This is a genomic window from Achromobacter sp. (assembly GCF_032113835.1).
Classification (GTDB): Bacteria; Pseudomonadota; Gammaproteobacteria; order Burkholderiales; family Burkholderiaceae_B; genus Achromobacter.
In genome coordinates this window covers 38,052-78,564 of sequence record NZ_DAMCTG010000016.1, presented here as the reverse complement: position 1 = coordinate 78,564, position 40,513 = coordinate 38,052, and the positions used below count along the sequence as shown (strand labels likewise).

Sequence of the window (40,513 nt, the reverse complement as noted above, 5' to 3'; positions counted from 1 at the left end):
CTCCGGCAGCCCGGTCGAATACCGCCGCGCGCCGCCCATGCTGGGCGAGCACACGGAGCAGGTCCTGTCTGAAAAGCTGGGACTGTCGGCCGAAGAAATCCAGGCGCTGGCGCAGAGCCGGGCCTGATGCGCGCGAAAAAGGCGGCCTGGCCGCCTTTTTCGCTTGCCGCGCCGCGCCAGGCGCACGAACCATTCCAATACAGGCAGGAGATAGTTGATGACGGAGATTCAAACCATCGGCGTCGTGGGCGCCGGGGCCATGGGGCGCGGCATCGCGCAGATCGCGGCGCAAGCCGGCCTGCGCGTGCGTCTGTACGACACCAGTTCGGAGGCCATCGCGGCCGCGCGCGAATCGCTGCGTCAGACCTGGGAGAAGCTGGCCCAGAAGGGCAAGCTGACCGCGGCCGACGCGCAAGCTGCGCTGGAACGCGTCGAATCGGCCACCGCGCTGACCGACATGTCGAACTGCCAGCTCGTGGTCGAGGCCATCGTCGAGCGGCTGGACGTCAAGCGTGATCTGTTCGCGGCGCTGGAAGGCGTGGTCGCTGACGACTGCATCCTGGCGTCCAACACCTCGTCCCTGTCCATCACCGCCATCGCGGCCGCCTGCAAGCGGCCGCAACGCGTGGCCGGCTATCACTTCTTCAATCCCGTTGCGCTGATGAAGGTGGTCGAGGTTATTGACGGCCTGCGCAGCGCGCCGGAAGTGGGCGATGCCCTGGCCGAGCTGGCCCGCCGCATGGGCCACACGCCCGTACGCGCCAAGGACATGCCCGGCTTCATCGTCAACCACGCCGGCCGCGGCATGAATACCGAAGGCCTGCGCGTGGCGCAGGAGGCTGTGGCCACCTTCGCCCAGGTCGACGCCGTGATGCGCGAGCAGGCGGGCTTTCGCATGGGGCCGTTCGAACTGCTGGACCTGACCGCGCTCGACGTGTCGCATCCGGTGATGGAATCCATCTATCGCCAGTTCTTCGACGAGCCGCGCTTCCGCCCGTCGCCGATCACCACCGTGCGCCTCGCGGGCGGGCTGATCGGCCGCAAGGCCGGTGAAGGCTTCTACGTCTACGCCGACGGCCAGAAGCAGGTGCCGGCCGAAGCGGCCGCGCCCGCGCTGCCCGAGGGCCTGAAGGTCTGGGTCAGCCCCAAGCACGGCGAAGGCTACGCCCGCGCGTCCGCGCTGGTCGAGAAGCTGGGCGGTACGCTGGTCACGGGCTCCACGCCTGACGCCGATGCGCTGATCCTGGTCACGCCGTTTGGTGAAGACGTGTCCACCAGCGTTTCCGCGCAAGGCCTGAACGCGGGCCGCACGGTCGGTCTGGACACGCTGTATGCGTTCGATAACGCGAAGCGCCGCACGATCATGGTCTCGCCCGCCACCGAGGACAAATGGCGCGACGCCGCCCATGCGCTGCTGGCCGCCGACGGCGTGCCCGTCACGGTGATCGAGGATTCGCCCGGCTTCATCGCGCAGCGCATCGTGGCGCACATCGTGAACATCGCCTGCGACATCGCGCAGCAGAAGATCGCCACGCCCGAGGACATCGACCTGGCCGTGACGCTGGGCCTGGGTTACCCGGTGGGTCCGCTGGCGCTGGGCGACAAGCTGGGCGCCGACCGCATCCTGGAAATTTTGAAGAGCATGCAACGCGTGACGGGCGACACCCGTTACCGTCCCAGCCTGTGGCTGCAGCGTCGTGTGCAGCTGGGCATGTCGCTGGTGAAGACGTCGGCGGCGGACTGATCGTTCTTCCGGCCGTGATGGCTGCTGCCGGGCTGCGAGGCTGGCTGAGACGGTGTCAGACACCCGGGGCAGAGGATCGTCAGCTTGTGGCGGCGGCTCAGCGGGTGTCAGACACCTTGTTTTGACCGCCTGCTTCCGACCCAAGGTGTCTGACACCCATCAGCAATGACCGTCAAGTTGATAAAGCGCGGCAAGGGTGTCAGACACCTTGCCAAGCGAAGACGGGTCGCCGGATAAAAAAAGCCCCTTGATGATTCAAGGGGCTTTTTATTGCCTGCGAGGCGGCCAGGGTATTACTTGGCGGCGTTCACCATGAACTCCACGGCTGCGCGGATGTCTTCTTCCGAGGCGTTGGCTGCGCCGCCCTTGGGAGGCATCACACCCTTGCCCGTCATCGCGACCTTCACCATGGCGTCCATGCCGGTCTTGATGTAGGGCTCCCAGGCGGCCTTGTCGCCGAACTTGGGTGCATTGGCGACGCCCGTGGCGTGGCACGCAAAACAGGCCGTTTTGTAGAGCTGTTCGCCGGCCGGGTTGACGGCGGCGGTCTTTTGCTCGGGGGCGGGAGCTGCGGCAGCCGATGCTGCGGCAGCCGGCGCTGCGGCAGCCGGTGCCGCGGCAGCAGGAGCAGTTTCGGCGGGAGCGGCAGCAGCAGCGGGTGCTGCCGGTGCTGCGGCTTGCGCGGCCGGCGCGGCTTCGCCTTCCTTCTTCGCGCCTTCTTCAGCGGGTGCCGCCGGTTCCGGCAGCGAGGCGCCGGACTTGTTGGCCATGTAGACCACGGCGCGCGCGACTTCGTAGTCGGACAGGGCCGGGTTGCCGCCCTTGGCGGGCATGCCGCCCTTGCCGTGCAGCGCGACCTTCATCATCTCGTCGTAGCCAGCCTTGATGAACGGCGCCCACGCGGCGTTGTCGCCGAGCTTGGGTGCGCCAGCCACGCCGGCGGTGTGACAGGCCGTACAGACGGTGGCAAAGACCTGTTCGCCAGTCTTGAAGACCTTGGGCGCGTTGGCGTCAACGAGTTCGAAGCCCGCTACGGGTGCGATCCGCCGTGCGACGGCCTCGCCGGACAAGGCGTCCGAGCCGGCGCCGGTCTTGGTGCCGGTGACCACCATGTTCACCAGAAGGATGATGATGGCGATGGGAACCACGAAAGCCAGGACGATCGTGACGATCAGTTGCTTCGGGGTCTTGATGGGGGAGGAGTGCTCTTCTATGTGTTCCTGCTCGTTGCTCATGACCAAATCCTGCTAACGGGTACCGGGGGCGCCTGGCGGCGGCAACAGAAAATCAGAACTGCACAAGTCGGCGGCAATTCACGCCCGCCTGCAAGCAAACGCTGGATTATATAACGGTGTCATGGACGATCGTCCAATGAGAATGGACGGGTTTTCGATGAGTTTGCCGGAGGATTTGATCCAGTTCATGCAGAACGCGTAAAACTGGGTACAATACCGCCTCCTTGCGCTGCGCCCGTAGTTCAATGGATAGAATGAGAGTTTCCGAAGCTCTTGATACAGGTTCGATTCCTGTCGGGCGCGCCAACTGAATAAAGCTGTGCGTTGTTCCGGGCCCTTCATGGGCCCTTTTTATTTTCGCCACGAGTATGGGTAACCACGAGTGCGGGTAGTAATCCGCTGCGAAAGAACATCCGCCATTCATCGTGCAGTCCAAACCCGCCAAATCCCAGACGCACGCCGATCGCCCCTCCACCGGACTGGGCAACGCCGCGCAACAGTTGTCGTGGGATGACCTGCGCATCATCAAGACGCTGAGCGACTGCGGCAATCGGTCGATGGCTGCCGAAAAGCTCGGCATCAACGCCTCGACGGTCTCGCGCCGCGTGGCGCATGCCGAAGCCGCACTGGGCGTCGCGTTGTTCGACCGGCGGCACACGGGCTACAAGCTGACGCCTGAAGGCATGGAGCTGCGCGCGCTGAGCGAGCGGGTCGAGCTCGACGTCGTCAGCGTGGCCCGGCGCATTTCCGGCGCCGCTCACGATCCGCAGGGCACCCTACGCGTCGCCACCAGCGATTCGCTCCTGCTGTATTTCCTGACGCCCATCATTGCTGAATTCAGAGCTGCGCACCCTTCGTTGTCCATCGACGTGCTGGTCGGGAACGACACGCTGGATCTCGCGCGCGACGAATCCGACATTGCCCTCAGGGCAACGCGGCGTCCGCCCGAGAGCTGGGTGGGGCGCAAGCTGGCCGCCATCGCTTGGGCGCCTTACGGCGCCGCCCGGCAATTTCGCCGCAAGGCGCCCGCCGCGGATCGCCTCTACGAGCTGGATTGGGTGTCGTACGCGGGCGGGTTGTCCGGGCTCAAGGCCGCGCAATATCTTGAAAGCCGCGTCGCGCCGTCACGCATTGCCTACCGCTCGGACTCGGTTGCCGCCGTCAGCGCAGGTATCTCGGCCGGCTTGGGCATGGGCTACCTGCCTTGCATGCTGGGCGACACGATGACCGACGTGGTGCGCGTCGGCCCCGTCGTGGCCGAGCTTCAGGATGAGCTTTGGCTGCTCACCCATCCAGACATCCGCGGATCCCGGCGCGTTCAGGCCTTCATGCGCTTTTGCGCCGCAGCCGTGGCCGAGCAAAAGACGTTGATCGAGGGCCGGCTGGCCCTTCACCCCTTCAAGCCATAACATCCGTCAGACTGCATCCTTGGGACGCAGGATGGCCTTGCAAGCGATCTCGATCAATTGCGGCGGCATCGCCAGACGGGACACGCCGATCAGGTTGCTGGCCACTTGCGGACGGTCGGTGCCGTACGCGGCCTTGCGCACCTTGCCCGCGGCGGCAAAGGCGGCATCCACATCCAGCACGTACAGCGTTTCTTCCACGACGTTATCCAGCGTGGCGCCGAACTTGCCGAGCAGCGTCCCCAGGTTCTCGTAGGTCGCACGCATTTGCGCTTCCATCGTCGAGAAGTCGCGCGGCTTGCCTTGGTCGTCGAGTTCGGCCGGGGCGATCAGGTTGCCGTCCTTGTCGTGGTTCAACTGACCCGATACATAAATCTCGTTGCCCACTTGCACCGCCTGCGCATAACCATACGCGTCTTCCCACGGCACGCCCCAGTAGGCGGTTTTCTTGTCTAGCGGATGCGTTTGGGTTGTCATGGGTATCTCCTTGGGGATGTGGGAAGAACTTCGGTGATCGGAAGGCTCCAGCGTAACTCCGGGCCGAAAACTCGGGAGCGCAATATTGCGCTTACAGAGTGCAAAGTTGCGCGCTGATGCCTGCGAGGGAGACTTCCGCGTAGCCTCGGACTTGCGCGGGGGACGGAGGACATGGCGCCTACCCGCACGATGCTCATGCTGCCCGCGCTTGCGCCTCTGGGATCGTTCTGATTTCGATGGGGCGGTAGCGATTCTCTCAACTTGAGCCCCTCCTCCTGAGCAAACGTACTCTGTGCGTACCCGAGGCGCATACCCAAAATCAATCGTGTCGACGAAGAGGTTTCAGCAAGCGCTAAAAGCCTGCTGCTCACGTCGCGCGATGTGATTAATCGGATTTCAGCGCGCAACCGGCAAACCCGGTGTTCCACGTTCTTGAAACTCAAGCCGACGATTGCGTCTGGAGCGGCTCCGGTGCTCCAGGGGCGATTGTTCGTGAAGCTGCGCGTGAATCCATACCCAGGATGAACCAACGATGCACACGGATTCTTGCTTGGCGTTGCGATATGCGGATTCGGCCCGAAATCGAATCGGCATGGCGCGCGGTATCGCACTCAAGCTTTGTTTTGGCCTGTCTCTGATCTCTCTCGGCATGTCCCCGCATCCCGCCGCGCGTGCGTTGATCGTCGGTGAAGCGGGGGTGGGAGGCGCAGGCGGGGCTGCCAATGGCGGCAACGGGAGCGACGGCGGGGATGGTTTTGCGGCCCTGGATCTCACTACGTCCTATACGACCTATGACGACATTGAAGGGGCTCCCGGCGGAGGCGGTGGGGGTGGCGGGGGAGGCGGACAGGGCGGCCATGTGGGAGGCGCAGGTGGCGCGGGAGGAAACGGTGGGCACGGCATCGTGATCTCGGGCGACGGCGTGATCCTGCACAATGATGGCTACTCGATCAGCGGTGGCAAGGGCGGTGGGGGCGGAGGTGGTGGGGGGGGCGCCTACGATAATACGTTGGTCAGTGACGGCGGCCGTGGCGGTGACGGCGCGGGGGGCGCGGGTGGGGGCGGCGGTGGTGGTGGCGGGGGCGCGGCGGATATCAACCCCGGCGGTATCGATGGAACGGGCTACGGCGGAAATGGCGGTAATGGGGAAGACGATGGTATGCCGGGTGGCGGCCAGTCGAATTATGCAGGGGGCGGTGGGGGTGGCGGCGGCACTTACACCAACGGCGGGTCGCCGGGCGATGGATTACCCAGCCCAATTCCGGGTGTAGGCGGATCAGGCGGTATCGCTGGCGGTGAGGCCGGCGTCGATGGTGGCATAGCCACCGAAGCAACGTGGGCCGGGGGCGGTGGAGGCGGCGGGGCGGCTGGCGGATCTGGCGGCAACGGGGGGCCAGGTGCCGGCTTTCTCGGCGGCCCCCCGGGCGGCGCCGGCGGAAACAGCGGTCACGGCGTCCATGTCACCGGCGCCAACTCCGTGATCATCAATTCGGGCACGATCTCGCAGGGGCCGGCGAACCAGAACACCGCCATCAAATATGCGGCGACCGCCCACGATTCCACGCTGGTCCTGCAAGCCGGCAGTGAAATCATCGGCCTGGTCGACGCCACGGAGTCGGGCGGCAAGAACACGTTCAGGCTGGATGGCGGCGCGGCGCTGGCCTTTGATGTCAGCCTGATTGGAAGCGGCCCGCAGGCCCAGTACCTGGGCTTCAATGCCTTCGAAAAAACGTCCGCGGGAACCTGGACCCTGACGGGCGCGCCCAATCAGGCCATCATGCCCTGGACCCTGTCGGGCGGGTGGCTCGCGATCGCCGACGACGCCAGCCTGGGCGACGCCGCGGTTGCCCTCACCTTTGACGGCGGCGGGCTGCAACTGGATGCCAATGTCCTATCGCAGCGCGACATGCAGTTTGCGGGAGACGGCGCCATCCGCACCGTGGACGGCACGACCTCCGTGATGCAGGGAGCGATCAGCGGATCGGGCACGCTTACCAAGACCGGCGCCGGGACGTGGATTATCGACAGCGACAATGCCTTTGGCGGCGCAACAGTGATTGACGACGGCGTGCTGCAACTGGGCGCGGGCCAGGCCACCGGATCGTTGGGCGCGGGCGTGATCGAGAACAACGCCGTTCTGGCGATAGACCGCGCCGACGCCCTCATCCTGTCCAACGCCATATCCGGTACGGGAGAGCTGTGGCAGGCCGGTTCGGGTACGACCACGCTGACCGGGCCGCTCACCTACACCGGCATTACGCGGGTGGACAACGGCATGCTGGTCATCGATGGCACGTCCTTGGGCCAGGCCGATCTCGCGGTTGCCCGGGTCGTTGGGGCGAGCGATGCCGGCCTCGGATTGGCCAACGGCGCACGGCTTGACGGCTGGGTTGATGGACCGAATCTTTCCATCGACGCGACCAGCCGTTGGAACATCCTGACCGATGCTTCCAATCCCGCTTCCACTCCCGCGCAAGCCAACAACCTCAGCACCGTCAACGCGCTTCGGCTTGAAGGCAGCGTCGCGTTTGCGCCGCCCGCCGAGTGGACCCACGATGCCATCGGCCGCACGTTCACCGCCGACAATCTGGCGGGTGGCGGCGGTGAAGTGCAGATGCACATGATTCCGACCTCGGCCGGCACCGTGGATTACCTGACCTTGAACGCGGGGGCGACAGGGGTGACCAACCTGGCGCTCAACACCGACAGCGGCTTCGGCGATCCGCTCCACGAAAACGGCCTTCTGGTGGTCAAGGCGGGCGCCAGCACGGACAACGCGTTCCAGCTGACGCCCGGCCAGGGTCCGCGGGGCGGGGCGTTCCGCTATGTGCTGTCGCATGGCGCGCAGGATGGCTCGCCGACACTTGCCAACAACTGGTACTTGATCAGCGAGGTCCGCCCCGAGGTCTCCATTTATTCGCAGCTTGGCGGGCAAGCGCTACGGCAGTCCGAGCTGGCGGTGGGCACCTTCAACGAGCGCATGGGCGCGACTGAAACGCTGGCCCGTAAGGTGTACCCGTATGCCTGGGCCAGAACGCTGGGAGGCTGGGAAAACCGCGACGGCGCGTCGCGCGGCATTCTGCAATCACAGGTCGCAAGCCGCACGACGCTGGGCGGGCTGCAAGTGGGCACGGACTTGTTCGTGACCAACACGGGGATTCGCCGCAACAGCATTGGGGTGTTCGGGACTGCGATGGTCTCGCGCGCGCAGGTGGATCATTATCAGGAATCCACGCGTTCGACGATCGACGCCGGACGCAGCGATCAGACGATGTATGGCGTGGGCGCGTATTACACGATGATGGACGGCAAAGGCGGGTACGCCGACTTCGTCACGCAATTCAGCCGGTACGGCGTCAAAACGCAATCGAGCGGCGCGGACGGCATGTCGATGCAAACATCGGGATGGGGCGCAGCGCTATCAGCCGAAGCCGGCAAGGCGTTCGACATTGGCGATACGTCCAAAGGGCTTCGACTCGAACCTCAGGCGCAGTTGATGTATCAGCACGTCAAGCTGCGCGACGGCAATGATGACCTTGGCCTAGTTGCGCTGCCAGCATCACATGTGCTGCATTCGCGCGTGAGCCTGAAGCTGTCAAAAGCCTGGGGCGAGCAGGACGACGCGCGGAACCACGGTTGGCTAATGCTGAGTTACCGGCACACGCTGGGGAAGTCGTCCAGCGAATACCAGACCCTGACGCAGGGCGACATCGCCTTTGAGAACAAACTGGACGGATCGCGCGTGGGGCTGTCGGCGGGCTACGACCGACGGGCGGGCAAGAACACCTTCGTCAATGTTCAGTTGAGCGCCGAACAGGGATTGGGCGGCGCGTCGGGCTTGCGCGCGGTGAGTGGCTCGATGGGGATCAAGCACCTGTTCTAGCGTCAGCGGATCCGCGTCGGGCACGACCCATTTTGGAGCGGCCGACGTGCCTGCGTCGGCCGCTCTCGGACCCGTCCGATTCTACGAGGGCTGGTGATGATTTTGGACGCTAGCAGGCCAACGGAGTAAACGTACTCTCCGCGAATCCTACGCGCATACAGAACACTGTTCGCGCCGACGAGAGGGTTCAAGCAAACGCTTAAAACCCGCAGTCCACGTCGCGCGATGTGATTAATCGGATTATTCAGCGCGCAGCCGGCAAGCCCGGTGTTCCACGTTCTTGAAACCTCAAGCAGATGATTTTGCCTGGCGCGGCCCTACGCGCCAGGTGCAATCGAATTCGTGAAGCCGCGCGTGAATCCACATCCAGGATGAACCAATGATGCACACGGATTCTTGCTTGGCGCTGCGACATGCGGATTCGACTCGAAATCGAATCGACAAAGCGCGCGGTATTGCGTTCAAGCTTTGTTTTGGCCTGTCTTTGATCTCTCTCGGCATGTCCCCGCATCCCGCCGCGCACGCGCTGATCGTTGGTGAGGCGGGTACGGGCGGCATCGGCGGGGCTGCCAATGGCGGCAGGGGCGGGGATGGCGGGGATGGCATTACCGCCCTGGATATCTCCACGTCCTATACGACTTATGACGACATTGAAGGGGCGCCCGGCGGCGGTGGTGGCGGGGGCGGGGGCGGCGGCCGAGGCGGTATCGTGGGGGGCGCGGGAGGCTCGGGAGGTAACGGCGGACACGGCATCGTGATCTCGGGTGACGGCGTGGTCTTGCACAACGTCGGGTACTCGATCAGCGGCGGCAAGGGCGGCGGCGGCGGGGGCGGTGGCGGGGGCGCTTTTCATATGACCGTGTCAAGTAATGGCGGCCGCGGCGGCGACGGAGGTGGGGGCGCGGGCGGCGGGGGCGGCGGCGGGGGCGGCGGCGGCGCGGACCTCACCTTTGGTGGAGCGATTGGGGCGGGTTTTGGCGGAGATGGTGGCCACGGGGGGGGCAATGGTTCCTCAGGCGGAGGCAATATTCAGAGCCCAGGGGCCAGCAAGTTTGCAGGCGGTGGCGGCGGGGGCGGTGGCACCTACACTCATGGAGGAACGCCGGGCCAGGCTTTATTCGAGAGTCAGATTTCCGGCGTGGGGGGCGTGGGCGGCATGGCCGGCGGAGAGTCGGGGGTAGACGGCGGCATCGCCAACCCTGAAGCGGCCGAAGCGCTGGAGTTGGGGTTGAGCCGGCAAGAAATCGATGCCGTCCTGGACGGCTACGGCGGTGGCGGCGGCGGCGGCGGGGCGGCTGGCGGATCGGGCGGCAACGGCGGGCCTGGCAGCTACGTCGAGGGCGGCCCCGCGGGCGGCGCCGGGGGCACGAGCGGTCACGGCGTCTACGTCACGGGCGCCAACTCCGTGATCATCAATACGGGAACGATATCGCAAGGGCCGGAGAACCAGGACACCGCCATCAAATATGCCGCGACCGCCCGCGATTCCACGCTGGTGCTCAAGGCGCAGGGCGGCTGGGACAACCCAGACAGCCAGATCATCGGCCTGGTCGATGCCACGGAATCCGGCGGCACGAATACGCTAGTGCTTGATGGCGGCTGGGACGCCCGCCTGGACTACGACAGCAACGTCTTTGATGTCAGCCTGATCGGAACCGGCGCGACCGGACCGGCCCAATATCTGGGCTTCAATGCCTTCGAGAAAACGTCGGCCGGAACATGGAAGCTGATAGGCGGGACCGGGCAGGTCGAAACGCCGTGGACCCTGTCGGGCGGGTGGCTCGCGATTGACCACGACAACAATCTGGGTGATCGGTCAGGCACGCTTACCTTCAACGGCGGCGGGCTGCAGGTGGAAGCCGCGACGGTGATGGAACGTGACATGCATTTCGCCAGAGACGGCGTGATCCGGACAGGAAGTCCAGAGCTGGCGACACAAGGGCCGTCGGCGGACGTACACCTGTTCGGAAGCATCACCGGATCGGGCGCGCTCACCAAAACCGGCGCGGGAACCTTGTCCATCGCTCGTGACAATGACGCCTTTTCCGGTGCCGTCGTCATCGAAGAGGGTGTGCTTCAGCTTGGCTCCGGCGGAACGCATCACGGCGGATCTCTGGGCGCAGGTGAGATCGAAAACAATGCCGTCCTGGCGATGTCTCAGCACCGGGGCGCGTTCTCCAATGCCATATCGGGTAGCGGCGAGCTGCATCAGTTGGAAGGCATGACCACGCTGACGGGCCCGCTCACCTACACCGGCATCACGCGGCTATTCGACGGCGCGCTTGAGATCCGGGGGACGTCGCTGGGCCAGGCCAATGATGCGGCCGCGCGGGTCGTTGGTGCGGCCGGCGCCGAGTTGCGTCTGGCAAGCGGCGCCACGCTCGACGGTTGGGTGGATGGACCAAGTCTCGCCATCGACGCGACAAGCAAATGGAACGTGTTGACCGACGCCTCCAACCCCGCGCAAGCAAACAACCTCAGCACCGTCAACGAACTTCGGCTTGAAGGCAGCGTCGCGTTTGCTCCGCCCGCAGATTGGGCCCACGATGAGATCGGCCGAACGTTCACCGCCAACAATCTGGTGGGCGGCGGCGGCGAAGTGCAACTGCACTTGGGTCCCCCCGCCACCGGCGCGGCGGATTACCTGACCTTGATCGCGGGGGCCACGGGGCTGACCAACCTGACGATCAACACCGAAGCCGGCTTTGGCGATGCCTTCAGCAAAAACGGCTATCTGGTGGTCAAGGCCGGCGCCAGCACGGACAACGCATTCCAGCAAACGCCAGGGCAAGCTCCGCGGGCCGGAGCGTTCCACTACGTGCTGACGCATGGCGCGCAGGACGGCTCACCGGCGCTTGCCAACAACTGGTATTTGATCAGCGAGGTCCGCCCCGAGGTCTCCCTTTATTCGCAGTTGGGCAGCCAAGCCCTGCGGCAGTCCGAACTGGCGGTGGGCACCTTCAACGAACGCATGGGCGCCACCGAAACGCTGGCGCGGAAGGTTTACCCTTACGCGTGGGCCAGAACGTTGGGGGGGTGGGAGAACCGGGATGGCATGTCGCGCGGCATTCTGCAATCCCAGGTCGCAAGCCGCACGGCGCTGGGCGGCCTGCAGGTGGGAACGGACCTGTTCGTGACCAACAAGGGAATCGGCCGCAATAGCCTGGGCGTGTTCGGCACCGCATTGGTTTCCCGCGCCGAAGTGGATCATTACCAGGCCTCCACGCGTTCGACCATCAATGCCGGACGCAGCGACCAGACGATGTATGGCTTGGGCGCGTATTACACGATGATTGATGGCAAGGGCGGGTACGTCGACTTCGTCACGCAGATCAGCCGCTATGGCGTGAAGACCCAATCGAGCGGCGCGGACGGCATGTCGATGCGAACGTCGGGCTGGGGCGCGGCGCTGTCGGCCGAAGCAGGCAAGGCGTTCGACGTTGGTGATGCGTCTAGTGGACTTCGACTCGAACCGCAGGCGCAGGTGATGGTCCAGCACGTCAAGCTGCGCGATGGCGATGACGATCTTGGCCGGGTGGCACTGCCCAAGTCCCAAACGCTGCATTCGCGCGTGAGCCTGAAGCTGTCAAAAGCCTGGGGCGAGCAGGACGACGCGCGGAACCACGGTTGGCTAATGCTGAGTTACCGGCACACGCTGGGGAAGTCGTCCAGCGAATACCAGACCCTGACGCAGGGCGACATCGCCTTTGAGAACAAACTGGACGGATCGCGCGTGGGGCTGTCGGCGGGCTACGACCGGCGGGCGGGCAAGAACACCTTTGTCAATGTGCAGCTGAATGCCGAACAGGGATTGGGCGGGGCGTCGGGGTTGCGTGCGGTCGGTGGCTCTGTAGGGGTCAAGTATCTGTTCTAGCGTTCGCAGATCAGGATTCTGCGAATGATCGATCCCACAGAGGTACTGGCTGCGCGCTGGTAATGCGCGCCAAGCCATTGAATCGCCCGCCCCGCGTGCATGCGGGGCGGGCGATTTCCGTTGGCTAATCGTCCAACGCGGGCACGGTACCGATCTGCATCAGGATGCGCGGCGATTCCATGTCGCCGGTTTCCTTGTCGATCATCACTTCATAGGCCGCGACGCCGGCGAATTTGGAAGCCATGGAATTCGCGATGCGGATGGCTCCGAATTCGCTGCTGGCCGGACGGATTTCCCCGGGGGCGACGCCATTGGCGGCGGCGCGGTAGGGAACGACGATGTACTGAACGAGATGAGCAGCTTCTGACACAGGAATTCTCCCCTGGACGACAGTTTTTCGGGCGAGCGAAATGTATCACGTTGCACTGTGTTTTTGTACAGTATTTTTGCCGTCGCCGCCAAGATATTTTTGCGAAGCCACTTCGTAGTTCCAGGAAAACCCCTAGCGTTTCACCATTGCCCAGCCTCTGACCCCGCGCTTAGTATTTTCGAAAATCCTCAGCGTTTTATAAAACCAGGGGCACGGAATGGAAGCGAACCGCTACGACGCCTACCGCGAAGACACCGCGGGCCGCGCCAATGTGGCCGACTCGCCGGAGCGGGTGGCCTATTACCAGGAGCTGGCGCGGCTGGAGACCGGCGCGCTGTGGACGGTGGCGAACAAGATCGAACCGTGGGCGCCGCGCTCGGCGTCCGTGCCCGTTGTGTGGCGCTACCAGGACCTGCGCGGCCATGTGCTGCGTTCCGCCGAGCTGGTGTCGCCCGAAGAGGCGGGCCGGCGGGTCATCTACCTGAACAATCCTGGCCGTCGCGACGTGGCGGCGGCGGTGGGCTGGCTGTATTCCGGGCTGCAGGTCATGCGGCCGGGCGAGCTCGCGTCCGCGCACGCGCACACGCATTCGGCGCTGCGCTTCATCATGGAAGGACAGGGCGCGTTCACGGTGGTGGACGGGCACAAGATGACGCTGGGCGCGAATGATTTCGTGCTGACGCCGAACGGCACGTGGCACGAGCACGGCGTGGCCGAGGACGGCACAACCTGCATCTGGCAGGACGGCCTGGACATCCCGCTGGTCAATGCGCTGGAAGCCGGTTTCTATGCCGTGCATCCAGACCTGAACCAGACCGTCACGCATCCGGTGGACGACACCAGCGGCGCGTGGGGCGGCGTGGCGCTGCGCCCGCAAGTGTCAGGCTGGACCAAGCCGTATTCCCCGCTTTTCAAGTACGAATGGGAGCCCACGTACGAGGCGCTGCGCCGCTACGCGCGCACCACCGCAGGCAGTCCGTACGACGGCATCCTGCTCGAATACGTCAATCCGGCGACGGGTGGCCCCGTCATGCCGACGATCGGCGCCAGCATGCAGTTGCTGCGCCCCGGCGAGCACACGAAGGCGCACCGGCATACCGGCAGCTTCATCTATCAGGTGGCCAAGGGCAGCGGCTTTTCCGTCATCGACGGCAAGCGCTACGACTGGACCGAGCGCGACATCTTCTGCGTGCCGTCCTGGGCCATTCACGAACATGCCAACCTGTCGTCCAACGACGACGCGTGCCTGTTCTGTTTCAACGATCTGCCCGTCATGCGTTCGCTGGCGCTGTACCGCGAGGAAGCGGTGCAGGACAACGGCGGTCATCAGCAACTGATCTAGTTTCCGAACGCAAACCGCCGCGCCGTGGCGGCCGGTTCCATCAACCTTTGACCTTCTGGAGTTCCCGATGCGCCTGGTGACCTTTCGCGCTCATCCCACCGCCGCCGCCCGCCTGGGCGCGCTCGTCGACGGTTATGTGGTCGACCTTTTCCTACTTGGCCAGGAAGGCGGGGTGGACCTGCCCGATGACATGCTGGAGTTCATCGACCTGGGGCCGGTCGCGATCGCGCAGGCGACGCGTCTGCTGGACACGTTCCGCGGCAACTGGCCGGTGGGCAGCGCGGTGCCGCAGGAGAACGTGAAGCTGCTGGCGCCTATCCCGCGTCCGCGCAAGAACATCTTCGGCATCGGCCTGAACTACGTGGAACACGTGGCCGAGTCCAGCCGCACGCTGGACACGTCGGCCGACCTGCCCAAGCAGCCGGTGATCTTTTCCAAGCCGCCCACCACGGTGATCGGGCCGGGCGACGCCATCGAGCACAACGCGAAGATCACGCAGCAGCTGGACTGGGAAGTCGAGCTGGCGGTGATCATCGGCCGGCGCGCGTCGCGCGTGGCCGAGGCCGATGCGCTGTCCTACGTGTTCGGCTACAGCGTGATGCTGGACATGAGCGCGCGCGATTGCCGCCGTGCCGGGCAATGGATCTATTCCAAGGGACAGGACACGTATGCGCCGTTCGGTCCATGCATCGTGACCGCCGACGAGATTCCTGATCCGCAAGTGCTGGACCTGTGGTTGACGGTCAACGGCGAAAAGAAGCAGGGCTCGAACACGCGCCACATGCTGTTCAAGGTGCCGTTCCTGATTTCCGACATCAGCGCGGGCATCACGCTGGAGCCGGGCGACATCATCGCCACTGGCACGCCGGAGGGGGTGGGCGCCGGCCGCAAGCCGCAGGAATTCCTGTGGCCGGGCGACGTGGTCGTGGCCTGCGTGGAAGGCATCGGTACGCTGCGCCACCCAGTGGTGGCCGTCTAGGAGCGCCGCGCTTGAAACCCAGAATCAAGGCCCCGCGCGAGGATGCGGCGGCAAACGGCGGCGCCGAGGTCGAAGACATCACGCTGTCCGAACAGATCTACCGGCAACTGCGCCGCGACATCATGCGCGGCGCGTTTGCGCCGGGCCAGTCGCTGCGGCTGGAGTTGCTGCGCCAGCGCTACGGCGGCAGCTTTTCGCCGATCCGCGAGGCGCTGAACCGGTTGCGCAGCGAACGCATGGTGCTCACCACCACGTCGCGTGGCTTTCGCATTGCGCCGCTGTCCGTGGACGAGATGCGCGATGCCTGCGAGACGCGCATCCTGATCGATTGCGACGCGTTGCGGCGTTCGCTGGCCAACGCCGACGACGCCTGGGAGGCGCGGCTGGTGGGGGCGTTTCATGCATTGGCGCTGGCTGCGCGGCGGGCGGACGCCGGACCAGCGCTGGACCCGGACCGCGAGGACGCTTTGGAAGCCCGCCACCAGGACTTTCATCAGGCGCTGATCGGCGCCTGCCGCTCGCCCTGGCTGCTGGACCTGTCCGCGCAACTGTATGCGCAGACCGAGCGCTACCGCCGGCCGGCGCGTGCGCAGGCCATGGCGTACGGCCATGAACGCAACGTCGACGACGAGCACCGCGCGTTGCTGGATGCGGCGGTCATGCGCGATGCCGACTGCGCGGCCGCGCTGCTGGCGGCGCATTACCGCGAGACGGCGCAGGTCATCGCGCGCATCCTTGCCCTGCCCGAGGGACAAGCCGCGGCGTAGCACGCGCAATGCCGTAAGCTTGTCGACCATGGCAGACCTCAAACTCCTCGAAGACCTGATTGCGCTGGCGCAGACCGGCAGCTTCGTGCGTGCGGCCGAACTGCGGCACGTCACACATCCCGCCTTTGGCCGGCGCATCCGTGCGCTGGAGACGTGGGCCGGCACGCCGCTGGTGGAACGCCAGCGGTTGCCGGTGACGCTGACGCCGGAAGGCGAGGCGCTGCTCAAGACAGCGACGCAGGTGATCGAGCAGATGGGGCTGGTGCGCCATCGCATCCGCAGTTCGGGCGCGGGCGGCGAGGCAGTGCTGCGCATCGCGACGGGCCGCAGCCTGGCCCGCACGCTGGTGGCCGACTGGATCGCGCGGCTGCGGCACCGCACGCCCCGCGTGTTGACGGACGGCACGCAGGTGGAGCTGTCCACCGGCAAGGCGCAGGACCTGGTGGTGCGGCTGGAACAGGGCAAGGTGGACCTGTTGTGCTGCTATGAGCATCCGGCGCTGTCCGTGCCGCTCAGCCCCTCGCGCTACCGGTACATGACGCTGGCGACGGACAAGCTGGTGCCGGTCAGCCAGATGGACACGCGCGGTCGGCCGCGTTACCTGCTGCAGGTGGGCGGAGCGCCCGTGCCGCTCATCACCTACACCGGCGGGCTGGCGATGGAGCGCATCGTGGGGGACCGGTTGGAGGCCACGCCGTATGCGCTGACGCCGTTTGTGCGCAGCGACTCGCTGGACGCGGCGCATGGCGCGGTGGCCAAGGGCGTGGGCGTGGCGTGGCTGCCGTGGTCGATGGTGGCGGCCGACTGCCGGCGCGGCGCGCTGGCTGAGCTGGGCGGACGCAGCGACGAGATTGCGTTCGAAGTCCGGTTGTACCGCCCGCGCGCGCGGCTGACCGATCTGGCCGAAGCCGCCTGGGAAGCGACGGCGAATCGCAAGGCGTGAATTCGGGTCTGAATTCCAACATCTAATCCCGATCAGCACCACGATGTGCCGTTTTGGCACGGACTGCCCTTGGGCCGCGCTCGAAAATAGCTCCCGAAATCAAATGAGACGGCTCCGCCGTCCACCCACAGCACCCCAGGGAGAAAGTCATGAAGTCCATCGTGAAGCCGCTGCGCGCGGCGCTAGTTTCGTTGTGTGCCGCCTCGGCGCTTGCCGTGGCGCCTGCCGCCAGCGCGGCTGATTACCCGGCCCGCAGCATCTCGCTGATCGTCGGCTACCCCGCAGGCGGTAGCCTGGACCTGACCGCGCGCCTCTTGGGCGAAGAACTGGGCAAGCGCCTGGGCCAGACGGTCGTGGTCGAGAACGTGGGCGGCGCCGGCGGCACGATCGGCGCCCAGCGCGTGGCGCGCGCGGCGCCCGACGGCTACACCATCTTTCTGGGCTCCACCAACGAAATGGTGATCGCCCGCATGATCAACACCGCCGTCAAATACGACAGCGCCAAGGATTTCACGGCGCTGGGCATCGTGGCCTCGCAGCCGATGCTGCTGGCCGCCAGCAAGAACTCGGGCGTGAAGACCGCCGCCGAGTATCTGGAAAAGCTCAAGGGAGCCGCGCCCGGCACGTTCAACTACGGCTCGTCGGGCGTGGGCACGACGCTGCACCTGGCCGGCGAGATGATCAACCAGGCCACCGGCACGCGCGCCGAGCACGTGCCTTACCGCGGCGTGTCGCCGCTGGTGACCGACCTGATGAGCGGGCAGCTGGATTACGGCATGCTGGTGCTGTCCTCCGGGCTGCCGCAGGTGCGTAGCGGCAACATCGTCGCGCTGGGCCTGACCGAGAACAAGCGCTCGCCCGCCGCGCCCGAGATCGCGCCGCTGGCCGCCACCAAGGGCTTCGAGTCGGTCGACATCAACCTGTGGTTCGCGTTGTACGGCCCGGCCGGCCTGCCCGAGCCGGTGGTGACCAAGCTGCGCGCCGTGCTGGATGAAACGCTGAAGTCGGACCAGTTCCGCGCCAAGATGCAGGACGCCGGCGGCGAAGTGGCCAAACCGGGCATGGATCCGGTGGCTTTCCAGGCTGAAGAAACCAAAAAGTACGGCGCGCTGGTCAAGGCCGCCAAGATCGAAGCTCAATAAGGCCGCGCGCGACGCATCACCACATCGAAAGACAGGCATCAAGCGGATATCACCATGGAATTCAAGCTCCCCGTTCCCGACATCGCCGCCGAGCGCGCGGGCAATACCGACACGCCGGGCGTGTGGCACTTTGATTCGGGCGTGCCGGGACGGGCGCTCATGGTGAGCGCGCTGGTGCACGGCAACGAGCTGTGCGGCGCGTGGGCGCTGAAGGATCTGCTGGCCACGGGCCTGCGGCCTCGCCGCGGCAGCCTGACCCTGGCCTTCTGCAACCTGGATGCGTTCGACCGCTTCGATCACGCGAACCACGATGCGTCGCGTTTCGTGCAGGAAGACATGAACCGCGTCTGGAGCGCGGAGCGCCTGGACAACCCCACCTCGCCGGATCGTCAGCGCGGTGCGGCGCTGCGCCCGTGGGTGCGGCGCGCCGACTGGCTGCTGGATCTGCATTCGATGCACGAGCCGGGGGCGCCGCTGCTGCTGACGGGCGTGCTGCCGCGCAATATCGCGCTGGCGCGCCGCCTGAAGGCGCCGCAACACGTCATCGTGGATGCCGGCCACAAGGACGGCGTGCGCATGCGCGATTTCGAACACTTTGGCGATCCCGCCCGCGAAGACGCGTGCGCGCTGCTGATCGAATGCGGCTTCCATGGCGACCTGTCGTCGCGCGATGTGGCGCGCGACATGGTGGCGCGGATGCTGGTGGAGTCGGGCGTGATTGACGCGTCGGACCTGCCCGAAGGCTGGCTGCTGCCGGATCCGGCGGCGCAACGCGTGCTGGAAGTGACGGACGCCGTGGTGGCGCCGTCGATGAATGTGCGGTTTGCCGGCCCCTGGTCGGGACTGGAAACGTTCGAGAAGGCCGGTTCGCTGATCGGCTGGGCCGACGAGCAGCCGGTGGTGACGCCCTATGGCAACTGCACGCTGATCATGCCGTCGCTGCGGCAGTTGAAGCCCGGCGTGACCGTGGTCAGGCTGGCCCGCGACTACGCGGGCTGACGACGGCGCCGACTATTGCGGCGCTTACCTCCGGGGTGCTTACTTCTGCCGTGCTTACTTCTGCGGCGTATAGCGCAGCTCGTCGAGCTGATAGCCCTGCGCCGTGGCGGCGGCCAGCGCCTTGTCCAGTTCTTCCTTGGGCAGCTTGGGCGAGCGCGACAGGATCCACAGGTACTTGCGGTCGGGCGTGCCGACGACGGACCAGCGGTATTCGGGATCCAGGCCGATCACCCAGTAATCGCCCTTAAACGGCTTGAAGAAGGTGACTTCGAGCTTGGCGTTGTTGCTGCCCTCGACCACCGTGGCCGTGCCCGAGGCCGAATCGATTTCCCCGTCCTTGGTGCGGCAGCGGTTGTTCACGCCGATGGTGCCGTCCGGATGCGCGGTGTATTCGGCCGTGGTGTCTCCCACGCAATTGCGCTGGAAGAACATGGGGAAATTGGCGATCTCGTACCACATCCCCACGTAGCGTTTCAGGTCCACGGATTCCACGGTCTGCATGGGCGGCGGCGCGGCGTGGGCAATGCCCGCCACGCTGGCCGCCAGGGCCAGCAGAAATTTTGCGGTACGGCGCATGGATAAAACCTCCTGATGTGACTGGTAAGACCCGCGCGCGCACCTCGCAGGGACGCGGCGCGGACCAATCCCTAACGATACGCCTTATTTGCGCGGCGCCTTCAGCGCGGCGTGATAGCGGGTCACGTAGGTGTCGAAGTCTTCAGTGTCCGACTGTTCCAGGCGAAGCTGTTCGGCGGCGGATTCTGCGGCGGCTTGCTGATAGGCCGTGGCCACGTCGGCCGGCAGCGGATGCGCGCGCAGCGCGTCCGCATGCTTGCGGCTCAGCGCCAGCGAGTAGTCGTGGAACGACAGGCCGCCGTCCTTCAGTTCGGCCAAGAGGCGTGCCGACGGTGTGGTGTCGGGCTGGTCCAGCTTGGCGCGTTGCGCGGCCAGGGCGTCCGCGTAGGCGGTGCCGCCCACGGCGCTGTCGTACAGCGCGGCGTACGGCGCGATCTGGTCCAGCAGTTCGTGGCCCCATTGCGTCAGGCCGATGGTCTGGCCGTCGCGGTCCAGCGTGAGGCCCGGCTTGCGGCCTTCCTTGACGACGACCGAGAAGTTGTCCGCGCTGCGCTGACAGTAGCCATTGGCCGGGAAGAACGGGCTGTCGGACGCCGTGCAGAACAGCAGGAAGGCGTCGACGAAACGGGCAGTGGCGGCATCAATGCCCACCGGCGAGAAAGGGTCGATGTCCAGGCAGCGAACTTCCACATACTGCACGCCGCGCTCGGCCAGCGCGGTGATCGGACGTTCGCAGCGGCCCGTGGCGCGCTTGGGGCGGATGCTGGAGTAGTACTCGTTTTCGATCTGCAGCACGTTGGTGTTGAGCTGGATCCATTCGCCGTCGCGGTGGGTGCCGATCTTTTGATAGTCGGGCCAGGGCTGCGTCACGGCGCCGTACAGGCGGCCGAGGAAGGTGTCGAGGTCGTTGTAGCAGAGCTTGAGCTGCGACTGCGCCTTGTTCTGGTAGCCCAGGTCGCTCATGCGCAGGCTGGTGGCATAGGGCAGGTAAAGGGTGTGGTCGCCCAGCTTGTCCAGCGCGTGGTCTTGGCCTTGCAGGAAGCCGCTGGCCAGCGCGGGCGCCGAGCCGAACAGGTACATCAGCAGCCACGAATACCGCGTGAAGTTGCGGATCAGGCCGATGTACCCGCGCGAGCGGCGGTCCTGGTCGGAGCCGGGCTGCGTGTCGAGCACGGACCACAGGGCTTCGGGCAGCGAAAAGTTGTAGTGCACGCCGGCGATGCATTGCATCGTCTTGCCGTAGCGTTCCGCCAGACCGCGGCGGTAGACGTGCTTGAGCATGCCCGTGTTGGAAGTGCCGTACCAGGCGATGGGGATTTCAGGTTCCGGCGGCAGCGTGGCCGGCATGGACTGATTCCAGATCAGTTCATGGTCCAGCACGGTGTAGACGTGGCGGTGCGTGTCGGCGAGTTCGGCCAGCAGGGCGTCCACGTTGTCGTGCGTGCCCGTGATGAGCTCGAGCAGCGATTCGGAATAATCGGTGGTGACGTGTTCGTTGGTCAGTGCCGAGCCCAGCCCGGCGGGGTGCGGCGTGCGGGCCAGGATGCCCTGTTCGTCCACGCGCAGGCCTTCTTTCTCGATGCCCCGCAGGGTCTGGGTCAGCAGCGAGCGGTTGGCCTCTAGGCGGGCGAGGCGGTTGGCGGCAGTATCGGTCACGGATTGTTCTCGTTGGGGGCTGTCGCCGGATTTTACGGGGTGCTGGCCTCCTGTGCTGAGGGAACCAGTACTGGGGACAGGGACAATGCCTGGGCGGTGCGCGCCAGCCATTCGTCCAGGTCAGCATAGACGGGGTCGGCAATGGGGGCGGTTTCGTTGAAGATCTCGTGCCAGGCAGTGTCGTACCAGCGCAGCGTGAGCAATTCAGCGGGCGCCCGCTGGGCGAACTGACGGCTGCCTTCGGCCGCCACGATGGAGTCGTCGCCGGCCACCATCAGCAGGGTGCGGCAGGGCAGCAGGCTGGCTTCGCGCAGCGCCTGCTGCCCGGCTTCGTCGACAAAGCGCGCCAGCCGGCCGGTCATGCGGCGCCGCACCAGGGGATCGGCGCGGTAGGCCTTCACGACGGCCCGGTCGTGGGAAATGCGGGCGGGCGCCAGGCCGTGCGGGACGCGAAGGTCGGGGGCATGCAGGGACATCCACGCGAGGGTGCGGCGCACCCAGTGCGGGACGTTGACGGCAAAGGGCGGGGAGCTGAGCACCAGCCCGTCCAGGTCGGCCAGCCGGCGCTGGGCGATGCGCACGGCGACCAGGGCGCCCAGGCTGTGGCCCAGCAGAATGGGCGGGCGGGCGCAGGCCTGTGTCCATTCCTGCAGCCGGTCCACGGCATCGGTGACCAGGTCTTCCTGGTCGCGCAGGGTGGCGGGGTGTCCGCCGGAGCGGCCGTGACCGCGGTGATCGTGCGCGCCCACCGTCCAGCCCCGGGCGGTCAGCCAGCGCGCCAGCCGGTCGTAGCGTCCGGCGTGTTCGCTCAGGCCGTGCAGCAGGTAGATGCTGGGGCGGCCACCGGAGTGCCGGCCACCGGACACCCCATCGCCCGCAATCGGAAGCGGCACGTTTGGCGCGGCGGGCCAGCAATATTTGGCGAGCAACGTGCCGTCGGGCGCGGGCGCCATGGAAATCGGCGACAATTTCTGGATTCCTCGAAATGACGGGACCCTGGAGTCCTCGGGTAATGACGATTTCATCGCTGTTTCGTTTCATGTTCAAGAAAGCGGGCGTTTTTTTGGCGCTGACGCTGGCGTTGGCGGCTTGCTCGCCGAGTTACAACTGGCGCGAGATGGATGTGGCGGATGGTCACGTCCGCGCCGCGTTCCCCGCCCGGGTCTCGACGGAAACCCGCGATCTGAAGCTGGACACGCACGCGTTGAAGTTCACGATGGCCAGCGCGACGGTCGGCGAAGCGGTGTTTGCCGTGGGATCGGCTCCCCTGCCGCCGGAGATCGCGGCCAGCCCCGCTGCCCGGCAGGCGCTGGGGGTGGCGCTGATGCGATCGCTCTACACCAACATGCAGGCGCCGCCGCCCAACGAATGGCCGCCTTATGGCCAGGAAATCGAGGTGCGCGGCAAGGCGGTGGGCAAGCCCGGATGGCTGCAGGCCAAGGTGTGGGTGACGGACACGATGCTGATCGAGGCAGTGGCCGCCGGCACCGAGGAAAGCCTGCCCGCCGAGCGCGCGCGCGAATTCCTGCGGTCCGTCGTCATCAAGCCTTGAACTCGAGCAGGCCCAGTCGCAGCGCCGTCACCACGGCTGCGCGCCGGCCCCGCACGCCGAGCCGGGTGCAGGCGTTGCGCAGGTGGAAATTAACGGTGCTTTCGCTGACGCCCAATATGCGGGCGGTTTCCCAACTGGTCTTGCCCGCGGCGGACCACCGCAGGCATGCGGCCTGCCTGTCGGATAGCTGCCGGCCATCGGGCGGAATGGCGCTGCGGACGGCGCAACGCGATGAGTGGGCAAGAACGCGCATCGGTGTGGCAGACATGGCGGCGAGGGCGGGATGGCCCTTTTGTGAACAATGCGTCCATGCTGCGGCGACCGCCCCGGCCGGGGCAAGCAATGATGCCGCGAGGCATCAATCTTTTTATCTCTGACGGAATAGTCCATGTTGGCCATCGCGCAGTTCTACTTGTCAGCCATCGTGCTGATGCTGCCCCTGCTTTTCTGTGTAGGAATCGGGCTTTATTGGGGCAAGCGCGATCTTCCCTTCGGCGGCAACTTCATCACCACGCTGGTCACCTCCGTCACCACGCCCGCGCTGGTGTTCCATACCTTTGTCACCACCCACCTGGACAACCGCGCGCTGGCCGACGTGGCTGCGGCAACCCTGATCGCCCTGCTGCTGTGCGCGCTGATCTGCGCGGCGCTGCTCAAGGCCTGGAAGCTGCCCGTGCGGAGCCTTCTACCCACGGCGTTCCAGCCCAATGCCGGCAACCTGGGCCTGCCGATTTCGCAACTGGCGTTCGGCGACGCGGGCCTGTCGGTGGCGGTGGCTTTTTTTGCGGTGAGTTCCTTCGTGATGCACACCATCGCGGTGCGCTTGCTGCCCGGCGTGAACACCAAGGGAAGCTGGAAGAGCCCGATCCTGCTGGCGTCAGTGGTGGCGGTGGCGCTGCGTCTGCTGGACGTGCCGGTTCCGGCGTGGATCATCGAGACGGCGCGCATGCTGGGCGCCGTGACGGTGCCGCTGATGCTGCTGAGCCTGGGCCATGCGCTGGCGCTGATTCCGTCCAACGGCGTGCGCGATGGGGCCAAGGTTGGCGCGATCCGCCTGGTGGTGGGCCTGTTGACCGGGCTGGCCGTGGTGTGGGCGATGGACCTGGAGCCGGTGCTGGCCGGCGCGCTGACGCTGCAGATGGCCATGCCGTGCGCCGTGGTCAGCTATATGTACGCGCGGCGCTACACGCCACTGGGCGACACCGCGGCGGGCGCCGTGCTGGTGTCCACCGTGGCGTTTTTGCTGCTGGCGCCGCTGATGCTGTGGTTCTCCCACGGGCAGTAGGGCGCCAGGCGGCGGGGTCAAGTCTCGCAGTCAAGCCCCGCAGTCAAGCCCCGCAGTCAAGCCCGGCAGTCAAGTCGCACTGTCAGCCCGCGCGGTTCACCCCGCACCCGCCAACGCGCGCAGCTGCGTCATCAACGCATCGGGCAGATCCAGGCCGTGCTTGACGGCCTCGTCGCGCAGCTTGCGGCGGCGGTCGCCCGGCAGGCGCACGCCCTCGTCTTCGAGCATGGCGTCGACCAGCGTTTCCACGCGTTCCAGGTAGACGTCGTTGCCCGCCAGCGCGTTGGGATCGATGGCCATGAAGGCCTGCCCCAGCCGCGCCGGGCCGCCTTCATCCACAAAGAATGACTCGTTCTCGTAGCCGAAGCGCGCGCCGGTCAGCGCGCAGGCCATGAGTTCGACGATGAGCGCCAGCATGGCGCCCTTGACGCCGCCCGCGGGCAGCATGCTGCCGGCCAGTCCCGCCTTGGGATCGGTGGTGGGCTGGCCCTCCGCGTCCAGCGCCCAGCCCAGCGGAATGGGCTGGTTGTCGCGCGCGGCGATCATGAGTTTGCCGCGCGCCACTTGCGACAGCGACAGGTCGATGACCAGGCGTGCGCCGCCGCGTCGCGGGAAGATCGCCGCGACGGGGTTGGTGCCGAACAGCGGCCGCTTGCCGCCCCAGGCGGGCATGGCGGCGGGCGAATTGCTCAGCGCCAGCCCCACCATGCCGGCGTCGGCGAGGGCTTCCAGGTGATAGGCCGCTTCGCCGAAGTGATGGCTGTTGGCCACGCCGACGAACGCAACGCCATGCTCGCGGGCGCGGGCCGTCGCTTGTTCGACCGCCATCGCGCAGGCGGGAAACGCCAGGCCCGAACCCGCGTCGATCAGCGCCGCACCGCCACGCTCGTTCACGAGGCGCGGCACGGCCGAGCCGATGGCGCGGCCGGTGCGCAGATGGCCGGCGTAGAACGGCACGCGCGACAGGCCGTGGGAGCTGAGTCCCTGGCTTTCCGCGAAGACCAGCGCGCGGGCGGTGCTGTCGGCCATGACCGGGTTGGCGCCGGCGGCGGCAAGACCGGCCGCGGCCAGGTGTTGAAGTTCGTCCAGATAGATGTGAGCCATATCCTTCCTGTCGTGTGAGGCGCGCCGCGCCTCGTCAGCGTGCGCGGGCGTCAAGCGCCATTGTCACACCGGCGGCCACCATGTCGGAAACGCGCGTGTTGGCCTCCTGCGTGAGCCCCGCGATGTGCGGTGTCAGGATCAGGTTCGGCGCGTCGGCCAGCGCACTGCCTGCGGGCAGCGGCTCCTGCTCGAAGACGTCCAACGCCGCGCCGCGCAGGCGTCCGGCCCGCAACGCCGCCGCCAGCGCGGATTCGTCCACGATGCCGCCGCGGGATGTGTTGATGAGGATGGCGCCGGCGCGCATGCGTTCGATGCGCGCGGCGTCCAGCAGATGGCGGGTCTGAGGCGTGAGCGGCAGGTGCAGCGTCACGACGTCCGCCCGGGCAAGCAGGTCGTCCAGCGACAGCGGCTCGGCGCCCGCTTCCTGCCACGCGGGATGGTCAGGCGGCAGGGCGGCGTCGCTACCCACGATGCGCATGCCCAGCCCGCGCGCAAGCTGGGCGGCCATGCGGCCGATGCCCCCGAACCCCACCACGCCCAGCGTGCGGCCATGCGCTTCCAGCCCCTGCGACAGCGCATTGCGCGGCCACACGCCGGCGGCCACGTCCGCGGTCGATCGATAGGCGCCCCGCAACAGCGACAGCATCGTGCCGATGACGTACTCGGCCACGGCGCGGGCATTGGCGCCTGTAGCGGGGATGACCTTGATGCCGCGCGTTTCGCATCCCGCCAGGTCGATGTTGTCCAGCCCGACGCCCAGCCGGCCCACCGCAACCAGGCGCGGCGCCGCGGCCAGCAGCTCTGCGTTCACCTGGGTGCGATTGCGCACGATGAGGGCGTCGGCCTGCGCAACGGCCGCGAGCAGCGCGCCGCGCTGCTCGACCAGTTCGGGCGCGTACTGCACGTCGAACCGCTGCTGCAGGGCCTGGACGGCAGGCGCGTCCATGAACTCCGATATCAAAACTCGCATCTGCCGGACTCCTCTTCGTGGTGGCAGGTTGGCCGCGTCAGGCGACCTGGATGTTGGCGTCGCGGATGATCTTGGCCCAGCGGTCGACCTCGGACTTCAGGTACGCACCGAACTCCTTCGGGCCGCGCGGCTGGGGCACGAAGCCCAATTGCAGCAATGACTGCTGCATGGCGGGCTGCGAGACCTGTTTGACGATGGCGTCGCCGATGCGCTGGACCAGTTCGGGCGGGGTGCCGGCAGGCGCGAGCACGCCGGTGAAGTTCTCGACGATCAGGTCCGGCAGGCCGGCTTCGGCCGTGGTGGGCAGGTCGGGCAGGTCCTTGCTGCGCTCGCGCGTGGTGATCGCCAAAGCGCGCAGCGATCCGTTCTTCACGTGTGCCAGTGATTCGGGGTAGTTGGAAAACACCACGTCCAGATGTCCGCCGATCAGGTCCGTGAGCGACGGCGCGCCGCCCTTGTACGGCACGTGCATCAGCGGCACGCCTGTCAGCTTCTGATACAGCGCCAGCGTCAGGTGCGGCGGCGTGCCGTTGCCGCTGGAGCCGGCCGACAGCGGCTTGGCCTTGGCCGCGCGCGCCAGGTCGTCCATGGTCTTGATATTGCTCTTGGCGTTGACGACCACCATGATTGGCGACGACGCCAGCCCGGCGAGCGGGGTCAGGTCGCGGGTCAGGTCATACCCGGCCTTGCCCGCGAACAGCGTGGCATTGGCCGCGTGCGACAGCGTGATGGCCAGCCAGGTGTAGCCGTCGGGCGCGGCGTTCGACACATGCGCCGCGCCGATGTTGGCGCTGCCCCCGGGTTTGTTTTCGACCACCACGTTCCAGCGTTCGGCGTCCGCCAGCGCCTTGCCCACCTGGCGCGCGGCCACGTCGGTCAGTCCGCCCGGCGGAAACGGCACCACGTAGTTGATGGGACGCTCGGGCCATGCGCCTTTCTGCGCCAGCGCCCGTTCCCACGGGGCCAGCGCACAGACGCCGGCGGCGCCCAGGGCGCCCAGCAGGCGACGGCGCTGCGCATCTTGCAAGGGGTAATGCGGTTCGCTACTCATCTGTCTTCCTCCTTGGGGATTAACGCCCGGGTAGGAATGCGTACGCCTATGCTGCCGCGGACTGCGCCCGGGTCTGCAGGTTCTTGTCGTTGATGCTGCGATGATGCCGCGAGGGCGGCCGGCGCGTTCTCCAGTACGCGCCGGCGCCGGAAAGGCCTGTCAGGCGCTTTCGAAGATCCGCGTGAGGACGAACTCGCGGTGGCCCAGGGCCTCGGCCGCGGTCCACCGGCCGTTGGCGGTGGCCAGCATGCATTCCAGCAGCTTGTCGCCGGCCTGATTCAGGTCGATCTCGCGCTGCAGGAGGGCGCTGGTGTCCACGTCGATGTGTTCGGACATCGTTCGTACGGTGCGCGGATTGGCGCAGATCTTGATGACTGGCAGGATCGGGTTGCCGATGACGTTGCCCTGGCCGGTGGGAAAGAAGTGCACGGCGTAGCCGGAGGCGGCGCATAGCGTGACCATTTCCGCCGCGGCCGAGGACGAGTCCATGAACCACAGTCCGGGGCCGTCGGGGATTTCGGCCTTGTCGATGACGCCATCCACCCGGCATTGCTTGCCGATCTTCTGGATGTTGCCCATCGCCTTTTCCTCGATGGTGGTCAGGCCGCCGGCGATGTTGCCCTTGGTGGGCTGGGATTCGGACAGGTCGCTGGTCTTCCAGCGGTCGATCATGGCCTGGTAGCGGTCGAACATGAACATGAAGCGCTCGCGCACGGCGTCGTTGGCGCAGCGTTCGGCGACGATGTGTTCGCCGCCGGTCAGCTCCGACGTTTCCCCGAACACCAGGGTCGATCCCAGCGCATAGAGCTTGTCGAAGGCGTTGCCCACCGTGGGATTGGCGCCGCAGCCCGACGTGGTGTCGGATTCGCCACACTTGGTGGAGACCCACAGGTCGGCGATGGGGCATTCACTGCGCGTGAGCGCGGTGGCGTAATGCACGTATTCCTTGGCGCAGCGCGACGCGCGCATGATCGTGTCGTGGTCGCCGTGCAGTTCGATGGAAAAGCCCATGACGGGCTTGCCGGTGGCGGCAATGCCGTCGACGACGCGCTTGGTCCAGCCTTCCTCGATGCCGATGACGACCACGGCGGCGACGTTGGGGTTACAGCCGGTGCCGATCAGCGTGCGAAAGTGCAGTTCCAGGTCCTCGCCGAACTGCAGGCGGCCATAAGGATGAGGCAGGGCCAGGGTGCCCTTGATATTGTTGGCGACGGCCTCGGCCGCGGCGTTGGAGATGTCGTCCACGGGCAGGACGATGACGTGGTTGCGCACGCCGACGCGGCCATTGTCGCGGCGATAGCCTTGGAAGGTGGTCTGGGCAGTGATGATGGACATGGTGGGTTCCTGTGCGATGGACGGGCGCTTACCAGCGCTTGGTCTTGATGTTGTGCACGTGGGCGTGCTGGCCGGCCTTGATGGGCGCCACCACGCGGCCGATGTCGACGCCGTACTTGAAGACGGTGTCGCCCACGGCCATGTCCTTCATCGCCACCTTGTGGCCGATGGGAATGTCCTGCGACGCGCGCACATGGATGATCTTGTCTTCATCCATGATCCAGGCGTTCAGCTCCGTTCCGGCGGTCAGGCCCTCCACCACGGCGACCGCCACCGTGTCCTTCGCATCGTGCAATACGGCGTGAATCATTGTCTTCCTCTCTGAGTCAGGGGCGCCGCCCGGGTGCTGCACGCGGCGCGGATCACAACGGCCAGGAAATCTTAGGCCCGGCTTTTTTCAAAGTCAACTAAATCATATAGATGACTTACATGACTTGAGCGAATGACGGACGCGCCGCTACACTGGAGGTCCACGATTTTTGCGATGCACCCATGAACACCAGCCTGTCACCGACTGTGCCCCTGGGCAGTCCCTTGTACGAACAGGTCAAGCAGGCCGTGCTTGCCGCGCTGGCGCAAGGCGAGTGGAAGCAGGGCGAGGCAATCCCCCCGGAAAAGCATCTGGCCGAACGCTTCGGCGTGTCGATCGGCACCTTGCGCAAGGCCATCGACGAACTGGCCGCCGAAAATATCCTGGTGCGTCATCAGGGCCGCGGGACCTATGTGGCGGTGCACACGCGCAACCATCACTTCTTCAAGTTCTTCCGCATCGTCGGGCAGGACGGCAGCAAGTCCTATCCGACCACCGAGCTGCTGCGCTTCCGGCGGGTGAAGGCCTCAGCAGTCGCGCGCGAAAAGCTGGAACTGCCCGCCGGCGCCCACGTGTTCGAGTTCCTGAACGTGCTGTCGCTCAACGGCGACGTGGTCATGGCCGACGACGTTTGCCTGCCCGAATCGCGCTTTCCGGGGCTGCTTGAGACGCACCTGCGCGAGCGCTCCAGCACGCTGTACGCGCTGTACCAGGACCTGTTCGGCGTCAACGTCATTGCGACGGACGAGCGCTTGCGGACCTGCCTGGCCGAACGCACGCAGGCGCGTTGCCTGGGCGTGGCCGAGGGCAGCCCGCTGCTGGAGATCCGGCGCATTGCGTTTTCCTACAACCGCCAGCCGGTGGAGTGGCGCGTGTCGCGCGTGAACACCGAGCGCTACGAGTATCTGGGACAGGAGCCCTGGGAAGCCGGCGCTTAGCAGTGCTAGAATTCCTGCCGCACTACCCAATTTTCGGCGCCGATTTGCCTGATCCGCTTGCGGGCGCCTTCCAATAAATCCAGCTAAAGAGGTCCGTATGACCACTCCTGCCCAACATTTGGCCGGTGATTCGGCCAGCGGGTTCGTCCCCGCAACTGTCACGACTTCCGATACCGTTGATCCCGGTTCGGTCGGCCTCGTCTCTCCCACGTTCATTCGTTTCGACGAACCGCTGCCCCTGCTTAGCGGCCAATCGCTTGCGTCTTACGAACTGGCTGTCGAAACCTACGGCACGCTCAATGCGCAGCGCACGAATGCCGTGCTGATCTGCCACGCGCTCAATGCCTCGCACCACGTGGCGGGCCAAGCCGCGGACAACCCCACCGACCTGGGCTGGTGGGACAACATGGTGGGCCCCGGCAAGCCGGTGGACACCAATCTCTTCTTCGTGATCGGCGTGAACAACCTGGGTTCGTGCTTCGGCTCGACCGGGCCGGCCAGCCTCAATCCCGAGACCGGCAAGCCCTGGGGCGCCGCGTTCCCAGTGCTGACCGTGGAAGACTGGGTGCGGGCGCAGGCGCGGGTGGCGGACCACTTCGGCATCGAGCGCTTCGCGGCCGTGATGGGCGGATCGCTGGGCGGCATGCAGGCGCTCAGCTGGTCCATCACCTTGCCCGAGCGCGTGGCCAACTGCATCGTCATCGCCAGCACGCCGCGCCTGTCGGCACAGAACATCGGCTTTAACGAAGTGGCCCGCCGCGCCATCATCACCGACCCGGATTTCCACGGCGGCGACTACTACGCGCAGGACACCGTGCCGCGCCGCGGCCTGTCGGTCGCGCGCATGATCGGCCACATCACGTACCTGTCCGATGACGACATGGCCGAAAAATTCGGTCGCGCCCAGCGCGCACCGGCCGAGAACGGCGCGTACCGCTACGGCTTCGACGTCGAGTTCGAGGTCGAGTCGTACCTGCGCTATCAGGGCGAGAAGTTCACCCGGTATTTCGACGCCAACACCTATCTGCTGATCACGCGTGCGCTGGACTATTTTGATCCGGCGCGCACCACGGGCGGCGACCTGGCCCGCGCGCTGGCGCCCGCCAAGTCCAACTTCCTGCTGGTGTCGTTTTCGACCGACTGGCGCTTTCCGCCGGAGCGATCGCGCGAGATCGTGCGGGCGCTGCTGAAAAACGGCAGTCCCGTCACGTACGCCGAGATCGACGCGCCGCACGGCCACGACGCCTTCCTGCTGGAAGACGCGCGCTACCACGCGGTGGTCCGCGGCTACTACGAACGCATCGCGCGCGAGCTGGGCCTGCAAGCCGCCGCCCCGATTGAAGGATGCTCCGAATGACTTCCGTGACTCCCCGCTATGCCCACAGTGCGCTGCGGCCCGACCTGGCGCGCATCGCCGGCTGGATCGAACCGGGCAGCCGCGTCCTGGACCTGGGTTGCGGCGACGGCGCGCTGCTGGCGCACCTGCGCGACCATCGGCAGGTCAAGGGAGCCGGCGTCGAGCTCGACGACACCTGCGTGATCGCCTGCGTGCGCCGCGGCGTCGAGGTCATCCAGCAGAACCTGGAAGACGGCCTGGCGCTCTTTGACGACAAGCAGTTCGACACCGTCGTGCTGTCGCAGACGCTGCAATCCATGCACCGCACCGAACACATCCTGCGCGAAATGGCCCGCGTGGCGCGCTACGGCGTGGTGTCGTTTCCCAACTTCGGCTACTGGCCGCATGGTTGGGCCATCCTGCGCGGCCGCATGCCCGTGACCGGACAGATGCCGTACCAGTGGTACAACACGCCCAACATCCACCTGTGCACGCTGCGCGACTTCGAGCAGCTCGCCGGGGAAGTGGGCCTGCGCATCCTGGAGCGCGCCACCTTCAACGAAGGCAAGGAAGTGCAAATGTTCCCAAGCTGGCGCAGCACGCTGGCGGTGTATCGCTTTGCTTCGCCCTGACATTCATCGCCCTGACATTCCGACACGCATCCTCCTGACGGCGCGGGGCAACAGGCCCTAAAATGCCGCAAGCCCGCGGCCAGCGCCTTTGACGCCGCCGGCCAATTCAGGAGATCGTCATCACCGCTGTATCCAACGTCTACACCAGCCCGCGCGTTGCCCCTCTGCTGGTGCTGGGCTTTGCCAGCGGCCTGCCGTTGGCCCTGACCAGCGGCACCTTGCAGGCCTGGGCCACCGTCGAAGGCGTTCCGCTGCAGGAAATCGGTTTCCTCACCCTGGTAGGCACGGCCTACACCCTCAAATTTCTCTGGGCGCCGCTGGTCGATCGTTTCGTGCCGCCCTTGCTGGGCCGGCGCCGCGGCTGGATGCTCGTGACGCAGTTGCTGCTGGCGGTGGTGATCATGGCGATGGGCGCGATGTCGCCGTCATCCGCGCTGATGCCGCTGGCGCTGCTGGCCGTGCTGGTCGCCTTTCTGTCGGCGACGCAGGACATCGCCTTCGATGCCTATTGCACCGACGTGCTGCGCAAGGACGAGCGCGGGGCGGGCGCGGCCATCAAGGTCATGGGCTACCGGCTGGCCATGATCGTGTCGGGCGGCCTGGCGCTCATCATGGCGGACCAGTGGATAGGGTGGGGCAACACATACGTCCTGATGGGCGGGCTGATGCTGCTGTGCGCGGTGGCCACCCTGTTGGCGCCCGAACCTGAACACGTCGCGCGCGCCCCGCGCACCCTGCGCGAGGCCGTGGCCGAGCCGCTGCATGAATTCTTCACCCGCCGCGGCGCGATGGCGGTGCTGCTGCTGATCGTGCTGTACAAGCTGGGCGATGCATTTGCCGGCGCCTTGTCCACCACGTTTCTCATCCGCGGCGCGGGATTCACGCCGACAGAAGTCGGCACCGTGAACAAGGTGCTGGGTCTGGCGGCCACCATCTTCGGCGCGTTGGCGGGCGGGGCGCTGATGTCGCGCTGGGGGCTGTACCGGTCGCTGATGGCCTTCGGTCTTTTGCAAGCGGTGTCGAACCTGGCTTACTGGCTGATCGCGGTCAGCCCGAAGAACCTGTGGTTGATGGCAACCGGCGTGGGGATCGAAAACCTGTGCGGCGGCCTGGGCACGGCGTCGTTCGTGGGCCTGTTGATGGCGCTCTGCCGCCAACGGTTCTCGGCCACGCAATTTGCGCTGCTGTCGGCGCTGTCGGCTGTGGGCCGCACCTATCTGGCCGGCCCGCTGACGCCGCCGCTGGTCGAGCATCTGGGATGGCCGGGATTCTTCCTGGTGACGGTGGTCATCGCCGTACCCGGACTGGTGCTGCTGAAGATCCTGCGCGGCACGATCGACACCATGGAAAAGCAGGGCGACGCGTAACCCACGCCCTCAAGGTGTCTGACACCCGTACGAATAGGCCCCCAAGTTGCCAGGACGCCGCATGGGTGTCAGACACCTTGCGAACCGAAGACAGGCCAATCAAAAAAAAGGCGGCGCACAAGCGCCGCCTTTTTGCTGGCAAAAAATCTACTCTTCCCCGCTCAGCCGGACGATCAGCACGTCGCTGGGCAAGGATTCCAGCAGCCGCTCGGCCACGCTGCCGATGGCGGTGCGCAGGATGCCTGTGCGGCCGTGGGTGCCGGTGACGACCAGGTCGGAGCGATGGTTGAACGAGTAATCGGACAGCACGGTTTCGGGCTGGCCGGCTTCGAGCACCACCTTGGTCGGACGGCCCTTGGGCAGTTCGGGCGTTTCGGCGATGAAGCGCTCGGCGCATTGTTCGGCGGTTCGGTAGAGATTGTCGACGACACCGTCGTCCGGCTTGGTGACGCTCTGGAACGGCACTTCATACGCGTTGAACAAGGTGATGTCCGCATTGGGCACCAGTTGCAGCGCGGCGCGCAGCGCCTGACGCGAACCATCCGAGAAGTCGGTGGCGACCAGCACGTCGCGATAGGGCCGGCGAGGACGGTTCTTGACGACCAGCACGGGCTGGCGCGCCTGGCGAGCCAGTTTTTCGACCGTGGTGCCGAGCAGCAGGCGGCCCAACGTTTCCTGGCGGGCGATGCCGGCCACGATCAGCGAGCAGCCATACGCGTCGGCAGTTTCCATGATGCTGGCGACGGGGTCGCCCTTGGTGACCACGACTTCGGCCGGCACGTTGGCGGCGGCGACGTCTTCGGCGAGTTCGCGTTCGACGAGGGCCTTGTGATCCGGCGACAGGCGGCGCCAGACGGGGGTGGTGAGCGGCGTGGCATGGGACTCCATGACATGCAGCATGATCAGCTTGGTGTTCAGTTCCTTGGTCAACTGCAGGGCGCGGTCGAGGGCTCTGTCGCCGCGCGCGCTCAGGTCGGTGGCCAGAAGGATGGGGCCAATTTGCTGGGTCATACCTAATCTCCCGGTTACGGCCAGAGGGGCGGCTCCCGCGTCCGCGCTGCCTGGCCCAATAGCGCCCGGTCGGGCACGTCTCCATTGTCTCGCCGCGAAACGAGACTGGAGTTGATCGTTGTCAACGCAGGTTTGAGGGTACGGGATGATGCGCGCGCAGGCAATGGCGCGTCCGCGGGCAAGGCTCAATACAATGGCACCTGCCCAAGCTACCGCCCCACCTATGTTTACCGATCTGTCGCCTGCCCTGCTGCACACGCTGTACCTGGTCGCCATCGTCGCCGAAGCCATGACGGCGGCATTGTCGGCGGGGCGGCGCGACATGGACTGGATGGGCGTCTGCATCATCGCGTGCGTGACGGCGCTGGGCGGCGGGTCGCTGCGCGACGTGCTGCTGGGGCACTATCCGCTCACGTGGGTCGTCCACCCCGAATACCTGTGGATGACGGGCGGCGCGGCCATCCTGACCGCGCTGATCGCCCCGGTCATGCGCCGGCTGCGCAGCGTGTTCCTGCTGGCGGACGCGCTGGGGCTGGTCGCATTCACGGTCATCGGCTGCCAGGTGGCGCAGATGATGCAACTGCCGATCACCGTGGTGCTGATCAGCGGCATGATCACCGGGTGCGCCGGCGGGGTGCTGCGCGACGTGCTCTGCAACGAAGTGCCACTGCTGTTCCGCAAGGAACTCTACGCCAGCGTGTCCCTGGTGACCGGCGCGCTGTATCTGGGATCGATGTCGCTCGGGCTGTCGGCCAACGCCTCGGTGCCCATCGCGTTGGCCGCAGGACTGACCATGCGCCTCATGGCCCTGCGCTTCAACTGGCAGATGCCCAAGTTCGTCTACCGCGACGACTGGGACTGAGCGCGCAACGCGGGCAAATTTGTCCTTCCGACACTGCCCAGAGCGTGCAGGGCGTCGCGTTTCGCGCCGTCTGAAACTTTATTTCTATTTCTGTTTCAAGAGATTTCTAGTATCTTGTCACGGTCTCATAGCATGCGTACGCAGTAGAAGGGGAGCCGATTGGACGTCAAAGCGCCCGCCACGATTCCGTATTTCCTACAGGAACAGATTCGTGAGTTGATAGTGAACGGCACTATCCGGCCCGGGCAGCCGTTACGGGAACAGGAACTGGAACAGCGTTTCGGCACCAGCCGCAGCCCCATCCGGGAAGCGATGCGTCTGCTGGAGCTGAGCGGGCTGGTGACGCACATCCAGCGCAAGGGCTTCCGGGTCACCCTCTACACCGAAACCCAGATCCGCCATCTGTACATGCTGCGCGCGGAGCTGGAAGCGTATTGCATCCGGCAGGTCGCCGAAATGCCCGACGTCGGGCCGCTGGTGGACGAGCTGGCCACGCTGCACGAGGCCATCGTCGCGGCTATGGACCGGCTGGACGCGCGCGGTTTCATCGCGGCGTCGCGCGACTTCTATCTGGCGGCCGCGCGCTACACGGGCAACGCGCCGCTGACCAGCATGCTCAGCAAGCTGTACGAACAGATCGAACCGCTGGGCTACATGCTGGCCCGGCAGTCGCTCGAGGCCAACAATATTCCGGCCTACACGGACGGCATCATCCAGGCGCTCGGCAGCCGCGATTTCGACCGCGCGGCGGAACTGACCCGCCGGTATGTGGTGGAAGTGCTGCCGGAGATCCTGCGCGCCTACCGCGAGGCGTCGCTGGATTCGGTCTAGGGTTTCATCTGGCCGGATAACGCCGCGAATCTGCCCCGAGCCCCGCGACCGCAGCCTTCAGCCGCGAGGCGGCGTGCGCACCTCGATGCCGGCCTGCTGCAGCGCCCGCCGGATGCCATCGGCAAATACCAGCGCATTGGGCTGGTCGCCATGGATGCAAAGCGTGTCAGCCTGCACCGGCACGTCCTTGCCGTCCACCGACCGCACCAGGCCTTCACGCACCATGCGCACGACCTGTGCCACCGCAATCTCCACGTCTTCGATCATGGCGCCCGCGCGCGTGCGCGGCGTCAGCGAGCCGTCGTCCTGATACGAGCGGTCCGCGAAGACTTCGTTGGCGCAGGCCAGACCGATGGCGCGCGCCGCGTCGATCAGCTTGCTGCCCGCCAGTCCGTACAGGATCAGCGAGGCGTCCACGTCCTTGACCGCCTGGCAGATGGCCTTTGCCAGCGGCTCGTCCTTGGCCGCCATGTTGTACAGCGCACCGTGCGCCTTCACGTGATGCAGCCGCGCGCCTTGCGAGGCGGCCACGCCCGCCAGCGCGCCGATCTGGTACACGACGATGTCATAGGCCTCGTCCGGGCTGATCTGGATGACGCGGCGGCCAAACCCGGCCAGGTCCTGCAGGCTGGGGTGAGCGCCCAGCGCAACGCCCTGCGCCAATGCCGCTGCCACGGTCTTGCGCATGGTGGCGGGATCGCCGCCGTGAAAGCCACAGGCAATGTTGGCGGAGCTGACGAATTGCAGCACCGCCGCGTCGTTGCCCATGGTCCATGCGCCATAGCTTTCGCCCATGTCGCAATTCAGGTCGATGCGGGTGGTCATAACGGATTCCTTTCTAGGCCAGCAGCGCGCGCAGCGGTTCAAGCGCGGCGTGCAGTTGGGCAAATGCGCGCTCGCGTTCGCCGTCCAGGCGCTGCGCTTCTTCCAGCTCGATCCGCTGGAAACGCAGCGTCTGGCCGGGCGCGGATTGCGCCAGGGCGGGCAGATCCACGGTGGCGATCTGCGCGATCTTGGGATAGCCGCCGGTGGTCTGCCGGTCGGCCATGAGGATGATGGCCTCGCCGCCCGAAGGCACCTGCACGGTGCCGAAACAGGCCGCTTCCGACAGCATCTGCCGCGGCTGGTTCATGGCGAGCGGCCGGCCGAGCAGGCGGTAGCCCATGCGGTCCGACTGCGGACTGATGCGGAAGTCCGACTCCGAAAACGCGCGGCGGCTGCTTTGCGAGAATTCCGGCCAGTGCACGCCGGGCAGGAAGCGGATGAATTCGCGCTGCTTGTTGCCCAGCGAAGCAGGTAGATAGACGCGCACGTTCCACAGCGCCTTCTGCACGTCGGCGGCATCGCGGTCCGGCGCCAGCGGACGGCGCAGGGGGACGACGTCGCCCTTGGCCAGCGCGCGTCCTTCAAAGCCGCCGAAGCCGCTGCGCAGGTACGTGGTTTCGCTGCCCATGACGGGCGGCAGCGCAAAACCGCCATGTACGGCGAGGTAGGCGCGCACGCCGGCGGCGGGCCGCGCGCCGAAGGCCAGCACGTCGCCCGCCCGCGCGATGAGCGGACGCAGCAGGGGAATGTCCTGGCCGTTCAGCGTGGCGCCCAGGTCGGCGCCGGCCAGCGCAAAACAGGCCGGCACGTCAAAGCGCAGCGTCGGGCCGGTCAGGGTGATTTCCAGCGTGGCCGGGTCGCCCTCATTGCCCGCCAGGGCGTTGGCGAGCCGGTGGGCGCGCTCGTCCATGGCGCCCGCGGCGGGAATGCCCTGATGCTGGTAGCCCTCGCGCCCGCGGTCCTGAAAGCTGGACAGCATGCCCGGCTTGATCACCGTCACGCTCATGGCCGGCTCCCCCGGATGCGGTCGAATTCTTCGGGCGCGATCGGCACGAAGCGCACGGTGTCGCCCGGTTGCAGCAGGGCGGCGGGTTCCCGCGTGGGGTCGAACATGACGAGCGGCGTCGCCCCGATGATGTTCCAGCCGCCCGGCAGCCGGTTCGGGTAGATGACGGTCTGGCGGTTGGCGATGGCCACCGCGCCCGGCGGCACGGCGGTGCGGGGCGAGGGTCGGCGGGGAATGTTCAGTTTTTCGTCGTGCACGCCCAGATAGGCATGCCCGGGGGCGAATCCCAGCATGAACACCATGCTGCGCGGTTCGCTGTGCAACTGGACGACGGCGTCGGGCGAGATGCGCGCCGCGCGGGCGACCTCGGCCAGGTCGGGACCGTGTTCGCCGCCATAGCAGACGGGAATGTCGACCTCGCGTCCGCCCGCATCGCCGGTGGGTATGCCGCCGGCGAGCAAGGCCTGGATGTGTTCGGATAGCGAGGCGTAGGTGGGGCCTTCGCCCTGGCCGCCAGGCCGGTAATGCACGGCCACGGCGACGAAGGAGGGCACCACATCGGTGACGCCCGGCAGCCGCGCGTCGCGCAGCATGCGGGCCACCGCCAGGCACGTGCGGCCGATGGCGGCGTCGATGTTTTCGCCGAAGGAAATGATCAGGCAGCGGTCACCCTGGGGCAGGATGCGCCAGCGGGTTTCGGCCGGAGAAAGCGGGTCTGAATTTACGTTCAACGGCACGAAACCTGTAGTGACGGGTTACTTGGCGAACAACGAATCCATGTTCTTGAACGCCTTGAATTCCAATGCGTTGCCCGACGGATCCAGGAAGAACATGGTGGCCTGTTCGCCCACCTCGCCCTTGAAGCGGATGTAGGGTTCGATGACGAACTCGGTCTTGGCGTCGGTCAGGCGCTTGGCCATGGCTTCCCATTGTTCCATGGAAAGCACGGCGCCGAAATGGCGCACGGGCACATTGTGCGAATCGACCGCGCTGGTGGCTTTGTGGCCACACTCGCTTGGCGCCAGGTGAGCCACGATCTGGTGGCCGTAGAAATTGAAGTCGATCCATTCGGGGGAGCTGCGCCCCTCCGGACAGCCCAGCTTTTCGCCGTAGAAGGCGCGGGCTTCGGCCAGATCCCGCACGGGGAAGGCCAGGTGGAACGGCGGCAGGTTGGTTTGAGCGGACATGCAAGGCTCCGGGTCAGGCAAAGGAAAGATGATCGTTCGGGGTGGGCGACCGCAATTGCGTCGGCATTAGCACCAGGACGTAGTTTAGGTATTGTTTTTTTTATAGCAAAACGATATTTTTCGAGGCTTAGCATCGAAAAAATTGATTGTGCTCAAGGAATTCAAGACCTTCATTGCCGTGGCGCGGGACGGCACCTTTACCGGGGCGGGGGCGCAGTTGGGGCTCACGCAGTCCGCGGTCAGCGCCCAGATCCGGCGCCTGGAGGAATATCTGGGCGTCGCGCTCTTTGACCGCGGTCCGCGTGCGGCCCTGCTGAACGCACAGGGCCGCGAGATGCTGCTCCAGGCCGAAGAGCTGGTCGCCATGGCCGAGCGCATGGCGGCGTCGGCCGGCGCCGCCCATGTCAGCGGGCTGCTGCGCATCGGGGCGATCGCCTCGGTGCAGCAGGATCTGCTGGTCCACGCCGTGGGCGAGTTCCGCGCGGTGTATCCCGACGTGCGTGTGCGGATCGTGCCCGGCGTGTCGCTGTCGCTGCTGGGTCAGGTGGACGCCGGCGAAGTCGACCTGGCAGTGCTGATCCGCCCGCCCTTCGCCCTGCCGCCGGAGCTGGGCTGGCAGCCGCTGATGAGCGAGCCGGTGATGCTGGCCATGCCGGAATCCATGCCGGTCGCTCCGTGGCGGGAGTTGCTGGCGACCCAGCCATTCATCCGCTACGACCGCGCATCGTTTGGCGGGCGGGTGGTGGATGTATTTCTGAAGAAGCACCGGATCACCGTGCATGAAGCCGTGGAGCTGGACGAGATCGAGGCCATCGCGGGGATGGTCCGGCACGGGCTGGGCGTGGCGCTGCTGCCCCGGCTGCGGCGTTTGGATATGACCGGGCTGCGGCTGCTGCCGCTGGACGAACACGCGTTTCACCGGGAGATCGGCATCATCGGCCGGCTGCCGTTTGACCCCGGCAGCGTCCGCGAGAAGATCGCGCAATGCCTGCACCGGGCGGCGGGTGATTCGGGAGTGGGCTGACGGCTTTGGATTGGGCCCTTGTGCGACGGCATCTGGATTGGGCCCTTGTGCGACGGCGTCTGGATTGGGTCGGTGTCAGACACCCCGGGGAGCGCATGGTTGGATTGACGGGCGTCTCGTAGGGGGGGCAGACACCTGCTCTGGCACACGCTCCGGCGCAGGTGTCTGACACCCGTTGAGACGCCGCGACGAGCCCGCGACCGTGACCGCCGGGTGTCTGACACCGTTCCAAGCCATCTCGACGCAGGTGTCTGACACCCATTGAGACGCCGCGACGAACCCGCGACAGTGAGCGCAGGGTGTCTGACACCGTCCCAAGCAAGCTGGTTGGCCAACAAAAAAGCCCCCGAAGGGGCTTTTGTCTTTACAGCCGGTCGCAGCGGACCGTGATCGGGTGATCGCGCAGGGCGGTCATGACGATGTCGTCCACCTGGCCCTCCACGTCGGTGATCACGTAGCCGATCTGGCCGCGTGTCTGCAGGGTCTGGCTGACG

Annotated in this window: 36 protein-coding genes, 1 tRNA gene, 2 pseudogenes and 1 riboswitch; of the genes and pseudogenes, 21 read left to right on the top strand and 18 right to left on the bottom strand. The window is 66.3% G+C overall.

Annotated elements, in window-relative coordinates; genetic code table 11:
- A pseudogene (locus RT697_RS08980) lies at nucleotides 1-127 on the top strand (CoA transferase); the annotation flags it as partial.
- Between the two features lie 90 nt (nucleotides 128-217).
- Entirely contained in the window at nucleotides 218-1,744 is a 1,527-nt protein-coding gene (locus RT697_RS08975; RefSeq protein ID WP_313698244.1) for a 3-hydroxyacyl-CoA dehydrogenase, read from the top strand.
- 293 nt (nucleotides 1,745-2,037) lie between these two features.
- Here RT697_RS08975 and RT697_RS08970 read toward each other — a convergent pair whose 3' ends face one another.
- Nucleotides 2,038-2,979 carry a c-type cytochrome gene (locus RT697_RS08970; protein WP_313698242.1) on the bottom strand — a complete coding sequence of 314 codons (942 nt, stop codon included), beginning with the start codon at nucleotides 2,977-2,979 and terminating at the stop codon, nucleotides 2,038-2,040.
- 231 nt (nucleotides 2,980-3,210) lie between these two features.
- On the opposite strand from RT697_RS08970, the gene RT697_RS08965 reads away from it, so the two are divergent.
- A tRNA-Arg gene (locus RT697_RS08965) sits at nucleotides 3,211-3,285 on the top strand.
- A gap of 119 nt (nucleotides 3,286-3,404) precedes the next feature.
- The gene (locus RT697_RS08960) at nucleotides 3,405-4,388 is read left to right on the top strand and encodes a LysR family transcriptional regulator (protein WP_313698241.1); all 984 of its coding nucleotides are present in this window, start codon (nucleotides 3,405-3,407) and stop codon (nucleotides 4,386-4,388) included.
- Between the two features lie 6 nt (nucleotides 4,389-4,394).
- Here the strand turns inward: RT697_RS08960 and RT697_RS08955 are convergent, their stop codons facing one another.
- Nucleotides 4,395-4,862 carry a Rid family hydrolase gene (locus tag RT697_RS08955; protein ID WP_313698239.1) on the bottom strand — a complete coding sequence of 156 codons (468 nt, stop codon included), beginning with the start codon at nucleotides 4,860-4,862 and terminating at the stop codon, nucleotides 4,395-4,397.
- Between the two features lie 592 nt (nucleotides 4,863-5,454).
- Between RT697_RS08955 and RT697_RS08950 the strand changes: the two genes are divergently transcribed.
- Nucleotides 5,455-8,745, top strand: coding sequence for an autotransporter outer membrane beta-barrel domain-containing protein (locus RT697_RS08950; RefSeq protein WP_313698237.1), 3,291 nt, complete (start codon nucleotides 5,455-5,457; stop codon nucleotides 8,743-8,745).
- 379 nt (nucleotides 8,746-9,124) lie between these two features.
- Nucleotides 9,125-12,619: an autotransporter outer membrane beta-barrel domain-containing protein gene (locus RT697_RS08945; RefSeq protein ID WP_313698235.1), complete on the top strand. Its 3,495-nt coding sequence runs from the start codon at nucleotides 9,125-9,127 to the stop codon at nucleotides 12,617-12,619.
- A gap of 124 nt (nucleotides 12,620-12,743) precedes the next feature.
- On the opposite strand, the gene RT697_RS08940 is transcribed toward RT697_RS08945, so the two are convergent.
- Nucleotides 12,744-12,989, bottom strand: a complete 246-nt coding sequence (locus tag RT697_RS08940) for a hypothetical protein (protein WP_128827083.1) — start codon at nucleotides 12,987-12,989, stop codon at nucleotides 12,744-12,746.
- 217 nt (nucleotides 12,990-13,206) lie between these two features.
- Between RT697_RS08940 and RT697_RS08935 the strand changes: the two genes are divergently transcribed.
- From RT697_RS08935 to RT697_RS08910, 6 genes are all read left to right on the top strand, one after another.
- Nucleotides 13,207-14,331, top strand: coding sequence for a cupin domain-containing protein (locus tag RT697_RS08935; RefSeq protein WP_105237147.1), 1,125 nt, complete (start codon nucleotides 13,207-13,209; stop codon nucleotides 14,329-14,331).
- A gap of 67 nt (nucleotides 14,332-14,398) precedes the next feature.
- Nucleotides 14,399-15,310 (top strand): fumarylacetoacetate hydrolase family protein, encoded by a 912-nt coding sequence (locus RT697_RS08930; protein ID WP_313698233.1) that lies wholly within the window; start codon nucleotides 14,399-14,401, stop codon nucleotides 15,308-15,310.
- An 11-nt stretch (nucleotides 15,311-15,321) separates the two neighbouring features.
- On the top strand, nucleotides 15,322-16,077 hold the full coding sequence (locus tag RT697_RS08925; protein WP_313698231.1) for an FCD domain-containing protein: 756 nt from the start codon (nucleotides 15,322-15,324) through the stop codon (nucleotides 16,075-16,077).
- 28 nt (nucleotides 16,078-16,105) lie between these two features.
- Entirely contained in the window at nucleotides 16,106-17,020 is a 915-nt protein-coding gene (locus tag RT697_RS08920) for a LysR family transcriptional regulator (protein ID WP_313698229.1), read from the top strand.
- A 149-nt stretch (nucleotides 17,021-17,169) separates the two neighbouring features.
- Nucleotides 17,170-18,162: a tripartite tricarboxylate transporter substrate binding protein gene (locus tag RT697_RS08915; RefSeq protein WP_313698228.1), complete on the top strand. Its 993-nt coding sequence runs from the start codon at nucleotides 17,170-17,172 to the stop codon at nucleotides 18,160-18,162.
- A gap of 54 nt (nucleotides 18,163-18,216) precedes the next feature.
- A complete protein-coding gene (locus RT697_RS08910) occupies nucleotides 18,217-19,161 on the top strand; it encodes a succinylglutamate desuccinylase/aspartoacylase family protein (protein ID WP_313698226.1) in 945 nt (314 codons plus the stop codon).
- 54 nt (nucleotides 19,162-19,215) lie between these two features.
- On the opposite strand, the gene RT697_RS08905 is transcribed toward RT697_RS08910, so the two are convergent.
- From RT697_RS08905 to RT697_RS08895, 3 genes are all read right to left on the bottom strand, one after another.
- On the bottom strand, nucleotides 19,216-19,737 hold the full coding sequence (locus tag RT697_RS08905; RefSeq protein WP_313698224.1) for a lipocalin family protein: 522 nt from the start codon (nucleotides 19,735-19,737) through the stop codon (nucleotides 19,216-19,218).
- 84 nt (nucleotides 19,738-19,821) lie between these two features.
- Entirely contained in the window at nucleotides 19,822-21,393 is a 1,572-nt protein-coding gene (gene gshA / locus RT697_RS08900; protein ID WP_313698223.1) for a glutamate--cysteine ligase, read from the bottom strand.
- Between the two features lie 32 nt (nucleotides 21,394-21,425).
- Complete coding sequence (locus RT697_RS08895; protein ID WP_313698221.1) at nucleotides 21,426-22,361, bottom strand: alpha/beta hydrolase; 936 nt, start codon at nucleotides 22,359-22,361, stop codon at nucleotides 21,426-21,428.
- A 44-nt stretch (nucleotides 22,362-22,405) separates the two neighbouring features.
- Here RT697_RS08895 and RT697_RS08890 point away from each other — a divergent pair, with 44 nt between their 5' ends.
- Complete coding sequence (locus RT697_RS08890) at nucleotides 22,406-22,945, top strand: hypothetical protein (protein ID WP_191579239.1); 540 nt, start codon at nucleotides 22,406-22,408, stop codon at nucleotides 22,943-22,945.
- Here RT697_RS08890 and RT697_RS08885 read toward each other — a convergent pair.
- On the bottom strand, nucleotides 22,935-23,198 hold the full coding sequence (locus RT697_RS08885; protein ID WP_409517416.1) for a helix-turn-helix domain-containing protein: 264 nt from the start codon (nucleotides 23,196-23,198) through the stop codon (nucleotides 22,935-22,937). The two genes, RT697_RS08890 and RT697_RS08885, sit on opposite strands and share 11 nt — an antisense overlap.
- 135 nt (nucleotides 23,199-23,333) lie before the next feature.
- Here RT697_RS08885 and RT697_RS08880 point away from each other — a divergent pair, with 135 nt between their 5' ends.
- Complete coding sequence (locus tag RT697_RS08880) at nucleotides 23,334-24,230, top strand: AEC family transporter (protein WP_313698218.1); 897 nt, start codon at nucleotides 23,334-23,336, stop codon at nucleotides 24,228-24,230.
- A 96-nt stretch (nucleotides 24,231-24,326) separates the two neighbouring features.
- Here RT697_RS08880 and RT697_RS08875 read toward each other — a convergent pair whose 3' ends face one another.
- The 5 genes from RT697_RS08875 to RT697_RS08855 form a co-directional block, all read right to left on the bottom strand.
- A complete protein-coding gene (locus tag RT697_RS08875) occupies nucleotides 24,327-25,334 on the bottom strand; it encodes an Ldh family oxidoreductase (protein WP_313698216.1) in 1,008 nt (335 codons plus the stop codon).
- 34 nt (nucleotides 25,335-25,368) lie between these two features.
- Complete coding sequence (locus tag RT697_RS08870) at nucleotides 25,369-26,304, bottom strand: hydroxyacid dehydrogenase (RefSeq protein WP_313698214.1); 936 nt, start codon at nucleotides 26,302-26,304, stop codon at nucleotides 25,369-25,371.
- 37 nt (nucleotides 26,305-26,341) lie between these two features.
- Complete coding sequence (locus RT697_RS08865) at nucleotides 26,342-27,355, bottom strand: tripartite tricarboxylate transporter substrate binding protein (protein WP_313698212.1); 1,014 nt, start codon at nucleotides 27,353-27,355, stop codon at nucleotides 26,342-26,344.
- A gap of 159 nt (nucleotides 27,356-27,514) precedes the next feature.
- Complete coding sequence (locus RT697_RS08860) at nucleotides 27,515-28,690, bottom strand: UxaA family hydrolase (protein ID WP_175125143.1); 1,176 nt, start codon at nucleotides 28,688-28,690, stop codon at nucleotides 27,515-27,517.
- A 28-nt stretch (nucleotides 28,691-28,718) separates the two neighbouring features.
- Nucleotides 28,719-29,000 carry a UxaA family hydrolase gene (locus tag RT697_RS08855; protein ID WP_056327564.1) on the bottom strand — a complete coding sequence of 94 codons (282 nt, stop codon included), beginning with the start codon at nucleotides 28,998-29,000 and terminating at the stop codon, nucleotides 28,719-28,721.
- Between the two features lie 182 nt (nucleotides 29,001-29,182).
- On the opposite strand from RT697_RS08855, the gene RT697_RS08850 reads away from it, so the two are divergent.
- From RT697_RS08850 to RT697_RS08835, 4 genes are all read left to right on the top strand, one after another.
- A complete protein-coding gene (locus RT697_RS08850) occupies nucleotides 29,183-29,938 on the top strand; it encodes a GntR family transcriptional regulator (protein ID WP_313698210.1) in 756 nt (251 codons plus the stop codon).
- Between the two features lie 26 nt (nucleotides 29,939-29,964).
- A riboswitch (SAM riboswitch) is annotated at nucleotides 29,965-30,046 on the top strand.
- On the top strand, nucleotides 30,036-31,295 hold the full coding sequence (locus tag RT697_RS08845) for a homoserine O-acetyltransferase (RefSeq protein ID WP_313698208.1): 1,260 nt from the start codon (nucleotides 30,036-30,038) through the stop codon (nucleotides 31,293-31,295). (Overlaps the previous riboswitch by 11 nt.)
- A complete protein-coding gene (gene metW / locus RT697_RS08840; RefSeq protein ID WP_313698206.1) occupies nucleotides 31,292-31,906 on the top strand; it encodes a methionine biosynthesis protein MetW in 615 nt (204 codons plus the stop codon). The genes RT697_RS08845 and metW overlap by 4 nt, the downstream gene beginning before the upstream one ends.
- Before the next feature lie 113 nt (nucleotides 31,907-32,019).
- A complete protein-coding gene (locus RT697_RS08835; protein ID WP_409517415.1) occupies nucleotides 32,020-33,273 on the top strand; it encodes a muropeptide transporter in 1,254 nt (417 codons plus the stop codon).
- Between the two features lie 147 nt (nucleotides 33,274-33,420).
- Here the strand turns inward: RT697_RS08835 and RT697_RS08830 are convergent, their stop codons facing one another.
- Nucleotides 33,421-34,284 (bottom strand): universal stress protein, encoded by an 864-nt coding sequence (locus tag RT697_RS08830; RefSeq protein WP_313698204.1) that lies wholly within the window; start codon nucleotides 34,282-34,284, stop codon nucleotides 33,421-33,423.
- A gap of 223 nt (nucleotides 34,285-34,507) precedes the next feature.
- Between RT697_RS08830 and RT697_RS08825 the strand changes: the two genes are divergently transcribed.
- Complete coding sequence (locus RT697_RS08825; RefSeq protein ID WP_056564767.1) at nucleotides 34,508-35,146, top strand: trimeric intracellular cation channel family protein; 639 nt, start codon at nucleotides 34,508-34,510, stop codon at nucleotides 35,144-35,146.
- A gap of 159 nt (nucleotides 35,147-35,305) precedes the next feature.
- Nucleotides 35,306-35,977, top strand: coding sequence for a GntR family transcriptional regulator (locus RT697_RS08820; protein ID WP_313698202.1), 672 nt, complete (start codon nucleotides 35,306-35,308; stop codon nucleotides 35,975-35,977).
- 57 nt (nucleotides 35,978-36,034) lie between these two features.
- Here the strand turns inward: RT697_RS08820 and RT697_RS08815 are convergent, their stop codons facing one another.
- From RT697_RS08815 to RT697_RS08800, 4 genes are read right to left on the bottom strand one after another with little or no spacing between them, the layout of a single operon-like run.
- A complete protein-coding gene (locus tag RT697_RS08815) occupies nucleotides 36,035-36,802 on the bottom strand; it encodes a 5-oxoprolinase subunit PxpA (protein WP_313698201.1) in 768 nt (255 codons plus the stop codon).
- Nucleotides 36,803-36,815: 13 nt separating this feature from the next.
- The gene (locus RT697_RS08810) at nucleotides 36,816-37,808 is read right to left on the bottom strand and encodes a biotin-dependent carboxyltransferase family protein (RefSeq protein WP_313698200.1); all 993 of its coding nucleotides are present in this window, start codon (nucleotides 37,806-37,808) and stop codon (nucleotides 36,816-36,818) included.
- A complete protein-coding gene (pxpB, locus tag RT697_RS08805) occupies nucleotides 37,805-38,545 on the bottom strand; it encodes a 5-oxoprolinase subunit PxpB (protein WP_313698198.1) in 741 nt (246 codons plus the stop codon). The genes RT697_RS08810 and pxpB overlap by 4 nt, the downstream gene beginning before the upstream one ends.
- Before the next feature lie 18 nt (nucleotides 38,546-38,563).
- The gene (locus RT697_RS08800) at nucleotides 38,564-38,995 is read right to left on the bottom strand and encodes a VOC family protein (protein WP_313698196.1); all 432 of its coding nucleotides are present in this window, start codon (nucleotides 38,993-38,995) and stop codon (nucleotides 38,564-38,566) included.
- Between the two features lie 148 nt (nucleotides 38,996-39,143).
- Between RT697_RS08800 and RT697_RS08795 the strand changes: the two genes are divergently transcribed.
- Nucleotides 39,144-40,019 carry a LysR family transcriptional regulator gene (locus tag RT697_RS08795; protein ID WP_313698248.1) on the top strand — a complete coding sequence of 292 codons (876 nt, stop codon included), beginning with the start codon at nucleotides 39,144-39,146 and terminating at the stop codon, nucleotides 40,017-40,019.
- A 364-nt stretch (nucleotides 40,020-40,383) separates the two neighbouring features.
- On the opposite strand, the pseudogene RT697_RS08790 reads toward RT697_RS08795, so the two are convergent.
- A pseudogene (locus RT697_RS08790) lies at nucleotides 40,384-40,513 on the bottom strand (phosphoglycerate dehydrogenase); the annotation flags it as partial.

What these genes read in the sequence shown, in the direction of transcription:
- RT697_RS08975 (WP_313698244.1), top strand. Translation starts at nt 218, where the DNA reads ATGACGGAGATTCAAACCATCGGCGTCGTGGGCGCCGGGGCCATGGGG.
- RT697_RS08970 (WP_313698242.1), bottom strand. Translation starts at nt 2,979, where the DNA reads ATGAGCAACGAGCAGGAACACATAGAAGAGCACTCCTCCCCCATCAAG.
- RT697_RS08955 (WP_313698239.1), bottom strand. Translation starts at nt 4,862, where the DNA reads ATGACAACCCAAACGCATCCGCTAGACAAGAAAACCGCCTACTGGGGC.
- RT697_RS08950 (WP_313698237.1), top strand. Translation starts at nt 5,455, where the DNA reads ATGGCGCGCGGTATCGCACTCAAGCTTTGTTTTGGCCTGTCTCTGATC.
- RT697_RS08945 (WP_313698235.1), top strand. Translation starts at nt 9,125, where the DNA reads ATGATGCACACGGATTCTTGCTTGGCGCTGCGACATGCGGATTCGACT.
- RT697_RS08935 (WP_105237147.1), top strand. Translation starts at nt 13,207, where the DNA reads ATGGAAGCGAACCGCTACGACGCCTACCGCGAAGACACCGCGGGCCGC.
- RT697_RS08930 (WP_313698233.1), top strand. Translation starts at nt 14,399, where the DNA reads ATGCGCCTGGTGACCTTTCGCGCTCATCCCACCGCCGCCGCCCGCCTG.
- RT697_RS08920 (WP_313698229.1), top strand. Translation starts at nt 16,106, where the DNA reads ATGGCAGACCTCAAACTCCTCGAAGACCTGATTGCGCTGGCGCAGACC.
- RT697_RS08915 (WP_313698228.1), top strand. Translation starts at nt 17,170, where the DNA reads ATGAAGTCCATCGTGAAGCCGCTGCGCGCGGCGCTAGTTTCGTTGTGT.
- RT697_RS08910 (WP_313698226.1), top strand. Translation starts at nt 18,217, where the DNA reads ATGGAATTCAAGCTCCCCGTTCCCGACATCGCCGCCGAGCGCGCGGGC.
- RT697_RS08905 (WP_313698224.1), bottom strand. Translation starts at nt 19,737, where the DNA reads ATGCGCCGTACCGCAAAATTTCTGCTGGCCCTGGCGGCCAGCGTGGCG.
- RT697_RS08890 (WP_191579239.1), top strand. Translation starts at nt 22,406, where the DNA reads ATGACGATTTCATCGCTGTTTCGTTTCATGTTCAAGAAAGCGGGCGTT.
- RT697_RS08885 (WP_409517416.1), bottom strand. Translation starts at nt 23,198, where the DNA reads ATGCGCGTTCTTGCCCACTCATCGCGTTGCGCCGTCCGCAGCGCCATT.
- RT697_RS08880 (WP_313698218.1), top strand. Translation starts at nt 23,334, where the DNA reads ATGTTGGCCATCGCGCAGTTCTACTTGTCAGCCATCGTGCTGATGCTG.
- RT697_RS08875 (WP_313698216.1), bottom strand. Translation starts at nt 25,334, where the DNA reads ATGGCTCACATCTATCTGGACGAACTTCAACACCTGGCCGCGGCCGGT.
- RT697_RS08870 (WP_313698214.1), bottom strand. Translation starts at nt 26,304, where the DNA reads ATGCGAGTTTTGATATCGGAGTTCATGGACGCGCCTGCCGTCCAGGCC.
- RT697_RS08865 (WP_313698212.1), bottom strand. Translation starts at nt 27,355, where the DNA reads ATGAGTAGCGAACCGCATTACCCCTTGCAAGATGCGCAGCGCCGTCGC.
- RT697_RS08860 (WP_175125143.1), bottom strand. Translation starts at nt 28,690, where the DNA reads ATGTCCATCATCACTGCCCAGACCACCTTCCAAGGCTATCGCCGCGAC.
- RT697_RS08855 (WP_056327564.1), bottom strand. Translation starts at nt 29,000, where the DNA reads ATGATTCACGCCGTATTGCACGATGCGAAGGACACGGTGGCGGTCGCC.
- RT697_RS08850 (WP_313698210.1), top strand. Translation starts at nt 29,183, where the DNA reads ATGAACACCAGCCTGTCACCGACTGTGCCCCTGGGCAGTCCCTTGTAC.
- RT697_RS08845 (WP_313698208.1), top strand. Translation starts at nt 30,036, where the DNA reads ATGACCACTCCTGCCCAACATTTGGCCGGTGATTCGGCCAGCGGGTTC.
- metW (WP_313698206.1), top strand. Translation starts at nt 31,292, where the DNA reads ATGACTTCCGTGACTCCCCGCTATGCCCACAGTGCGCTGCGGCCCGAC.
- RT697_RS08830 (WP_313698204.1), bottom strand. Translation starts at nt 34,284, where the DNA reads ATGACCCAGCAAATTGGCCCCATCCTTCTGGCCACCGACCTGAGCGCG.
- RT697_RS08825 (WP_056564767.1), top strand. Translation starts at nt 34,508, where the DNA reads ATGTTTACCGATCTGTCGCCTGCCCTGCTGCACACGCTGTACCTGGTC.
- RT697_RS08815 (WP_313698201.1), bottom strand. Translation starts at nt 36,802, where the DNA reads ATGACCACCCGCATCGACCTGAATTGCGACATGGGCGAAAGCTATGGC.
- RT697_RS08810 (WP_313698200.1), bottom strand. Translation starts at nt 37,808, where the DNA reads ATGAGCGTGACGGTGATCAAGCCGGGCATGCTGTCCAGCTTTCAGGAC.
- RT697_RS08800 (WP_313698196.1), bottom strand. Translation starts at nt 38,995, where the DNA reads ATGTCCGCTCAAACCAACCTGCCGCCGTTCCACCTGGCCTTCCCCGTG.